The organism is Sphingobacterium sp. PCS056 (genome assembly GCF_023273895.1).
Taxonomy (GTDB): domain Bacteria; phylum Bacteroidota; class Bacteroidia; order Sphingobacteriales; family Sphingobacteriaceae; genus Sphingobacterium.
On record NZ_CP096883.1, the window covers coordinates 2422198 to 2479868 of the forward strand.

45 protein-coding genes and 1 tRNA gene (2 of these 46 only partly in view) are annotated in these 57671 nt (G+C 36.3%); 15 read left to right on the top strand and 31 right to left on the bottom strand.

Going from position 1 to position 57671, the window contains the following annotated elements; all coding sequences use genetic code 11:
• A protein-coding gene (locus tag MUB18_RS10105) for a DUF6268 family outer membrane beta-barrel protein (RefSeq protein ID WP_248755809.1) crosses the window boundary here: on the bottom strand, positions 1 to 336 show its 5' portion. It extends 48 nt beyond the left edge of the window; 336 of the gene's 384 nt are visible here — the first part of the coding sequence; its start codon is at positions 334 to 336; the stop codon falls past the left edge of the window.
• A gap of 52 nt (positions 337 to 388) precedes the next feature.
• A complete protein-coding gene (locus MUB18_RS10110) occupies positions 389 to 1138 on the bottom strand; it encodes a lysophospholipid acyltransferase family protein (protein ID WP_248755810.1) in 750 nt (249 codons plus the stop codon).
• Positions 1139 to 1426: 288 nt separating this feature from the next.
• Between MUB18_RS10110 and MUB18_RS10115 the strand changes: the two genes are divergently transcribed.
• Entirely contained in the window at positions 1427 to 2452 is a 1026-nt protein-coding gene (locus tag MUB18_RS10115) for a hypothetical protein (RefSeq protein WP_248755811.1), read from the top strand.
• Between the two features lie 172 nt (positions 2453 to 2624).
• Complete coding sequence (locus MUB18_RS10120; protein ID WP_248755812.1) at positions 2625 to 3203, top strand: NAD(P)H-dependent oxidoreductase; 579 nt, start codon at positions 2625 to 2627, stop codon at positions 3201 to 3203.
• A gap of 228 nt (positions 3204 to 3431) precedes the next feature.
• On the opposite strand, the gene MUB18_RS10125 is transcribed toward MUB18_RS10120, so the two are convergent.
• The 4 genes from MUB18_RS10125 to MUB18_RS10140 all read right to left on the bottom strand — a co-directional run bounded on the left by MUB18_RS10125 (position 3432) and on the right by MUB18_RS10140 (position 9967).
• On the bottom strand, positions 3432 to 4859 hold the full coding sequence (locus MUB18_RS10125; RefSeq protein WP_248755813.1) for a TolC family protein: 1428 nt from the start codon (positions 4857 to 4859) through the stop codon (positions 3432 to 3434).
• Between the two features lie 25 nt (positions 4860 to 4884).
• Complete coding sequence (locus MUB18_RS10130; protein WP_248755814.1) at positions 4885 to 8073, bottom strand: efflux RND transporter permease subunit; 3189 nt, start codon at positions 8071 to 8073, stop codon at positions 4885 to 4887.
• A 19-nt stretch (positions 8074 to 8092) separates the two neighbouring features.
• Positions 8093 to 9289, bottom strand: coding sequence for an efflux RND transporter periplasmic adaptor subunit (locus MUB18_RS10135; protein WP_248755815.1), 1197 nt, complete (start codon positions 9287 to 9289; stop codon positions 8093 to 8095).
• A 78-nt stretch (positions 9290 to 9367) separates the two neighbouring features.
• Positions 9368 to 9967, bottom strand: a complete 600-nt coding sequence (locus MUB18_RS10140) for a TetR/AcrR family transcriptional regulator (RefSeq protein WP_248755816.1) — start codon at positions 9965 to 9967, stop codon at positions 9368 to 9370.
• A gap of 349 nt (positions 9968 to 10316) precedes the next feature.
• Here MUB18_RS10140 and MUB18_RS10145 point away from each other — a divergent pair, with 349 nt between their 5' ends.
• The 4 genes from MUB18_RS10145 (at position 10317) to MUB18_RS10160 (ending at position 17254) form a co-directional block, all read left to right on the top strand.
• On the top strand, positions 10317 to 13109 hold the full coding sequence (locus MUB18_RS10145) for a TonB-dependent receptor (RefSeq protein WP_248755817.1): 2793 nt from the start codon (positions 10317 to 10319) through the stop codon (positions 13107 to 13109).
• 11 nt (positions 13110 to 13120) lie between these two features.
• Positions 13121 to 14437 carry a DUF4876 domain-containing protein gene (locus MUB18_RS10150; protein WP_248755818.1) on the top strand — a complete coding sequence of 439 codons (1317 nt, stop codon included), beginning with the start codon at positions 13121 to 13123 and terminating at the stop codon, positions 14435 to 14437.
• A gap of 62 nt (positions 14438 to 14499) precedes the next feature.
• Positions 14500 to 16056 carry a DUF6850 family outer membrane beta-barrel protein gene (locus tag MUB18_RS10155; protein ID WP_248755819.1) on the top strand — a complete coding sequence of 519 codons (1557 nt, stop codon included), beginning with the start codon at positions 14500 to 14502 and terminating at the stop codon, positions 16054 to 16056.
• 64 nt (positions 16057 to 16120) lie between these two features.
• Entirely contained in the window at positions 16121 to 17254 is a 1134-nt protein-coding gene (locus MUB18_RS10160) for a cytochrome-c peroxidase (protein WP_248755820.1), read from the top strand.
• 138 nt (positions 17255 to 17392) lie between these two features.
• On the opposite strand, the gene MUB18_RS10165 is transcribed toward MUB18_RS10160, so the two are convergent.
• From MUB18_RS10165 to MUB18_RS10180, 4 genes are all read right to left on the bottom strand, one after another.
• Positions 17393 to 18943 (bottom strand): SusD/RagB family nutrient-binding outer membrane lipoprotein, encoded by a 1551-nt coding sequence (locus MUB18_RS10165; protein WP_248755821.1) that lies wholly within the window; start codon positions 18941 to 18943, stop codon positions 17393 to 17395.
• 5 nt (positions 18944 to 18948) lie between these two features.
• Entirely contained in the window at positions 18949 to 22131 is a 3183-nt protein-coding gene (locus MUB18_RS10170; RefSeq protein WP_248755822.1) for a SusC/RagA family TonB-linked outer membrane protein, read from the bottom strand.
• Positions 22132 to 22486: 355 nt separating this feature from the next.
• Positions 22487 to 24655, bottom strand: a complete 2169-nt coding sequence (locus MUB18_RS10175) for a S9 family peptidase (RefSeq protein WP_248755823.1) — start codon at positions 24653 to 24655, stop codon at positions 22487 to 22489.
• Positions 24656 to 24671: 16 nt separating this feature from the next.
• Positions 24672 to 26066, bottom strand: coding sequence for an aminopeptidase P family protein (locus tag MUB18_RS10180; protein WP_248755824.1), 1395 nt, complete (start codon positions 26064 to 26066; stop codon positions 24672 to 24674).
• Positions 26067 to 26289: 223 nt separating this feature from the next.
• Here MUB18_RS10180 and MUB18_RS10185 point away from each other — a divergent pair, with 223 nt between their 5' ends.
• From MUB18_RS10185 to MUB18_RS10195, 3 genes are read left to right on the top strand one after another with little or no spacing between them, the layout of a single operon-like run.
• On the top strand, positions 26290 to 29517 hold the full coding sequence (locus tag MUB18_RS10185) for a SusC/RagA family TonB-linked outer membrane protein (protein ID WP_248755825.1): 3228 nt from the start codon (positions 26290 to 26292) through the stop codon (positions 29515 to 29517).
• A gap of 12 nt (positions 29518 to 29529) precedes the next feature.
• Entirely contained in the window at positions 29530 to 31029 is a 1500-nt protein-coding gene (locus MUB18_RS10190; RefSeq protein WP_248755826.1) for a SusD/RagB family nutrient-binding outer membrane lipoprotein, read from the top strand.
• Positions 31029 to 33497 (top strand): phosphocholine-specific phospholipase C, encoded by a 2469-nt coding sequence (locus tag MUB18_RS10195; protein ID WP_248755827.1) that lies wholly within the window; start codon positions 31029 to 31031, stop codon positions 33495 to 33497. The genes MUB18_RS10190 and MUB18_RS10195 overlap by 1 nt, the downstream gene beginning before the upstream one ends.
• A gap of 92 nt (positions 33498 to 33589) precedes the next feature.
• Here the strand turns inward: MUB18_RS10195 and MUB18_RS10200 are convergent, their stop codons facing one another.
• On the bottom strand, positions 33590 to 34735 hold the full coding sequence (locus MUB18_RS10200; protein ID WP_248755828.1) for a calcium:proton antiporter: 1146 nt from the start codon (positions 34733 to 34735) through the stop codon (positions 33590 to 33592).
• A gap of 277 nt (positions 34736 to 35012) precedes the next feature.
• On the opposite strand from MUB18_RS10200, the gene MUB18_RS10205 reads away from it, so the two are divergent.
• Positions 35013 to 36014: a DUF1080 domain-containing protein gene (locus MUB18_RS10205; RefSeq protein ID WP_248755829.1), complete on the top strand. Its 1002-nt coding sequence runs from the start codon at positions 35013 to 35015 to the stop codon at positions 36012 to 36014.
• 43 nt (positions 36015 to 36057) lie between these two features.
• Here MUB18_RS10205 and MUB18_RS10210 read toward each other — a convergent pair whose 3' ends face one another.
• The 6 genes from MUB18_RS10210 to MUB18_RS10235 form a co-directional block, all read right to left on the bottom strand.
• Positions 36058 to 36513, bottom strand: a complete 456-nt coding sequence (locus MUB18_RS10210) for a PepSY-like domain-containing protein (RefSeq protein WP_248755830.1) — start codon at positions 36511 to 36513, stop codon at positions 36058 to 36060.
• A gap of 13 nt (positions 36514 to 36526) precedes the next feature.
• Positions 36527 to 36958, bottom strand: a complete 432-nt coding sequence (locus tag MUB18_RS10215) for a PepSY-like domain-containing protein (RefSeq protein ID WP_248755831.1) — start codon at positions 36956 to 36958, stop codon at positions 36527 to 36529.
• 69 nt (positions 36959 to 37027) lie between these two features.
• Complete coding sequence (locus MUB18_RS10220; RefSeq protein ID WP_248755832.1) at positions 37028 to 38311, bottom strand: sensor histidine kinase; 1284 nt, start codon at positions 38309 to 38311, stop codon at positions 37028 to 37030.
• A 68-nt stretch (positions 38312 to 38379) separates the two neighbouring features.
• A complete protein-coding gene (locus MUB18_RS10225) occupies positions 38380 to 39051 on the bottom strand; it encodes a response regulator transcription factor (protein ID WP_248755833.1) in 672 nt (223 codons plus the stop codon).
• A 52-nt stretch (positions 39052 to 39103) separates the two neighbouring features.
• Positions 39104 to 39397, bottom strand: coding sequence for a Smr/MutS family protein (locus MUB18_RS10230; protein ID WP_248755834.1), 294 nt, complete (start codon positions 39395 to 39397; stop codon positions 39104 to 39106).
• Positions 39398 to 39462: 65 nt separating this feature from the next.
• Entirely contained in the window at positions 39463 to 39867 is a 405-nt protein-coding gene (locus MUB18_RS10235; RefSeq protein WP_248755835.1) for a hypothetical protein, read from the bottom strand.
• Between the two features lie 366 nt (positions 39868 to 40233).
• Between MUB18_RS10235 and MUB18_RS10240 the strand changes: the two genes are divergently transcribed.
• On the top strand, positions 40234 to 40950 hold the full coding sequence (locus tag MUB18_RS10240) for a copper homeostasis protein CutC (RefSeq protein ID WP_248755836.1): 717 nt from the start codon (positions 40234 to 40236) through the stop codon (positions 40948 to 40950).
• A 42-nt stretch (positions 40951 to 40992) separates the two neighbouring features.
• On the opposite strand, the gene MUB18_RS10245 is transcribed toward MUB18_RS10240, so the two are convergent.
• The gene (locus tag MUB18_RS10245; RefSeq protein WP_045754327.1) at positions 40993 to 41172 is read right to left on the bottom strand and encodes a hypothetical protein; all 180 of its coding nucleotides are present in this window, start codon (positions 41170 to 41172) and stop codon (positions 40993 to 40995) included.
• A gap of 32 nt (positions 41173 to 41204) precedes the next feature.
• Positions 41205 to 41275 (bottom strand) — tRNA-Cys (locus tag MUB18_RS10250).
• A 287-nt stretch (positions 41276 to 41562) separates the two neighbouring features.
• Between MUB18_RS10250 and MUB18_RS10255 the strand changes: the two genes are divergently transcribed.
• Positions 41563 to 42216: a porin family protein gene (locus MUB18_RS10255; protein ID WP_045754326.1), complete on the top strand. Its 654-nt coding sequence runs from the start codon at positions 41563 to 41565 to the stop codon at positions 42214 to 42216.
• A gap of 126 nt (positions 42217 to 42342) precedes the next feature.
• On the top strand, positions 42343 to 43452 hold the full coding sequence (locus MUB18_RS10260; RefSeq protein WP_248755837.1) for an AI-2E family transporter: 1110 nt from the start codon (positions 42343 to 42345) through the stop codon (positions 43450 to 43452).
• A gap of 264 nt (positions 43453 to 43716) precedes the next feature.
• Here MUB18_RS10260 and rpsJ read toward each other — a convergent pair whose 3' ends face one another.
• From rpsJ to MUB18_RS10285, 5 genes are all read right to left on the bottom strand, one after another.
• The gene (gene rpsJ, locus MUB18_RS10265; RefSeq protein WP_013667229.1) at positions 43717 to 44022 is read right to left on the bottom strand and encodes a 30S ribosomal protein S10; all 306 of its coding nucleotides are present in this window, start codon (positions 44020 to 44022) and stop codon (positions 43717 to 43719) included.
• A 76-nt stretch (positions 44023 to 44098) separates the two neighbouring features.
• Positions 44099 to 46216 carry an elongation factor G gene (fusA, locus tag MUB18_RS10270; RefSeq protein WP_248755838.1) on the bottom strand — a complete coding sequence of 706 codons (2118 nt, stop codon included), beginning with the start codon at positions 46214 to 46216 and terminating at the stop codon, positions 44099 to 44101.
• A gap of 128 nt (positions 46217 to 46344) precedes the next feature.
• Positions 46345 to 46812, bottom strand: a complete 468-nt coding sequence (rpsG, locus tag MUB18_RS10275) for a 30S ribosomal protein S7 (protein WP_045756100.1) — start codon at positions 46810 to 46812, stop codon at positions 46345 to 46347.
• 19 nt (positions 46813 to 46831) lie between these two features.
• Positions 46832 to 47245, bottom strand: coding sequence for a 30S ribosomal protein S12 (gene rpsL / locus MUB18_RS10280; RefSeq protein ID WP_002993550.1), 414 nt, complete (start codon positions 47243 to 47245; stop codon positions 46832 to 46834).
• Positions 47246 to 47376: 131 nt separating this feature from the next.
• Complete coding sequence (locus MUB18_RS10285; RefSeq protein ID WP_248755839.1) at positions 47377 to 49227, bottom strand: acyltransferase family protein; 1851 nt, start codon at positions 49225 to 49227, stop codon at positions 47377 to 47379.
• A 247-nt stretch (positions 49228 to 49474) separates the two neighbouring features.
• Here MUB18_RS10285 and MUB18_RS10290 point away from each other — a divergent pair, with 247 nt between their 5' ends.
• Positions 49475 to 50041: a DUF1572 family protein gene (locus MUB18_RS10290; RefSeq protein WP_248755840.1), complete on the top strand. Its 567-nt coding sequence runs from the start codon at positions 49475 to 49477 to the stop codon at positions 50039 to 50041.
• A 123-nt stretch (positions 50042 to 50164) separates the two neighbouring features.
• On the opposite strand, the gene rnr is transcribed toward MUB18_RS10290, so the two are convergent.
• The 3 genes from rnr to fsa form a co-directional block, all read right to left on the bottom strand.
• Complete coding sequence (gene rnr, locus MUB18_RS10295; RefSeq protein ID WP_045753708.1) at positions 50165 to 52294, bottom strand: ribonuclease R; 2130 nt, start codon at positions 52292 to 52294, stop codon at positions 50165 to 50167.
• 514 nt (positions 52295 to 52808) lie between these two features.
• Positions 52809 to 53267 (bottom strand): Fur family transcriptional regulator, encoded by a 459-nt coding sequence (locus MUB18_RS10300; protein ID WP_045753709.1) that lies wholly within the window; start codon positions 53265 to 53267, stop codon positions 52809 to 52811.
• A 100-nt stretch (positions 53268 to 53367) separates the two neighbouring features.
• On the bottom strand, positions 53368 to 54027 hold the full coding sequence (fsa, locus tag MUB18_RS10305; RefSeq protein ID WP_021188478.1) for a fructose-6-phosphate aldolase: 660 nt from the start codon (positions 54025 to 54027) through the stop codon (positions 53368 to 53370).
• A 169-nt stretch (positions 54028 to 54196) separates the two neighbouring features.
• On the opposite strand from fsa, the gene MUB18_RS10310 reads away from it, so the two are divergent.
• Positions 54197 to 55417 carry an MFS transporter gene (locus MUB18_RS10310; protein WP_045753710.1) on the top strand — a complete coding sequence of 407 codons (1221 nt, stop codon included), beginning with the start codon at positions 54197 to 54199 and terminating at the stop codon, positions 55415 to 55417.
• Here the strand turns inward: MUB18_RS10310 and MUB18_RS10315 are convergent.
• The 4 genes from MUB18_RS10315 to MUB18_RS10330 all read right to left on the bottom strand — a co-directional run.
• A complete protein-coding gene (locus tag MUB18_RS10315; RefSeq protein ID WP_045753711.1) occupies positions 55403 to 55846 on the bottom strand; it encodes an aspartyl protease family protein in 444 nt (147 codons plus the stop codon). The two genes, MUB18_RS10310 and MUB18_RS10315, sit on opposite strands and share 15 nt — an antisense overlap.
• A gap of 62 nt (positions 55847 to 55908) precedes the next feature.
• Positions 55909 to 56454: a helix-turn-helix domain-containing protein gene (locus MUB18_RS10320; protein ID WP_248755841.1), complete on the bottom strand. Its 546-nt coding sequence runs from the start codon at positions 56452 to 56454 to the stop codon at positions 55909 to 55911.
• Between the two features lie 29 nt (positions 56455 to 56483).
• On the bottom strand, positions 56484 to 57422 hold the full coding sequence (locus MUB18_RS10325; RefSeq protein ID WP_248755842.1) for a malate dehydrogenase: 939 nt from the start codon (positions 57420 to 57422) through the stop codon (positions 56484 to 56486).
• A gap of 131 nt (positions 57423 to 57553) precedes the next feature.
• A protein-coding gene (locus MUB18_RS10330; protein ID WP_248755843.1) for a BamA/TamA family outer membrane protein crosses the window boundary here: on the bottom strand, positions 57554 to 57671 show its end. 2186 nt of this gene lie beyond the right edge of the window; only the last 118 of its 2304 coding nucleotides appear in the window; the start codon falls outside the window, past its right edge; the stop codon is at positions 57554 to 57556.

Below are 57671 nucleotides of genomic sequence, written 5' to 3' on the forward strand. Positions count from 1 at the left end.
GTAATATTCTTTATCTTGAAACATACTTTTCAATGTTCTATCTGTGATCTGAGCTGGTCGCCACAGATTCATGCCAATGGTTAGCGGTATTGATATCTTTTTTCCGATTTTTATTTCTGGGCGAAAACCAGCAATCATATATAAATGTGAAAACATTTTGTCTTTTCCTTCTTGTTGTAGTAAGGCTGTTTGCCCATTCATTTCTGCAATAAGATTCAATCTTAGGTTTTTCGTAAAATCGTATCCTACTGACATTTCTAAACCTTGCATTAGAGCTATCCTTACCGCATATTTTCCTTCGGTTTTCCAATTGAGGTAAAGGGCAAGAAAGACCATTGGGAAATTTCATTTTTATTAAGACAATTGGTAGGTACTTTACCCTTTATTTTTATTTCCAACGACGATGTGTCCACAACCACCAACTAGGGTCTTCTTGTATACTTTTTTCCAGCATGGACGCAAATTGCTTAGTTATCAATCCTTCTGAAGTTGCTGCTGCATGATCACATATCGGTTTAATATCAAGTTCCCATACTTGTTTATTTAAAGGTTTTAAGGAAACATACCCTACATAAGTATCTAACTGTCTTGCTAGTTTTTCGGCACCTGAAAACATAAAGGTCGGTTGCTGTAAAAATTCAACAGCAATTCCATTGTCGTGTCCAGGAAATTGATCAGCAATAAAAAATGTGATGGAAGGAGTTTGTTTTTCGCGTAAAAGTGTTCTTAATGCATGCTGAGCAGGTAATAGACGCATACCATGCTTTGTTCTTTTTTTATAACTTAAATAGTTAAAAATTTTGTTTTTTAAGGGTTTATACAAGGCTTGTATTGGCATATGGGTAAATTGTGGAATTTTTGCTATCACCTCCCAATTTCCGTAATGTCCCAATAGAAATATAGTTTGGCGTCGTTGTTTCTGGAGCTTACTGATGATTTCAAGTGCTGATTCCGATAATTGTACTTTTACCTGACTGGAATTAAAATTTTCCCATATAATACGGGCGAAATTTCTATAAAAATTATCACGATGCGTGTTAATTTCATGATAAGATAGGTGAGGAAAGGCACGTGCAAGATTTTGTACGCATACGCTTAGCCGATATTTGCAAATATGTCCAATGAAATAGCCTAACATAATGATTGTGTTTTATTGTTCTGTAACGTTTTTATACTGTGATGTAATTGGTGGAAATTGTAAATTCTATGGTATCAGAAATTCAATAAGCATCCCTTTTTATCTATGACAATCGTATGCTTCTTTACCCTTATTCATTTTTATAAAAAAGTAGAGGTCTACGATTGATTGTAGTACTGTCCAGAAAAATTAATCTTTATAGTCAAAACTGTTCTTAAGCGACCATTACCTTTTAGACATATGTCCTGTAAAGAGTAAGTTTTCAACGATATTTTTGTACAAAAAAAGATGCAAAAAAATATTTTAATTATTGGAGGTAAAGGATTGGTCGGGAAGACGATTTATAGGATACTTAAATCAAGAAACCCGGATGCTCATCTTTTCGTGGGAAGTAGGAAGACCGCTGTGGAAGATAATGATTTAACGATCGATGTCAATCAACCAGGTACTTTTCAGTCTATTTTAGATAAAAAAATAGATCTTATTGTGTTGAGTGTAAATGATAACGAAGACAATGTTTTACATTTTGCAGTTAAGCATCGTTTGGATTATATTGATATTACAAAACCAACTCCAGCATTAATGAAGGCATACCACGCGGTTGTAGATCATGACATCAATAGCCGAATTGTGTTTAGTTCTGGATGGATGGGGGGTATTGTCAGCGGATTAGTGAAGGCTCATATTCCTAATGATACAGATATTGAAAAGGTAGATCTATTTGTCTATTACTCCGTCAAAGATCTTGCAGGAGAGAGCTCTGCCTATTTTATGGCTGAAAATGTCGCCACTCCATTTGTACGCTATGAAGATAATAAACCCGTGCATATCACACACTTTTTAGATACTGATTATTTTGAGTTTGGTTTCGGAATCGGAAGACGTCAAGTCTATAATTTTGATGTCCCTGATTTGTATATTCTCCATAAAATCGAGCATATTCCGAATGTCTCTGTAAAAATGACCTACAACTCTAAATTTATAACTTGGCTGTTGGGTGCTATGCAACGATTTGGTATATTTAAGAGGCTTTCTCTCAAGAGCAGAAGAAAAGTTTTCTCGTCCAGTGGAAATGGTGATTTATCTGTTTTCGATGTGGTGATATATGCTCGTGATGGGAAACAGAAGAAAATTAGTGTGCTGAGTGAGAAAGGTCAAGCTGAGCTGACGGCTCTATCAACTGTTTTACATATTGAATCATTATTTAATACTCATGTTGAAAATCGAATATACTTTGCCCATGAATTGCATACGAAACAAGATTTACATCATCTTCTAGTTGATTATAAAACGATAACGGTCAATGTAATTTAATAGGTAATGGAAAAGATCAGGTTTTATTAAATTCGATGTTGATAACATACTGTAGTGTATAAATAGGAGGCTATAAACTTTTGAAATTAGGACAGGATGCAAGTGCAAAATGAATACTATCTGATGTCAATAATGATGAGATTGCCTTTGTCTAAGAATATAAATAAATTCAATGAAAAAAATAGTGATAATAAATGGACATCCTAATGCGGATTCGTTCAATTTTGCTCTTGTAAAGGCTTATATTGATGGCGCAAAGCAATCAGGAGCTGAAATCAGAGCAATTACGATTGCAAATCTGGATTTTAATCCCAATTTGCAATTTGGATATAGTAAGCGGATGGACTTGGAACCCGATTTACTTGAGGCGTGGGAAATGATTTTGTGGGCTGATCATTTGGTTTGGGTTCATCCCGTGTGGTGGGGTGGTCTTCCTGCTATAACTAAAGGATTTATTGATCGCTTATTTTTACCGGGGATGGCTTTTAAATATCGACCCAATTCGGTTTTTTGGGATCGGCTTTTGAAAGGAAAGACAGCACATATTATTACGACTATGGATCAACCTGGATGGTATTATCATCTTGTTTATGGACGACCAAGTGTCAACCAGTTGAAAAAATCAACCTTACAATTCTGTGGTGTATCTCCAGTGAAAGTAACTTATATCGGCATTGTTAAAACTTCTGATGAAAAGTTACGTAAAACTTGGATCGAAAAAGTAGCGAAATTGGGAAAAGGAAATCTTTAAGTTAAAGTATTTTAAAAAATAAAAACTGATTTTTTAAAAAATAAGGAGCACAGTAAGTTTTATAACTGCCAACCAATTGAAAAATGAAATAGTTGTTTGCTTATACTTTCCTTAAAGGGTGTACGGATAAAAATGATAAAAAAAGGAGAGGTTGTATTTTTTAACAACCTCTCCTTTGCCTCATATTGACGGTCATTAGATCGTCTTTTCAATTTTGATTCTTTTTTATTAATCAGCTGTCCATCCTCCACCTAAAGATCGGTAGAGATCAACCACTGCAGCAAGTTCGGCTTTCTTAACTTGAGCCAGTTCCAATTCACTTTGCAGCATATTGCTTTGTGCTGTTATAACTTCTAAGTAAGTCGCCATACCCGTTTCAAAAAGCAGATCGGCATGCTGAATAGCCTTCTTCAATCGATTGGTTCTTTCCTGTGTGATATGCTGCTTTTCTTTTAATTTTTGTATTGATACTAAAGCGTCAGATACTTCACCAACTGCTGTAATCACTGCTTGTTTGAATCGAATGACATTTTTTTCTTGATCAATCTGTGCTATTTCATATTTTGTTTTTAGTTCACGACGCTGAAATATAGGCTGTGTGATACTACCTGCGATAGCGCCAAATAGAGATGCTGGTATATTGAACCAATTGCTGCTCTTGAACGCATTAATTCCTGCTTCGGCACTGATCACCAAGGAAGGATACATCCTTGCTTTTGCATATTGCTGATAGGCTTTAGCGCTTGTGACGGCAAGCTCTGCTTGCTTAACATCGGGTCTACGGCTCAATAGATCGGCAGGTACTCCAGCAGACCAGTGGTCTGGAAGTTCAATATTTTCCAGTTTTTCCTTGATTGTAATCTCCTGTGGTAATCGACCACTCAGGATTTGAATGGCATTCTCCTGTAGATGGATCTGCTGTTCGAAATCTGGGATGAGACTTGCTGCTGCCAGACGCTGTGCATCCACCTGCTCTACAGCTAACATACTGATATCACCAACTTCATACTGTTGTTGGACAATGCGCAAGGTGCTGTCACTAAGACGTAGATTTTGTTGCGCAATCTCATGTAGCTGATAAAGCATAAGCAATTGGTAATATCCCTGTGCTACTTGAGAAATCAATTGTGTCTGCACTGCTTTTTTTGCTTCTTCGGTTTGTAAATAAGAAGCTAATGCTACTGTATTCTGATTCTTTATCTTTCCCCATAAATCGGCTTCCCATGATAATCCTAGTGATGCCGTATAATCTTCAACGTGGTTTTGACCTAGAAACTGTCCTAGACTTAATCCGTTCATACTATTGTTGGATGGATTGGTACTGTTTGCTTTTATCTGCAATTGCAAATTTGGCAAATAGTTAGCTTTAGCCTGTTTTAACATCAGTCTCGATGACTCGATGTTTTTGATGGCGAGCTGCATGTCTACATTTTGATGGATGGCACTATCAATCAGATCTTGTAAAATACGGTCCTGAAAGAAATCTCGCCATGGAATGGAACCGATGCTCGTTTCTTTTGCTTCTTCTTGCTGGTCACGAAATTGTGTAGGAAGGGCAGGGGCAAGATCTTTGTTGCTGATGATTTTTTCTGTTTTACAAGACCATACAAGAAAGGGCAAGATGAAAGCCATCAGTATGTTTACTTTTATATTCATGTATTTCAATTTTGTCATTATTTCACTAAACATTAGTATGTGCTGGCACTCTAACACCTTCTGGTCGGTCCAACTCTTGTTGTCCAATAGGCTTTTTACTTACTTGCTCTTGTAAGTATTGGAAGAAGATAAAGAGCACTGGAATGATAAAAAGACCTAACACGACCCCACTGAGCATACCGCCTGCGGCTGCAATACTGATGGAGTGATTTCCTTGAGCAGATGGTCCTACGGCTGTCATCATCGGGATCATTCCTACAATAAAGGCGAGTGAGGTCATAATGATGGGTCTCAACCGTAATTTTGCAGCTTTTAGAGCAGCACTTGCTATCGAAAGCCCTCTTTTACGTCCCTGAATGGCAAACTCGACGATAAGAATGGCATTTTTGGCTAATAAGCCGATAAGCATAACCAAGGCAACCTGAACATAGATATTATTGGATATGTCTGTTAGACTAATTGCTGCAAATACGCCGAAGATTCCTGTCGGAATAGATAGTATAACCGCTAAAGGAATGATATAACTTTCATATTGCGCAGCTAGCAGGAAGTAAACAAATATTAAACATAGGATGAAAATAAGAGTAGACTGCCCACCTGAAACAATTTCCTCTTTGGTCATACCTGAGAATTCGTAAGTATATCCTGTAGGGAGATGCTGCTTTGCCACCTCTTCTACCGCACGAATAGCATCTCCTGAACTGTATCCAGGCTTTGGAATCGCATTGATACCAATGGAGTTGAATAGGTTATAGCGTGATGCTGTCTCTGGACCATATACACGTGTCATGGTAACCAACGTATTGATCGGTACCATATCGCCCTGACGATTTTTAACGAAAATACCGTTCATAGAAGAGGGTTCGGTACGGTCTTTTACATCTGCCTGTACCATAACGCGGTAATACTTGCCGAATCGGTTAAAGTCTGAAGCTTGTGAGCTACCAAAGTAAGCTTGCATAGTCTGCAGAATACTTTTCGTACTGACACCGAGCTGTTCAGCCTTGATGTCATCTACTTGTAGTTCGTACTGAGGATAATCGGCTTTGAATGTGGTAAAGGCCATCATGATTTCAGGACGCTGCATCAGTTCTCCAATAAACTGTTGTCCTACAGTACTGAATTTTCCCAGTTGACCGCCGGTTCTATCTTGTAAAACCATATCGAGTCCATCAACGTTACTAAATCCAGGTACAGTAGGGAAAGTGAACACGAAAAAGTTAGCGCCTTTGATTTTAGATAATTTCTGGTTAACATCCGCCATGATGGCATTGATATCTTTTATGGCTCCTCGTTCCTTATGCGATTTGAGGAGGATAAAAGCGACCCCGGCAGATGGACTCGTTGACTGTGTTAAAATATTGAAACCAGCTAAAACGTTCAATGTTTTTGTGAAATCAGCATGTTGTAACTGTTGTTCTGCTTCGGCTAATGCACTGGATGTACGGTCTAATGATGCTCCTGCTGGCATAGAAAGTGATACAGCGATAAAACCTTGATCTTCTGAAGGGATAAAACCAGTTGGTGTCTTGCGAATCATAACAACAGTCAGAAGTAAAATAACACCTAAAGCAGTAAATGCAATCCATTTGTAACGAATCAAGAAGCGAAGACTACCGATATAATTTTTAGTCAATCGATCAAAACCAACATTGAAGCCTGCAAAAAAGCGTTCTTTAAAATTGAGTTGCTTCTTATCAGACTGGTTTTGATGCGTAGGCTTTAAAAAGAGTGCGCAAAGTGCAGGGCTCAAAGTCAAAGCATTGATTGCTGAAATAACAATGGCAATGGCCAAAGTAAAAGCAAACTGACGATAAAATACACCTGTTGACCCCTCCATAAATCCAATGGGAAGGAATACTGCCGACATCACCAAAGTAATGGAAATAATGGCTCCTGTGATTTCGCTCATGGCTGATGTGGTGGCTAGCTTAGGAGACAGATGTTCATTCTCCATCTTGGCATGTACGGCCTCGACGACGACAATCGCATCATCTACCACAATACCGATAGCAAGGACTAGGGCAAATAGTGTCAGCAAGTTAATGGAGAAACCGAACAGCTGCATGAAGAAGAATGTTCCGACAATCGCTACAGGAACTGCAATGGCAGGAATCAATGTTGATCTAAAATCTTGTAAGAATAGGAATACGACTAAAAATACCAGTATAAAAGCTTCTATTAAAGTATGTTTAACTTGGTCGATGGATTGATCCAAAGCATCTTTCGTATTATAAAGCACTAAGTATTTGACACCTTTTGGAAAGCTCAGTGATGCTTTTTCCATAAACTCCTGGATCGCAATCTGAATTTCATTGGCGTTGGAACCTGCCAATTGCATCACACCAATATTAAGTCCTGGCTTACCATTGATGCGAGTGTGGCTGGCATAGGTATAAGAACCCAATTCAACACGGGCAACATCCTTCAGTCTTAAAACCGAACCATCTGTATTGGAACGGATAATGATATTTTCGTAATCGCTTGGCTGATTTAGTTTTCCTTTGTATTTGATCACAAATTCAAAAGCCTCTTTACTGCTTTCTCCGAATTTTCCGGGAGCAGCTTCAACGTTTTTATCCTGAATGGCCGCCATGACTTCTTCTGGTGTCAGTTTGTAAGTAGCCATCTGATTGGGCTTGAGCCATACACGCATCGAATAATCTTTACTTCCACCAAAAGGCAAAGCTTGACCTACTCCGGGGATACGTTTAAGTTCAGGAATAATATTGATCTGCGCATAGTTGGTAATAAAGGTTTGATCGTATTTACTTTCGTCTTCGGTATACAGATCCAAAACCATGATCAGACTGTTTTGCTGTTTGGCGGTTGTGATCCCTGCCTGTACGACTTCGCTAGGAAGTTGGCTGGTCGCTTGGGAAACACGATTTTGAACATTGACTGCCGCTTGATCAGGATCAGTTCCTAATTTGAAATAAACAGTAATCATGAGGGATCCGTCATTACTAGCTGTGGAGCTCATGTAACTCATGTTTTCTACACCATTGATGGACTCTTCTAACGAAGGGGCTACAGCACGAAGTACTGTCTCGGCATTTGCTCCGGGATAAAGCGCCGTCACCTGTACTGCGGGTGGGGCAATGTCTGGGAATTGTTGTAAGGGAAGTTTTAGGATTCCGATGATCCCCAATATGACGAGCAGAATGGAGATAACTGTAGCAAGTACGGGTTTTTCTATAAATTTTTTAAACATTTTGTTTGTCGTATTATGTTTAGTTGATGCTGTCTTTCGGTAATGCTTGTGGGGTGATCACTTGACCATCTTGAAGCAAATCAATTCCTTTATAGACGATACGGTCTCCTTCTTTAAGGCCGTTGCTCACGAGGTAATTGGATCCGCTTTTGCCGATGACTGTAATAGGCTGTTGAACTACTTTGTTTTCTTTGTTAACCGTATAAACGAAAATTTTATCCTGCATCTCGAGTGTTGCCATTTGTGGTACCAAGAGGGTATTGTCATATTTCTTCTGTAATCGTACACGACCTGTATTTCCATTTCTTAAAACTCCTTCGGGGTTTTTGAAAGTAGCTCGTAAAGTAATAGCTCCTGTATTTTTGTCAAATTGACCATCTACCATATCGATCTTTCCAACCTGATCATAAATACTTTGATCGGATAGCACCAAGTTGATAGGAGGGAGGTTGTTCAATTTTTGCTGTAGGTCGTTACCCGCTGTATTATTTTTAAATGCGATGAAATCGTTTTCACCAAGAGAGAAGTAAACGTGCAGATCTTGTACATTGGATAGTGCTGTTAAAGGTTGGGAATCAGCCGGACTAACTAAACTTCCCTGTTTTTTTTGTAATCTTCCGATGTATCCATCTGTCGTAGCACGGATCAAGGTATATCCAACATTGATTTTAGCGGATTCAATTGCTGAAATGGCCAACTGTACATTTGCTTGAGCGGCATTACGGGCACTAATTGCTGTTTTGAGCTGAAAATCTGTTAATACCTTGTTGTCGACCAAGCGTGTCTTTTTCTCTACTTCTAATGTAGCATTTTCTAATGCTGCTCGGGCAGAGAGTAAATTGGCTTTCGCCTGGTTAAGTTGCTCTTGATATGGGCGATCATTGATTTTGAAGAGTGCTTGACCTTTCTTAACTTTTGCCCCTTCATCTACAAAGATGCGGTCTAAAATACCCTCTACCTGTGGTCTGATTTCAATATTGGCAGATGCCTCAATACTAGCAGGATATTCTTGATAGACCGTTTCCTGACCGCTTGCAATGGTCATCACTGGTAAGCTAGCAGGTGGTGGAGGTATAGTTTTGCTCGTTCCTGTAGTGCAGCTGTATAAGAAAATTGCCGATAGAAGATAAAGATACTTTACTGTATTAAATTGTTTAACACTGTTAAGTAGAGGCGCATAAATTTTCTTAAAATCTAGTAATAGATGTGTTTTCATATTGTATTAAAAATTGATATATGGTGTATTTAACGCTGTTAGATTTTTTAACGTTGTATTATTTCGGATAAAAAAAAACTAATCAGTGAGTGAACGCGTGATTCCGTAAATCGCATCTTTTAAAACTTGTTGATTGGTAATATCTCCATTACCTTGATTAACCAGATTGATCGATATCAATCCATGTATAATCGACCAGTATGTAAAGTACTTTCTACAGATCAATTCTTCTGATGGATCTTTTTCTTTCATAATCTCGCGGATAACATCGCTGATCATCTTACCGTGTGATTCGGCACATTTATATGTTTTTTCAAATCCACAGCATGCGGTTCCAACTCCAAACATTAATTGATAAAGCTCGCGTTCTTGAAAGGCAAAATCCCAATAGCTAAACCACATCGCTTCCAATTGTTTTTCGAGATCAGTTTCTGTAGATTTTGCTTCTTTAACTTTTTGAGCAAGGAGTCTGTAACCTTGGTTAGCAAGTTCTGTTAAGATCGCATCTTTGTTTGCAAAATATTCATAAATCATGGGAGCCGTATATTCGATGATATCGGCGATCTTACGCATGCTCAATGCTTGCCATCCTTCTTCTTTTACAATCTGAAGAGAGGCGTCAAGAATATTGCTGCGGTTTTCGTCTTTAAGACGTTGTATGCGATCTTTACTAGCCATGCTTTATTAGCATAAATGATTTAACAGTGTTAGGACAAAATTGTGATTTTTACTTTTTATTTGTGACATCTCAAAGTCATTAAATAAAATTGTGTACTAAGATGCCTTCAGACTTATATAAACCTGTATTTTCTCCTTCTTACATTTATTTTCAATCATTGTATATGAATTATTTATCACCTGTTTATTTCTGGTATTTCAAACCATAGGTCGTATAATGGTGTGAAATCGAATCAATATTTTAAGCTTTTTTCATCTAGGTATATTATTTAGATTAATTAAAAATAGATTTGAATTATTGCATGTTTTTGCTTTATATTTGCATTATTTAGAACTAATTTAAATAATTGTGCGTTTATCTGCGTTTTCTTTCGGGAATATATATAAGTGTTTTTCACTTACATGGTTACTTTTAATTGCAATTATTCATGTACAGGCTCAAACTGCTTGGATAAAAGGAAAAGTATTGGATACCAAAAAGCAACCACTATCTGGTGCTAGTATTCGTATAGATCAACAAGAGTTGTCGGTATTGACTGATCGTGAAGGCGTATATAATATCAAACTTCCAAATAATCTTACACTTAAAGATCTAGTTCTATCGGTATCCTATATCGGAAAAAAAGGTCAGGAAGTAAAAATACTATTGGACGCTCCTATAAAAAATCAAAATTTTATACTTCATGATATCAGCTTGGCCCTAGATGAAGTTGCTGTACAAGCAACTGCGGGTAAATTGAGTAACTCATCGATGGTCTTTGATAGGGAAATGATAGAACGATATCCTGCCCTGAGTTTAAATGACTTATTAAATCGTCTTCCGAACCGTAAAAACTCAGCTCCTTCTGTACAAGAAATGCAAAATTTGTCACTGCGAGGTGCTTTTCAGGGTACTACTGCTGGAGTCCGTAATGTAAATGAGCTCAATAATGCTTTCGGTGTGGCAATCATTATGGACGATATGGCTCTGAGCAATAACGGAAATATGCAAGGCCGTAACCCAGGAATTTTCGGAATGGGGAATGCAACGAATCATATTAGACCTTCCGATTACGGATTAACAGGAAGTAAGTCAAATATATCTTACTCAGGTGAAAATGTATTTGGAGGTATTGACCTTCGTCAAATCCCAATTGAAAATATTGAACGGGTGGAGGTCATATCTGGTGTGGCTCCTGCACGATATGGTGATATATCGAATGGTGCTGTGATTATAGAACGTCAGGCTGGTATAACACCTACTTCTTTTCGTGTACAGGTACGTAGTAATGCAACTTCTTATGGCTTATCCAAAGGTACTTCTCTTGGAAAAAAACTCGGTATGCTCAATATGGATCTTGGTTATGTTAAATCATATGCCGATAATAGAGACAAGTTGAAGCAGTATGATCGGATCTCAGGAAGTATGATCTGGACAAATTTTTACGGACAAGAAAATCGACTGAAACAAACTTTCTCAGGTACATACAATAAAGTCATCGATCGTGTGAATGTCGATCCTGATGATCCGACGGAAGCCGCTATATCTTTTGGATCGTGGTCATGGAATGCTGCCAGCCGTACATCATATCGAGTAGATGGGGCTTTTGTTAAAAATATTAATTTCAATGCTGGTATAAGTTCTTCTATACAGCAGACCAATCGTGCACATTACTATAATGACGCTGTGGTCCTCTATACGGATTCTTTAAAAACTGGAATTGTTGAAGGGCAATATGCATCTGGTCAGTATATAGCCTATGATCAAGTTGATAACCGACCACTTAATCTAAATGGTCGATTAGAAGCTAATGCTGCAGCGATTACGGGTAATGTTCTTCATCGGATCAATTTTGGTGCTAATTATAGTTATGACATCAATCGTGGACTGGGTCGTATTGCTGATCCATCTATGCCGAAGAAGGATCTGGGTGCTCGGTCAGAAAGATATTATGATTTTTCTTTGATTCATGCTTTACATAATATCGGTATTTATGCCGAAGATGCGATGCGCAGTAAATTGTTTGGACGGGACATCGCTGTGCGTGCAGGTATGCGTTTAGATATCATGAATGGCCATGCATCTTTTTCTCCTCGTACTAATATTAATTATATGTTGTCAGAAACGGTGAACTTTGGATTAGCATATGGTTTGGCATTCAAATCTCCGGGGATCGCACAGCTCTATCCAGGACCTGTATTTAATGAAACTATCTTACTAAATGCGTACAATGGAAAAGAAAGTGAAAGTTTAGCTTTAATCTATTTACGTCGCTATGAAAAAGATAGTAAAGATCTCAAAAGTAGTTTGGGGCAAACTTTGGAATCTTCCATATCTTGGAATAAGAATGGTCATAGTCTGCGTACAAACTTCTTTTATAAGAGAAATAGCCGTGTGATCAATACGGTAAATGAACGTAGCATGATTACTTTACCGACTTATACTGCTGCTACGGTAGCTGGACAAAAACCTATTGCTGTAGAATCAGGTAGACGCAATTATCTTTTTTCGAATTTATATTTTAGTAATGATATTACAATATCCAATTTCGGAACAGAGATCATGTATTCGATGCCGCGAATTTCACCTATCATGACTATTTTTTCTGCTACTGCGGGGTTTACCATGTCAAATTCGTCTTCTAAATCTCCTAGTGAAATGGACTTTAATGAGGGCAAAACAGCGATGGATGATGTGGTGTTGGGACTATTTCCTTCTCGATCGACCACATCTTACTTGAGCAGGGCACAATTGCGCAGTTCAACACATATTCCTGCTTTGCGCTTAATTATTGAATTGAGTGCGGATTGTGAATTATTGAATTATTCTAAAGTTTCTTATGATGATTTAATACCAGTAGGGTACTATACACGTGATTATAATTATCACACGATCAGTAATTTTAATCTAGAAGATAAGATACATCAGGAACTTTTTGATGGTCGCAAGAAAGAAGCTGATCTTGCCAATCAAGATAAAAACTTTGTGTACTGGAATTTTAATCTGAATATGGCAAAGGAGATCGGTAAGAATATTTATTTGTCTTTCAATGTTTATAATTTCTTGGATTATCAGCCACGATTTTATAAAGTCGGAGCTACATCTGTCATGGCACCAAACTCGTCACCGAACTATGGAGCGCAATTGACTTATAAATTTTAACATCATTAATCATGAAAATACGTTACTTTATTCCAATAATATGTCTTTTGATTTTTTCTTGTCAGCGAGACCGTATTCCAAAGATGGAGCCTGTAGATTTGAATTTGAATCTGAGCTACGCTTCGGAGGAACTAAATGGAAAATTGGAGCTGAATACAGCAAAGGTTACTGTAACCAATCTGTCAACAAAAGTGAGAAGTACTTATTCTCCTCAAGATGCCGCTGTAAGTATTGAGAATCTAAAACCGGGAAATTATGATATTGATGCTTCAATTACAATCTCCAAAGAGCAATATACTCAAGTAACTGGTCTTGAAACCGCCGAAGATGTGACTTTCAATGTTTCTTTTAAAAAATATAACCTCATCCGATCAACTACCTTGGCTCTGGAACTGGTTGCTGGTACTGTAGGAGATTTTGTCATCAAGCAGGTATATTATGCAGGGTCAGATCAAAAAAATGGGGCATTATATCGTGATCAATTTTTTGAGATCCAGAACAATACGGATCGGATTCTATATGCCGACAGTCTATACTTTGGTCGTATTTATGGAAGACAGTCGATCACAACAGATAAAGAACACTATCAGCCTAATGGACAGTTAGATTGGAGTAAGTCTGAAAATATGACTATGGGAAATGAGGCTAATACCGACTATGTTTATTTAAGAGATTTATTTATGATTCCGGGTGATGGCCAGACTTATCCCATAGATCCTGGAAAAAGTATTGTGATCGCACAGAATGCCCTGAACCATAAAGTGCCATTTGTTGGCAATAATGGTGTGGAAACACCCATCAGAGATCCTGAATTGACAGTGGATTTAAGCAAAGCTACTTTTGAAACTTATTTTGGAGATATACCGGGGAAAAAACCATTTGCTTCCGATATCAATAATCTAGATGTACCGAATGTGGAGGTATTGGATTATGTGGCAAATGACTGGATTTTAGATAATCCTGGGCGGGATGGATATGTGATCTTTAAGCGGTCCAGTCGAGAAGAAGTGTTGGCATTAAAAAATTACGTAGTACCTTCTTTAAAACCACCAGCTGCTTCTGAGAAAACCTATAGACAATTGCCTGTCAGTTGGATCATGGACGCGTTAGAAATCCAACCGAACACAGCGAGCTCACGTTTACCTAAGAAGCTAGGGCCTTCTCAAGATGCTGGGTTTAGTTTTGTCCCTTTGGGAGCTTACTCTTCACAGGCTGTGATTCGTAAAACAGAGGAAAATAATAATGGTGTAATCAAGTTAAAGGATACCAATAATTCTACGGAAGATTTTGTGTTCATCAAGGCTAATCCTTTTGGTTTTGCAAATTAGATAAAAAAAGATGTCTAGATTTCTAAATCTTAGAAATCTAATGTTAAAAAAGAGCTGTTTAAATGATAGATATAAAACAAATTGTGATATTAACGGGACTGTTTATGACTGTGTCTGTAAGCTATGCCCAATCACAGCCTGAATCTGTATTAGATTCAGTTACAGCAGAAGCCTACTGGTATCAACCAGAATATGTCATGATGCATGATATGGCGGTTCGAAATCGGGTCTGGTTACCTAATGAAACAAAAAATAAAGCGTCAATATTAGGTATTTCTCAAGCGTTTAATAAAGGAGAATTTCAGCCTGCTCAAGGTGCTGATAAAGCAAATCAATTTGGTGTTTATACAGAAGGAAAAACGCAATGGAAGAATACCGATTTTTGGGGACGGTTTTCTTACGATCGAAGCTCTGAAGATAGCACAGCGATGCGTCATCAAACAAGATGGAATGTAGATGCGCCGTTTTATTTTGGGTCGCTACGTAAAAATAAGTACAATCGGGAGACTTATAAATTAGATGCTGGTGTACAGCGGGCTTTTTTTGATAATCGTCTGCCGATTTCCCTTGCAGTTGATTATCGTCTAGGTTCTCATTACTCCAATAATGATCCCAGAGGAAATCTCAATGATATGAACCTGCAGTTTGAAATGACAGTAGGTCACAATCTACCGAAATTATCATACCATATCAGCGGTATTTGGGGTTATGGTTCAGAACGTGCGGAGGTAGGTTATAAAAATGATAAGTATACTACCAATACTGATGATCCTCTATACGTGAACTGGGTAATGAACGGTTTTGGGAATGCTGAAGAGCAATTGAAGCAAATCAATTACTTTGATGTAATAGATCATTATGGGGCGGGGTTTCATATATTGCTAATGCCTAATATCGCAAATAAGATATATTTTAATGCTCGATTTCTAAACGAGAAGCAATCGTTTAGAAAAAATGACAATTCGGTACAAACCTATCAGCTGCTAAATGATTATAGCAAAGATATCGGTGAAATGGAGATACTTTGGTCTAGTCAGTTTGATGATCGCCGTTCAATGAAATGGCTGATCATGGCGAAGACGGAAAGTGGGGATGATTTTAATTATAGCTATATGGCCAATAATTATGTATATCAAAAAGATCAAGCTATGCTGAAAGGTCAATATAATCTTGCTTCAGTTCAACTAGCAGGAAATTTAAGTTGGTCAAATATGAAAAAAAAGGATGGGGCCACCGATAATCTAATGGATTTAACACAATTGCAGTCGGGTATCACTTTATACCGTACTTTTAAAATAACAGATCAATTTAATCTATTGGGAAAATTGGGTTATCAAAGAAAATGGTCTCCGCAACATGAGCTTGAGGCGCCCGTGCTGAATTCGGCTAATTTTGCAAAACAGGTACTTTATCAGGATTATTTATATGAGACTGCATCAAGCAATATTTGGAGTACAGCTTGGGTATGGATGAGCCAACGACCTCGTAATCATTTTTCTGTACAGTTTCAGGTAGACTATCAAAGGCGTGGCGAGCTGGTTCCGATTGACTTCAATGTTGCAGATGGCATAGGAAAGGATTGGTACATGGCCAAATTGGGTGTTTCTTATTTGTTTTAATAACAAATCTTTGATAGAATAAATTGGACAATAGTAGTGAATGCCTTAATTTTGGCTTTAGATCATGATGAAGAAGAAAACTGTAATTTTTGCTGGTATATTGGGAATGGTAAGTTTGCTATCCATGAAGGGACAGCAACGAGCAATTGATGAAGAAATTGACGGGCTCTATCGTCGTCCGGTGTCTGAATGGCCGAAACCGACGATTGATAGTGGGGTAAACTGGAAAGAGTTCAAATCTTTACCTAGGCTCGATACCAGTTATTTTTCTTTGATGGAAAGACCGGATGTGAAATTGGGAAAACTATTGTTTTTTGATCCTATTTTATCAGGGAGCAATCAGATCTCTTGCAGCAGTTGCCATAATCCCCAAACTTCATGGGCTGATCATTTGACGGTCTCAGTAGGGAATGACCATCTTGTGGGAACCCGTAATACACCTTCTTTATTAAACGTATATGCTCGTAAAGATCTTTTTTGGGATGGACGTGCCAAGTCGTTGGAGGAGCAGGCGCTGGCACCTATTGAAGCGCATCATGAAATGGATATGGATCTGAGGAAGCTGATTCCTAAACTGAAGGCTATTCCTGCATATACAAAATTGTTTGTTGAAGCTTTTGGTGATGAAGATTATTCAATGCCTGAAGTTCTAAAAGCTCTTGGAAGTTTTCAGCGTACGTTAACGAGTAAAAGAAGTCGCTTTGATGAGTTTTTGGATGGTAACTATAAAATGCTCTCCCAACAGGAGGTGCGTGGACTGCATCTTTTTCGTACTAAAGCGAGATGTATGAATTGCCATAATGGTCAATTCTTGACGGATGATAGTTTCCATAATATTGGTTTGACCTATTACAAAAGGAAGTATGAAGATTTGGGACGTTATGAGGTGACGAAAGACCCTGCAGATGTTGGTAAATTTAGAACTCCGTCGCTAAGGGATGTGATGAATACTGACCCATGGATGCACAATGGTCTATTTGATAATATCACGGGTTTATTGAATATGTATAACAGTGGCATGCAAATGAATACGGCTACACCAGAACAGAAGGCCAACGATCCGCTCTATCCAGTGACAGATCCGTTGATGAAGAAGTTGAATTTAACGAAGGATGAGATTGGAGATATTCAGTCTTTTTTGCAGGCTATAACAGCATCTAAGTATCGGATGAATCGTCCGGATAGTCTGCCACGATAAAGTTTTGACATTAGCTCTTCGATTGTAAGGGTACAAAAAAACCATTCTCAACGAGAATGGTTTTTTTGTGTTAAAATATTTGTTGCTTTTTTGCGTACTTATTTTTGTACGGATAGTGATCGGTACAATCAGAATCTACTATTTGTTCCACCATAATTTATTCGTGATGACATCATCGCCTTGCTGTGCTAGTGCAGCTTGATAGTTGGCTTTGTTGGTACTCTGTTCTTTTATTGGATATACCAAACGACTAGGGACAGCATTTCCGACTTCAGGATTGAAGGTGTAAGTTACTGTTTTTCCATCTATGGTGCCACTCCATACCACATCTCCTTTTTTGATCAAGTATAGTGGATATCCTGTACGTCTCACTTCTGACCAAGACTCGATGCTCTGGTTAAAGAGTGCCAAGTATTTTTGCGATAGGACACGCTCTTTGTTGGCTGCAGGCAGCTGATCTAGATAAGCTGTAATGTCTGTTGCTGCTACCCCCCATTTCTCTAAAGATGCACGTGTGCCATTGATATACTGAGTTTGATCCCAATTGTTATTTTCGGATAATAAGAAGGCTACTTCAGCATATTCCAGTAATACCTCGGCATAGTCAGCCGCATTGATAATATCTCCAGGTAAAGAGACTTTGTCTATCGGGAATAAGTTACCAGCAGCTAATGGTAGTCCATAAGGTTGCCCAAAATAACTACTGTTTTCGGACGTTGGTTTTGCGTATTTAGCTAATCTTGGATCTGCTGTAGTAAAAGGGCCTCTTTTACCCTGCAGAGCTTCTACGATAACATTGGAAATAGCAAAATCTTTGCGATTTGCTGTAACTGTTGCCCGGTATAATGGTGCTTCATTTGGAGAAGTTTTAGAATATTTAAATACAGCATTGTCACTATTGGAGGTAAATACACCTTTTTTAACGGCATCAGTGATATGTGATGTTGCTAAAGATGCATCTTTGGTCTTGATGCGATTTGCTATACGTAAACGAAGGGAATTGGCAAATTTCGCCCACTTACCGTTTTCGCCTTTGTAAATAACATCAGATGTGCCAAATGTTTTTTCTCCTTGATATTTGATTAATGTATCTGCAGCCTGTTGCAGCTCATTCAGGATATCTTTATAAATTTTCTCTTGACTTGCATATTTAGGCGTTAAATTGTCGGGATCCTGTTGTAGAGCTTCAAAGTCGGGGTCTGTATTACCATATGATTGGTAAGGAATATTGCCAAAAACATCTGTTAGAGAGTGAAATGCGTATGATTTTAAGATACGTGCAATCGCAATTTGATTGGCGTTGGTTCCCGCAGTTCCTGCTGATGCTAATGCTTTTGTGCTTTCAGCTGAATTTAACTTGATGATTTCATTCAGATTATTTAAAGCCTTGTACGTAGCGGTCCAATAATTATCTGAATAACTTGTTGGAACTTGATATCTGGATTGATCTGTGTAAATATTTTGACTAAAGTACTGTGTAAAAAGTTGTGCTCCTCTTAAGCTGATATCTTCACTTCTCAGAGCATTGACTAATTGCTTTTCTGCTGTAATCAATAATGTTGGTGTGGTTACCAAAGCAGGGCGATTAGGATCTGTATTGATATCGCTCAACGTTGATTTCGAACAAGAGCTTGTAGCGAATAGACTCAGGCCGATAAGAGTTGTATATAATATATGTGTGTGTGTCATTTTTTCTAGAATTTAAGATTAACATTAAAACCATAAGTCACAGGTGTAGGGATATTACCTCCTTCTATACCCTGTACATTGCCTCCACTTGAAGTAAACTCAGGATCAATGTATTTGCTCTTGGTATAAATATTCCACAGGTTTCTGCCATAGATATTAACCCCGACATTTTTAATCAGTTTACTATTTGTAATAGGGAAGTTGTATCCTAGCGTTACTTCTCTCAATTTAATGAAAGTAGCATCGAAAATAGAGAAAGCTGTAGGACCATTGTATTCATTACGTGCCCATTGTTGTGCTGTAATGTTCGTAGTGTTTTCACGAATATTCGTTACTTCATAAGTCCCGTCGCTGTTAAAGGCAACATTTGCTTTAACACCGTCTAATGTTATACCTGTCTCACGGATATTATTGGCTGCAGTTTTATCCAAAATACCGGAGTACATTCCGACTTTATAGGTTTGTGAGAAGAACTTTCCACCCACACGTCCTGCAACTAAAAATCCTAAATTGAATCTTTTGTAGCGGAAGCTGTTTTGAAAGCCAAATGTATAGTTAGCTAATATAGAACCTAATGGCACCAATTGAGAAGTTTTCATAAAAGTACCATCTTCTTGAACAACACGTTCTCCATCTGGAGTATAAACAAAATCATAACCCAAAAATTGACCGTAAGACTGACCTTCACGTGCGACAAGCTCGACTAGGGTATTGCTTAAACTTAAAGTATTGACTTGTTCATCCAATTTAATTACTTTGTTTTTGTTTTTTGCCCAATTGATGGTTGCATCCCAAGAGAAATTTTCGGTTTTAATAGGCGTTCCATTTAATACGACTTCAATACCTTTATTATTGATCTTTCCTGCATTAAATATTTTGTTGGCATACCCAAAAGAGGATGAAACAGGTACTGCAAGTATTTGATTTCTAGAGTTGTTGTTATAGTAAGTAACATCTAGTCCTAATCTGTTTTTAAAAAATTGTAGATTTAAACCTGTTTCCCAAGAGCTTGTGATCTCAGGTTTGAGAGACGCATTTGGTTTTGTATTTGGTAAACTGTAACCTGGGGTTCCTTCGAATGCTTGCTCTGCATCATAAACTTTATAGAGTTGATATGGATCTGTATCATTACCAACTTGTGCCCAACCAAGACGTAATTTACCAAAGCTCAACCAATCCAATTGCTTAAATGCTGGTAATTGTGAAAATACAAAACTACCAGTCAGCGATGGGTAAATAAAGGAATTATTTTCTACAGGAAGAGTGGATGACCAGTCATTGCGAATAGTTCCATCCAAGTATAAAAGATCATTATAACCTAGTGAGAAACTCCCATAAATAGAAGCTATACGGCGATGATATTTAAAATTATCTATTTTAACTGCTGAAGCATTTTTTAAATTATAATAGTTAGGAAGAATTAATCCTCCTTGTGTAATGGCGTAATCATTTTTACGTTGTTGATCACGTAGATTGGCACCTACATTAGCAATTAGGGAAAATTTATCCCAATTCTTTTTTGCAGTAGCTAAAAATTCGTAATTATATTCATTCAATTTATTACTCATTTCTTCGTATTGAGAAGTGCTTCTAGAATATACCGCAATACGGTCTTGAGATTGGAATGAATAAATATCGCCATGTACTTTAGCCCCTACGGATAACCAATTGTTAACATCATATTGTAGGCCAATGTTTCCATAAAAGCGATCTCTACTGTCTTCCATGTAAGATTCATATGCAGACCAATACGGATTATCGATAAAACGAGTCGCTTCGGCTGCAGTTGTATTTTGCCAGCCTGTGCGGTTCCATGCTAGTGGTGTGCCATCTGCACGTTTGTAGTTTTCAAGTATTTTATAGTCGACTTGTACAGCACCCCATTGGAAGGCTTCTAATATGATATTTCTATTTGATGCTCCTGTCCAAGGACGACCAACAGAAGAATTACGGATATAATTAAAGTTAGAAGTAACTTTAATTTTACCTAATTGTGTACCTCCAGAAAAGTTAAACGTATTTCTTCCTAAGCTGGAATTTGGTACTGTGCCCGTGACGTTTTTATTCGTGTAAGAAAAACGATAGTTTGTATTACCTGTACTGCCAGCAATAGCAAAATTATTGGTATTAGCAATCCCTGTTTTGAAAAAGTAGCTCACATCATTTTTTGGATACAACCAAGGTGATGGATTCAAATAATTTACTTCATCCTCTGGATTGAGATTATACCATTGCAATACAGGGGTGCCATCTAGTTTAGGACCCCAACTTTCATCGGAAGCATAATCAACAATTTTATAATCCTTTCCATTGATGTTCTGAGTTTGAAAACTAGTAGAATATCCTTGACCGTAAAGATGCTGACGTTTTGGTAAGCGCGTGATATTTTCAAAATCTAGACCTGTGTTCACCGAAATATCAACCTTTTCACCTTTTGAGGCACGCTTCGTAGTGATTAAAATTACACCGTTAGCTGCTCTAGATCCATACAATGCAGCAGCTGATGGACCTTTAAGGACAGAAATATTTTCAATATCATCAGGGTTAATATCCTGAATCATATTACCGACATCTTTACCGGCACTTCCATTAATGGTTGAACTTGAATTAAGATCCGTATTGTCGATAGGCGTACCATCTATAACATATAGGGGCTGATTATTACCTGAAATAGAATTGATTCCACGTAATAAAACATGTGAGGAACCACCCATGTTGCCACCTGATGTGGTCACTTGAAGCCCAGCGACTTTACCTGATAAGGCGCTAAGTGCATTCGTCGGGCGAGTTTGCAATTCAGTCCCTTTTACTTCCTGTACGGCATATCCTAATGATTTCTTTTCTCTCGATATTCCCAATGCAGTAACGACAACTTCATTAAGTTGTGAACTGGTAGGTGTTAACTGTATCGTATTTAAACCTGAAATGTTTGCTTGAATCGTTTTAGTTTCAAATCCAATGTATTGTACTTGTAGTGTAACCGTATTTTGATTTGAGGGAAATTCAAATAGACCATTTACATCTGTTTGAATTTGCTTTTTACTATTAATATCGGTAATCGTAGCACCTTGAATTGCAGTATTGTGCTCGTCAATTACTTTTCCTTTTATGGTAGATTGTGCGTATAGTGTGCTTGAGCTGAGGCAAAGCGCGGCTGCTACGACAAAATTTGTTGTATGTTTTGTCATGTTAATAAGATTGTAATATATGAAGTGAGGTAGTTTTGTTGTCGGAGATATTTGTATATAATTAATCTTAAATACCTCCTAGGAGCATTCGTTTTATATACATATAGGTAGCATATTTTGTCATTATTTATTGTTAATGGTGCAAATATATAAAATCCACCTGATAAGTAGTCTTTGTTTTATGATTTTTTGTTAAAAAAATGTTAAAAAGTGTCTTATTTACTTTTAAATGGCATTTTGTAAATGTGTTGGGTATAAGTATCTAAACTTATTCATGCTTATACACGACTTTAAAAAAAGTAGATATCTACAGATATCTACTTTTTGGAATATTTTTATTTTAGAATTATGTGTCTTATCTCGCACCTGGAGGACAGTGCTGTTTTAAATAGTTGGTAAACAAAGTTTTTAAATGTAGAGCTGTTCCAGCTCCTTCATTAATAGAATGACTTCTGTTTGGATAGGACATCAATTGAAACTGTACGTTGTTTTTAACTAACTCATTGATGAGAACTTCGGCATTTTGATAATGGACATTGTCGTCTCCAGTGCCGTGGATATAAAGTAAATTACCCTTGATGTTTTTTGCATATTTTAAAGGTGAACCATTTTGAAAGTCTGCTAAATTCTCTTGAGGTAATCCCATATATCTTTCTTGATAAACATTGTCATATAACAACTGATCTGCTACAGCCGCAATAGCTATTCCTGTCTTGTAAATATCAGGATACTGCCCCAGAAGGTTTAGCGTGCTAGATCCACCGCCGCTCCAGCCCCATACTGCGACGCGTGAATTATCGACATACGGCCACTTTAGAATTTCTTTGGCGCCCATTGCTTGATCTCTAATATTGAGCTGCCCAATCTTACGATAGATGCTTTTTCGCCATTGACTGCCTTTTGGCGCAGGTGTACCTCGGTTTTCTAGGGATATATAGATATACCCATCTTTAGCCATACTTCCTTGATATAAATGATTCATACCAGCACCAAAGTTATCAAGGACAGTTTGAGATGCTGGTTCACCATATACCATAAATACAACAGGGTATTTTTTATTTGGATCAAAATCAAGTGGTTTGACCATCCAACCATCTAATTCTATATGATCGATCGTCGTTATTTTAAAAAATTCAGCGATACCATTTTCAGATTTTTTAATTAAAGACTCATTAAAATCGACCAATGTCTTGTGATTGGGCAACTCGATTACCGCATTTCTTTTATATTCTTTGTGGTTATTAAAATCGAATATGGCTATTTTCCCATTCTTAGCGATATCATATTCACAAGTGCCTGCATATCCTGCTGGAGTTAATCTTTTTGGTGTACCACCTTTAGTGGAAACTGAATATAGGTAGTTTTGTGTGGCATTAGTAGGCGATGCACTAAAGTAGATCGTTTCCCCTTTGGTATCCATTAACTTTAGATTGATGATATCGTAGTCTGCCTTTGTAATCAATTTTTCATTGCCCATGAGGTCAATTTGATATATTTTACGCCAGCCATCTTTTTCCGAAACCCATATAAAAGCTTTGCCATTTTGAATCCAATCCCAACCTGATGGGTCATTATTATTCCATCGTGATTTGATATCTATCCACGAATCACTAGTTTCAGTATAAATATTCTTAGGGGTATTAGTTGCGACATCGACTAAGTAAATTTTACTTTCGTTTTGTTTGCGATTAAGTTGCTGCAATATTATTTGTTTGCTATCCAAACTCCATTCCATACGAGGAATGTAGTGTTGAATAGCATCTCCAGGAACTTGTACAGATGTCGTCGCATCTGTTGTTAATTGGTAAGTCCATATAGAGCATGCACTAGGTGATTGCCCGACTTTTGGGTATTCGATAGGTATCGTATAAGAATAGATGCTGTCGGTATTGTTGATCATTAAAAAGTTGCGTATCGTACTAGCATCCAATTTCCAGTAGGCAATCGCATTTCCGTCCGGAGACCAACGAAAACCATCTTTGCATCCAAACTCTTCTTCATACACCCAGTCAAATGTTCCATTAATGATGCGGTCTGTTCCATCTTTTGTGATTTGTTTTATGGTTCCAGTTGCAAGATCTTCAATATAAATATTGTGATTGGATTTATTAACATAAGCCACTTTTGTCCCCTGAGGATTGAATTTTGCAAACATGAGTTGAGAAGGAGGGAATGTTTTTCCAAGTTGGGTCAATTGATTTGTCTTTTTTTGATAAACCCAATAATCTCCTCTGGTTTCTTCACGCCATACCCTTTTGCTATTGGTATAAAGTAAAATATGCTCTTTATCTGGTGAAATGGAGAAATCACTTATTTTTAATGCAGCCGATTGACCCTTGGGTACGAGTGCTGCACTTGGTAAAAAAATCGTGCGTTGTGCATTTATTGGGTTGACAATCTCGATTCCATTGTCAGAAAATTCATAATAATGACCACCATCTTCAGTCCAAAGTCGCTGCGCCAGGAGCAAGTTTGGGATATAACACAATAGGGTGAAAAAGAATATAATACGTAGTTTTTTCATTTCTTATTTTGATTTTTTAGTCTGTACCTAAATCTTTTAATGCATATATTTCATCGATTTCTCGTTCCAAATATTTTCCAAGACGATGATATCCCGAATCTTGGATGACATAATTATCTTCTATGCGGATACCTCCAAAGTCAAGGTGCTTATTGAGCAGATCGTAATTAATAAATTCGTGATGTAAATTTTGCTGTGCCCACATTTGAGTAAGTTCGGGGATGATATAGATGCCGGGTTCTACTGTTAATACGTTACCTGCCTCTAATTTTTTTCCTAATCGTAAAGATTTTATGCCAAAGGTTTTGGTGTCTTTTGGCTCGTCTGCGGTGTATCCCACATATTGTTCGCCAAGATCTTCCATATCGTGTACATCTAGTCCTAGCATATGACCTAAACCACATTGGAAGAATAAAGCATGGGCATGTGCCGCGACGGCATCTTGCGCGTTTCCTTTCATGAAACCAATCTGGATTAATCCTTCAGCAAGTGCTTCGCAGGCTTTTAAATGGATGTTTTTAAAAGCAACCCCGGGCTTTAATGCTGCTTCAGCAGTTTTAAAGGCATTTAAAACAATAGCATATAATTCTTCTTGTAGCGGGTTAAATCGTTTTCCTACAGGAAATGATCGTGTTAAATCTGACGCATATCCTAGAGCAGTTTCGACACCAGAATCATTAAGTAGTATATCACCAGCTTTAATTTTATGATATTGGATATGATTGTGTAATATCTCTCCATGTTTGGTCACAATGGGAGGATATGAGAATGACATTTGTCTATTTTGTGCGAGATGTTGAATGGCATTGCTTATCTCATATTCGTGCATACCTGGTCTAGTCATTTTAATAGCTAGACGATGCATCTCAACAGCTACGTCCACCGCTTTTTCTAATTCTGCGATCTCTTCCGCTGCTTTTATATTGCGCTGTGTTACGACGGCTTGTATCATGTCGACCGATGGTTTGATCTTGTCAATAGATAAGCCTAATAAGTGCTGCAGCAATAACTTGTTGTGCGCTTGATAAGGAGGTAGGTAATGTACCTGATTATTATTTTTAACCACTTTTTCCAAATACGGTTGGAGCTCATGAAAAGGACGAACTGATGCGATTCCTACCCATTGTGCTTTTTCCCTTAAAGTCTGTTGTTGTCCCATCCATACGATGTCATCTATAGTCATTTCATCACCAAACAATACCGTCTCACCCGCTTGAATATCTAAAACTGCAGCTAGCTTTGGACTTTTAATCCCGATGTAGTATAAAAAGCTACTGTCTTGACGGAAAGGGTAGGTGTTGTGCTCAAAATTAATTGGATTTTCAATATTTCCTAAAAGCAGAAGTAGCCCGGATGTAAATTTAGAACTAAGTTCATTTCTTCTTTTGATGTATATATCTTTTTCAAACATGATTGGGAATCTTTTTGTATTTAAGTATAAATCTATGAAAATACACTTGAACAAAAACATACGTAAGCGCTATTTTTTTTAATATGTTACTTTACGGTTCTAAAATGTTAATAAGAGGTTGCAATGTTAAGACATTGTTGTTTTTAGTTTACTCTTTTAAACTTAATACAGATTTCATTATTCGTTAATATGCATGTCATTACTTTGCGCCAAATCGCTCAGCATGATGAAACCATACTCATTAAATTTAATTAAGAAAAGTACCCAAATGACACTCTGTGCAGCACTTTTATATGCGATGCAGACAGAAATGGTTTGGGCAAACAAAATTGCTTCTCATACGTACATGGGAACTGTTATAGATCAGGAACTCATTAAAGGAGTGCTCCGTGACCAACAAGGTAATCCAGTAGATGGGGGTACTATCGTCAACGAAACGAATAAACAAAGTACTAGAACAGAGTTTAATGGAAATTTTGCTATTAAAGGGAAAACTGGTGATCGACTTCGGATTTCTTCTCTGGGTTATAAAACTCAGTTTGTAGAGGCAGGAAACACTAGTCTAGATATAGTTCTAGAAAAGGATGCATCTAAATTGGATGAAGTAGTGGTAACAGCTATTGGTATCAAACAGCAAAAAAAGCAAATTGGATATGCAACTCAAGAGGTGAAAGTGGATGTCCTAAAGGAGTCGAAAACGATGAACATCGGTACAGCCCTGACGGGTCAAGTTTCAGGTTTAATTGTGAATAATCCGACTGGTATCTTCCAAGCTCCTTCGTTTCAATTGCGTGGTAAAAATCCATTGATCGTCGTCGATGGTATTCCGGTAGAGACAGATTTCTTTGATATACCGAGTCAAAATATTGAAAACATCAACGTGTTGAAAGGTACAGCTGCCTCGTCACTTTACGGATTAAGAGGTAAGGATGGTGCTATATTAATTACTACAAAAAGTGCTAAGAATGAAGGTTTAGAGTTTTCTTTTGGTACCACCAATATGTTTTCTGCAGGATTTACCGTTTTTCCTGAATCACAAAAGGAATTTGGAAGTGGATCAAATGGTAAATACGAATTTTGGGATGGAGCGGATGGAGGTATTTCTGATGGTGATATGACATGGGGTCCAAAGCTCAATGCAGGACTTAAAGTTCCGCAATGGAACAGTCCGATCCGGGATAAGGTGACAGGTGAAGTGACACCATGGTGGGGTGACGTGAAAGGTACGAAATACGATGATAAGTCACGTTATGAAAGAGTACCAACAGATTGGGTGTCGCACAATAATTTGGAAGATTTCTTAGGAACAGGTCTGATTACAGAAAATAATGCGACCGTATCTTACCGTTCTGAAAAGGTGAGCATATTTGGTTCTGGAAAATATGCTTTTCAAAAAGGGCAGGTGCCGAATACAAAACTGACAACGGGAGGTCTGAATTTAAACACCTCTTTTCGCTTTAGACCAGAAGTGCAGCTGGATTTGAATCTATCTTATAATAAAGTAAAATCACCTAATTATCCTCGGTATAACTATGGTCCTAAAAACCATATGTATACCATCTTATTGTGGATGGGAAATGATGTCAATGGCAAGGAACTCAATGAACATCACTATATTCCTGGGCAGGAAGGGTATCGTCAAGCAAATTACAATTATGCATGGTATAATAATCCTTATTTTGCAGCTTACGAACTTAATCAAGTATATGATCAAGACGTATTGCAAGGTCAGACAGCATTAACTTGGCGCGTGACGCCCGATTTCACATTAAAGGGCCGTGCTTCAGCTAGACAAAAAAATGTTTTTCAGGATATGCAGAGTCCTAAGTCTTATATGAACTACGGTGATTCAAGAAATGGTGATTATAAAAATTGGGATAGCAACCAGTTAAATTTTGATGCTGATGTTTTGGCCACTTACAATAAGGAGTTCTCAGATCAGTTTGCACTGACCTTAAATGCAGGGGCTTCAACTTTTAAAAAGACATATCGACAATTGTACCAAACGACAGACGGATTGGTGGTTCCATTTATTTATAGTTTAGGAAATACGCAAGGACCTGCCAAAGCTGAAAGTTTATTTAATGAAAAAGTAGTTCGTAGTGCCTATGCGACGGTAAATTTGAATTTATTTAAATCAACTTATCTTAATCTTTCAGGACGTAATGACTGGTCATCTACTTTTTCTAAACAGAATCAATCTTTTTTCTATCCTTCGGTATCGTTAAGTTCTGTAGTGTCTGACTACTTTAAACTACCGGAACAAATTGATTTTATTAAATTATACAGTTCATGGGCATCAGTTTCATCAGATTTAGATCCGTACAGCATTTTAGCTACCTATAAAAAAGATGTGACATACGGTTCAACACCTTCTGTGACTTATCCTGCCGGTATTGTAAATCCTAATATATTACCACAACAATCTAATTCTTTAGAAGTTGGTGCGGCATTTTCATTATTTAAAAATAGATTGTCAGCAGATGTAACTTATTATGACGTTGTCGATAAAAACCAAATCATTGATCTAAGTATATCACAAGCTACAGCTTTTACCTCACGTAAAGTTAATGGCAATAAGTACCGTACAAAAGGATTAGAGATTTCTCTGACAGGTAATATTGTAAAACAGCAACAGTTTTCGTGGACTTCAACTGTTAATTGGTCGAGAGCAGTAAGGAGATTGGAGGAGATATACAATGACCAACCTAAAATGGGGAACTTAAAAAAGGGTGATCGTGCCGATAGTTATTATGCAACTGTCTGGGAGAAGTCGGCCGATGGACAATTGGTTCTTAATGCCAATACAGGTATGCCAATCCGTAATCCATTTCCGCAATATTTAGGATATTTTCAACCCGATTGGCAATTTGGTTTTGCTAATAGGTTTAAGGTCAAGAATTTTACGGTGAATATAGATGTCGATGGATCTATTGGAGGAGTCATGAATTCGACTACAATCGAAAAGATGTGGTGGGGAGGGAAACATCCTTCTTCTGTACTGTATAGACAAGAAGAATATGATGCTGGAAAACCTATTTATGTACCTGAAGGCGTAATCGTCACAGGTGGTGAACTGACCAGAGATGTCAATGGTAATATTACTTCTGATACGCGTACCTACGCCCAAAATACTCGGGCTGTTGATTGGCAGGCTTGGAGTCAAAACTACCCATATCAAGCCCGTGTCACAGAAGCAGAAAATAAACTCTTTGCCAATGTATTTGATCGTTCATTTGTTAAACTCCGTAGAGTATCTGTTGGTTATGATGTCAACAAAATATTCAAATTAAAACATCTGAAAGCTTTAGATGCTTCTGTATTTGGTTACAACTTAGCTATGTGGAAAAAAGTACCCTACCTAGATCCTGATTTTGGAGTAGGAAATGACGGTAATCTGCAAGATCCATCTACACGATATATTGGTTTATCTCTTGATTTTAAATTTTAAACGATTCATAATATGAAACTTGTTTTCAAACATATAATATTTGCGTTGGTTCTGTTTGCAGGAGCAGGATTACAGTCATGCGAAAAATTGACAGATGTTAATAATAATCCTAACGAAGCATTGATCACTCATCCGCAGGCATTGTTGACCAAGGTGGAATGGGATGCTTTTCGTACTTGGCATGGTACTTCTCCTTTATATGCATTAAAAATGATTGTGCAGACTGATGGTGAAAATGCTAATCAAATCTATAACTGGCAGAGGGGAAGTTTTGAGCAGTATGGTTTTCTGCGTAACGTCACCAAGATGATTGAAGAAGCTGAAAAGATTGGGACGACTAATTACATTGCTTTAGCTAAATTTTTCAGGGCTTATTATTTCTATAATTTAACTTTGACTTTTGGTGATATTCCGTATTCGGAAGCGACAAAAGGAGAAAATGGTTCTTTATACATCCCAAAGTATGATACTCAAAAAGAGGTTTTTGTTGGAATTTTGAAAGAATTGGACGAAGCTAATAATTTATTAAAGTCAAATAATAACCCCATTAATGGAGATATTATTTATGCAGGAAATTCTGAAAAATGGCGCAAGCTGATCAATTCATTTCGATTGAAAGTTTTACTTACCCTATCCCGTAAAAGTGCTGACTTTCCTGTAGATATCAAATCTGAGTTTGCAAAGATTTATAATGGAGAGACTTTGATCACCAATGCCGCAGGATCTGATGATGGACAGCTAATTTTTTTAAATCAAGAAGGCAATCGGTATCCTGAATTCAATTCTAGCGGTTATGGATCGGGTATGTACATGGACTCCACATTTATCCAGCGATTGCAGGCTCATAAAGATCCACGCTTATTTGTTTTAGCTACGCAAACACGTTTAGGAAAAGAAGCTGGTAAGGCACTAGATGATTTTAGTTCTTACGAAGGAGGTGATCCAATTGTACCTTATGCTGACGTCAATGAAAAAGCTGTAAAAGGCAAATTGTCTAAGGTACACGAGCGCTTTTATAAAGATCCAACTGCCGAACCTCTGGTTTTAATGGGATATTCGGAGTTACAATTTATCATTGCTGAGGCAATAGTAAGAGGATGGATTACAGGGAATGATAAAGAATGTTATGTGAATGGCATCAAGGCATCTTTTAAATTTTATGAGAATTATGCCAAAAATTTAAATGCTTATGTTGATGCAACTCGTGTAGAGAGTTATTTGTCACAAAAATTGGTTAATTTGGATAACGCAAATAATTCGGAAGAAAAGCTGGAACGTATCCTAATGCAAAAGTACTTACGTTCTTTTCATCAAGGAGGCTATACCGCCTATTTTGATCATTTAAGAACAGGTTATCCAAGCTTACTTAAAGCCGATAACGTAAAGATAGCTTATCGTTGGATGTATCCTCAGGATGAATACAATAATAATACGGTGCAAGTCTCTGAAGCGATAAAACGTCAGTTTTCAGGCAATGATAATATAAACTTACAGACTTGGTGGTTGAAATAATGGAATCTCGAAGACAATTTATAAAAAAAGCGTCAGCATTGGCTGGCGCTACAGCAGTCGTTAATTGGTTACCTGAATCAATTCAACGCGCATTAGCAATTGAAGCACCATCGGGATCAACCTATATGGATGCGGAGCATATTGTCTTTTTGATGCAAGAGAACCGCTCATTTGATCATTGCTTTGGTACTCTTAAAGGGGTGCGTGGTTTTAATGACCCTCGAGCACTAAAATTACCTAATGGTCTTCCTGTGTGGGTACAGGGAAATAAAAAAGGAGAATATTTTGCTCCTTTTCATTTGGATATTGTTAATAGTAAATCTACTTGGATGGGTTCATTGCCACATGGTTGGCGAGATATGGTTGCAGCTCGTAATGGTGGTCGGATGGACAATTGGCTGGAAGCTAAAAGTTCAGGTATTAAAGATTATAAAGCTATGCCACTTACGATGGGCTATTACAACCGGGCAGATTTACCGTTCTATTATGCATTTGCAGATGCTTTTACGGTCTGCGATCAGCATTTCTGCTCTTCCTTGACAGGGACAAGTGCTAATCGGTCCTATTTTTGGACAGGAACAGTTCGTGAAAATCCACGTGATCCAGAATCAACTGCCCATGTGGATAATGGACAGATCAATTACAAAGATGTGAGTTGGAAATCTTATCCAGAACGCTTGGAGGAATCTGGAGTATCGTGGAAAGTATATCAAAATGAACTGAGTATCCCCGTAGGATTTGAAGGAGAGGAAGAGGATTGGTTAGCTAACTTTACCGATAATAATCTGGAATTTCACAAACAATACGGTGTACGTTATCATCCTGCACACCGTACTTGGATGGAATATAAATTGAACCAGTTGGAAAAAGAGGTAATCGATTTAAAAGATACAGTTGAAGAATTCAAGCTAAAGAAGCACATCGAGGATCTAAAACAAGATTTACAGCGTTTTTCAAAAGATAATTTCGCAAAGTTATCAGAGCTACATCAGGCGATTCATAAAAAAGCTTTTGTAACTAATGTGGGAGATCCTGATTATCATCGGGTAGAAAAATTGGTCTATGATGATGGTCAAGGCAAGCAGGAAGTTGATGTTCCTGCAGGAGATGTATTTTATCAATTTCGTAAAGATGTCAAAGAAAAGAAATTACCTACTGTATCGTGGTTGGTAGCTCCATGTCGTTTCTCTGATCATCCTGGATCTCCTTGGTATGGAGCCTGGTATGTTTCAGAAGCATTGGATATTTTGACAAAGGATCCTGAGGTCTGGAAAAAAACAATCTTTATTTTGACATATGATGAAAATGACGGATATTTTGATCATATTTCACCATTTGTCCCGCCAATGGAAGGGAATAAAGAGTCAGGTAAGACTGCCGTAGGTATTCATACGGCTGATGAGTACGTCACTAAAGAACAGGAGCGTAAAAGAACAGGGAAAATGGATTCTGAGCTGGAGAGTCCAATAGGATTAGGATTTCGGGTTCCGTTAGTAATTGCTTCACCTTGGACTAAAGGTGGATGGGTAAATTCGGAAGTTTTCGACCATACATCTTGTTTACAGTTTTTAGAACAATTTCTAAAGAAAAAAACTGGAAAACTTATCAAAGAAACAAATATTTCTTCATGGAGAAGAATGATCTGTGGTGATCTAACGTCTGTATTTCGTCAGGCGAGTGATACTTCTCATGATTCTTTACTTACTGTCAATCGAGATGAATATGTAGCGCGTGTATATACAGCACGATCAAAGAAATTGCCAACAGATTTTGTTCAGGTGCATTCTTCTGAATTGGAGCAAATTCGTGAAAATGGTATATTCAATTCCATTAAAGTTATTCAAGAGAAAGGTATCAAGCCTGCATGCGCATTGCCTTATGCATTGGATGTCAACGCCAAGTTGGACAATAATGGTTTTGAAATTACTTTTGAGACTACAGTTCCTGTTAAATCGAAGAAGAAAATCGGAGTTCCTTTTCAAGTAAGAGGACATATGAATTATGGATCGTTGGGGGTCGGTCAGGTTTGGAATTTTGCGGTCAAAGAAGATGAACCGTTAAAATATGTCTGGAATATGGATCAATTGAAAGACAATCATGTCGAAATGGAGCTGCATGGACCTAACGGCTTTTACCGCATGTTTAAGTTACATAAAGAAAGGCCGCATGCGATTGTGGTTAGACAGTATCAAAAAAAGGATGCAATAGCTTTGGAATTGAAACAGCTTAATAATTATTATACTTATTTAATCAGAGATAGATCGTATGGCAGCTTTGAATCCTTTGCTATAGGGCAATCGTTTTTAAATTCGAAAATACTTGACTTCACCCCAAGCCATGGCTGGTATGATCTGGAGGTAACTTGTAAAGAAGACCCTGAGTTATTATTTGTATTTGCAGGACATATTGAAAATGGGAAGCCAAGTAAAACCGATCCCTTAATGGGAAATGTTGTTAATCGCTCGTAGCGCGTATGAATATATGTTGTAGGGACACATAGTAGGGTATATAGCGTAAATCAATATAGGTTCCGTTCAATTTTTTGAACGGAACCTATTTTTTATGGATTAAAAACAAGCATCATATAGATGGCGAATAGGGCTAAATGAATGATACCTAAAATAGGTGTTGTTCTCTTACCTAAGAAGCTGATCAAGCTTAGTAAGAGCGTCATTGTGAATAAAATTGTCTCTGTGCCAGTTAAACCAAATAAAACCAACTTTCCTTTTAAAAGCCCGATGAGTAGAACTGCAGGAACTGTCAATCCAACGGTCGAAACAAAGGCGCCATGGCATAGATTGATACTTCTTTGGAATTCATTGTTGATTGCCGCTTTGATGGCAGTAATAGATTCTGGGGTAAATACAATGATAGCAATAAGTATTCCTCCTAATGCTACTGGAAGTTTTGCTGTAGCTATTCCGTAATCAACCACCACAGCCATTTGATGCGAAAGTAATACTATTGGTAAAATCATTAAAATAAGAAGAGCTGATCGAATCCAGATTTCTTTTTTGCTTTGAGATTTGTAGCTATCATCATGTATAGGATTTTGATCCTGTTTGGGATACGCAATTTCAAGCTTTCCTTTTTCAGGCTGTACATATAAATGGCTGTAATCTTTTAATTGATAATAAAGGAATGCCATGTACACGAGTATAGTTATAGTTGATATAAATATCGCTTGTAAAGTAGTATATGAACCATTGCCTGCTCCTTGTATAAAGTTAGGGAGTAAGAGTGAAGTAGCTCCAAGTATTACGATCATTGAAAAATATGACAATGTCCCTTGAGCGTTATATTCCTGTTCTTTGTATTGAGCACTTCCAAGTAATATGCAGAGTCCTACCACCAGATTCATGATAATCATCATGACTGAAAAGATTGAATCTTTTCCGATTGTCGGAGATTCTGCTGGACCAAGCATAACAGCAGCAATCAATACGACTTCAATCGTTACAATAGAGAGCGTAAGGATAAGAGTACCGAAAGGTTCACCTAACTTATGCGCAAGCTCATCAGCTTCTTTTACTACGCCAAATGAGGCGGTCAAAATCGTAGCTAAAAGAACTATGAATATAGTAAATGCTGCTATTGGAGAAAATGTTGTCCTAAAAATCTGTTGATCAAAGAGCATCAGTCCAATGACAATAATCCATATGATGAGTAGTCGGATAATTGTTTTTGTATTCAGTATTATTTTCATATTGCTGCGGTATATAAATTACTGATACAAATATCTTTACTAAAAATGGGATTAATTTTAACATTTGATAAAAACTATAAATAGCGGAATTATTTGTTTTATGTGCAAAGCGCAATTTCTATTGTATCAGAACTTCATCTTATTATTTTTCAAGGATGTGTTCGTAATTTTTTTGTTTTGATTCCTAGCTACTCGACTCATTACTTGATATTTTTAGTATATTCGTTTTGATAATTATCATAATAAATCTAAACCATTGTCACAATTCTTTAAAACTATGTTAACAAATCGTTTAAAATATAGTGTTCTCTTTTGCTTATTGGGAGCAAGTGTAAGTTCATGTCAAACGACAGATCAAAAAAAAGAACCCGAAGTAGAACATAATCCAGCTAAACAAGTCGTGCCAGAAAGAGCAAAAGATTTGATCGGTCGTTGGGATTTAAATGTGGACAAAGATGGAAAGGTCGTACCATCATGGATTGAAGTAAAACTATCTGGATTTAATACCTTAGTGGGGAGTTATGTTGGCGATAGTGGCAGCGCTCGTCCAGTTTCACATGTCAAACTGGAGGATGGAAAATTTTCATTTGCTATACCACCACAATGGGAAGGTGGCGAAGGGGACTTTGTGATTGCAGGCGAATTAACAGCTACAGGTATTAAAGGTACTGTGACGACTAATAAAGGTGTTAGCTATAACTTTACAGGTGAAAAAGCACCCTATTTAAATCGTACAGGAACTGTTCAATGGGGAGAGGCTATTGAGCTTTTTAATGGTCAGGATCTGACAGGTTGGAAAACCATTGGTGGAGAGAATAATTGGTCAGTGAAAGATGGTGTCTTGACGAATGCAAAGGCGGGAGCTAATCTGGTAACGGATCAAAAATTTGAAGATTTTAAACTGGAAGCAGAATTTCGTTATACATCAGGGGGAAATTCGGGTATCTATCTGAGAGGGCGATATGAATTGCAAATAGAAGATAGTCCTAAGGATCAGCATCCTGGAAGTCTTTATTTTGGCGGTATCTATGGTTTTTTAGCTCCAAATGAAATGGCTACTTTAGGACCGGATCAGTGGCAGAAATATGAAGTTACATTGGTCGGAAGATTGGTAACTATTGTCGCAAATGGTAAGACTGTCATAAGTAATCAAGAAATTCCAGGTATTACAGGGGGCGCATTGGACAGTAAAGAGGGCGAACCAGGACCTATATATTTACAGGGAGATCATGCTCCGGTAGAATTTAGAAAAATAAAGATTATACCGGCTAAGAAATAAAAAAAATTAAAAGCCTCTTTCGGTAGAAAGAGGCTTTTAATTTTTATAAGATTATTTTCACAAATTGACCACTTGGATCGAACAATAAATCGACATCATTTGTTAATTCGACTTCAAATCCAGCAGTAACTTTATCGATGGCACTGATTTGTGCTGTTCTATAATTTGTATCCACATAGCTGACTATCGTAGATGAGATAAAACCTGTTGGAATAGCAGTATCATTGTCGGATTCTACCTCTTTCCAATTACCTTCTTGATCAAAATCAACTTCGATTCCATTGGCTAACTCTACACTGTAAGCGGTTTTATTTGTTGCAGTAGGAGTTTGTTTCTCAGCTTTTCGAATGGTGACATCTTTGAAGAAGGTGTTAAGAAATGTTGATGCTGATGCTGGTAAAGATGTAGCAGGGACTTGATGATCATCATCTTTATCACATGATACCACAATGATTGCAAATGCAAGTAGAGCTGTGCATGTTAAAATTAGCTTTTTCATATTTTAGTTTTAATTAATCATCTATTTTAGTAAACTGCCCCTTTTTATTAAACTCCAACTCAAGTCCATTCGAAATCTCTACTTCATATTTACGTAACGATTTTTTTATTTTTACGATCTGTGTATTTGGAAAACTTTTTGCCACATAATTTTGAATAGTCCTAGGTACAATTTTTAAAGGAATGGCAATCTTGTGGCCATCGACTTCTTCCCAATTTCCAGATTTATCAAATTCTATTTCTGTACCATTGTTAAGAATAACTTTATATTCCTTTGAAAATAAACTTTCTTGTTCTTCAATTGTACTGCTGATTTGATTAATCGCAAAATTATTCTTAATGAATGTTTGCGCATTTGCTGGTAATTGGTTGTTGTTGATTACTTTTTTTTGTGCAAATCCAAATGTCGATAACGCCATTAATGCGATGATAGCTATTGTTTTCATTTTGTTCATAATAAATACTCCTTTTATTTTATAACAAAGTTCGTAGACGATTTGGTAAAGAATTGGGAATTATAGTTTGTGTATTTTAAAAATGTGTAAACTTTCTGAATATAAATAGCTTATGTTTATATCTTTATTTGTTTCTATAATTGTTTTAACGATAGAAAGTCCCAATCCATTCGAATTTACAGCATCGTTTTCTTTATGAAAGCGGTCAAAAATATGCTCTGCCACTAGTGCTTTGCCTTTACCGGTATTAGCAATTGTAAATTGATGTTGATAAACCTCAATTTTAATGAGACCAGATGGTGATTTGTTATAATTGATCGCATTCCTCATTAAATTGGATAATAGAATTTTAGCTAAGTCTACATTAAAATCTATTGTAAATGTACCATGTTCATTGATCTGAATATCAATTCCTTTGAAACTCATCAAATCTGTAAGCTCTTCAGAGATCTCATGGATCAATGAATTAAAGTTTATTTTTTCAATAGCTTCAAATTGATTATTTTCAATGCGGGATAGCATAAGTAATGCTTTATTCAACTTGATCATACGCTCTAGTGATTCCTTGGTTTCACTGATCGTGATTAAATGATGCTCAGCTAAGTCTTCATCTTCTAATAATAATTCTAGTTTATTAGTACTTATAGCTAATGGGGTTTGTAGCTCATGCGAGGCATTTTCAATAAATAGCTTTTGTTGTTTAAATATTTTTTCATTACGATCTAACATTTTATCAATCTCTGTATCCAATAGGTTAAATTCTCGGACATTGCTTTTAATGGGCTCGGATATTCTAATCTTTCCAAACTGATATTGTTCTAGTTTATCCAGTATCTGATAAAAGGGTTTAAAAGCTCGGTAGAATACCAACGTATTGAGTAAAAATATACTGATTATGATCAAGAAATAAAGGATGATCAATGCGGTTGCAAGATCGTATTTTAACTCATCTTCTTCAACAGTAGAAGTACGAATTTCTAAATGATACATTTGATTATCCTTACCGTAGAAATAGGTTGTTAGTATACGGTAAGGCTCCATATCATCATCATATGGCATATAAATAAGTTCATTCCTGAACGTACTTTTTTCTAGATGCTTCTTTTTAACGTTTGATTTTGTAATCTTAAATTGATTGATTCCAAAAGTATCTGTTTTTAAGATCGATTCATCTTGATAGGCTGCACGAATAATTTCAATTTTTTGATTTTTTAAACCATCATCTACATTATCATATACCTCTTCAATTATATAGGCATAAAATAATGTAGCCCATACCGCAATTACAATCAAAATGATAATCGTGATATAGCGTAAAGTATAATTTTTGAGAGATTTTTTCATCAAAATAAATTGTTATAATAGGGAGCGCTGATTGTACTACATCATGATGTTAATTTCACTCGGTTGTATTAAATCAATTTATATCCAATGCCATATACCGCTTGAATATCAATTTCTGCATGATTATCTTTCAACTTTTTTCTTAAATTTTTAATTTGAGAATAGATAAAGTCTAAACTGTCAGCTTGATCAATATGATCTCCCCAAATTGATTCAGCTAAACTATTTTTCTGAATAAGCTTAGTGGGTCTTATGATGAAATAATAGAGTAGATCAAACTCCTTTCGGTTTAGATTTACTAGTTTGTTATTCACCTGTATACTTCTGTCGGTAGTGTTAACTGCTACATTTTTATAAACTATCACATCATCGCCATTTTGATTTTTTCTTCGTATGATCGATTTTATCCTTGCATGTAGTTCTGCTAGATGAAAAGGTTTAGCAAGATAGTCATCTGCTCCTAGTTCTAGACCCTTTACTTTATCATCTACTGAGTCTTTAGCAGACAGGATAATCACAGACTCATCTTTTCCGAGTTCTTTTATTTTCTCCAAAAGTTGCAAACCTGAACCTCCTGGTAACATAATATCTAGCAAAATACAGTCATAGGTATAAATAGCTATTTTTCCTAGGGCAGTTTGATAATCAAAAGCTTGTTCTACAAGATATTTTTCGGCAAGAAGGGATTGCATAATAACTTGACTTAAAGCAGCTTCGTCTTCAATCAATAATATTTTCATATACACTCATTATGGTACAAAAGTAATATCCAAATTGGGAAAGAATTAGGAATCAAAATCCAATAATTACCACTACGATATCTTCATTATGGTAAGCTGGGTGAAAATGCGATATGACTTTCTGATCTTTATAAAGCTTTAGTTCATCGTATACCAATTTTTTTAGAATACCTTTACCTTTACCGTGTACAAATTTTATTTCTGGCATATCCCAATATATAGCAGCATCTAACATGTCACGCATATAGATCAATGATTCATTTGCTAATTCATCTGCAGCATAATCTTGCCAGTCGGATAAGAAGGCTTCGGCATGTAAATCTATTTGTACAGGTGGTTTTTTCATGTAGCTCTATTTGTATTCGAACAAAAGTACGATTAACGAACTAACAAATAAAGTCATTAGTTCGTTTACTGTATATAAATAGCTACATAAAGTAGGTCATACCATTTTTTTATTGTGGCAGCTTCTTCATAGAGTTCCTTTTCAGCATAATCGAACATGATTTCTTGTACTTGAATAATCATATCATCTTGATCTTGGAAGATACCATTGCAATCACGATAATCATTAATAATTTCCAATAGATAATTAAGTGATTTCATCTTATGATATAAAGAATGATGTTTTTTGCCAATTATATCTGCAATTTCTTCATTTTGCACTTCGCACTCGACAGCTGTATGACGTGTCTTATTATATAAATGGGTGTAGTCAGCAATACGATCTCTTAGATCATAAATGTTATTTTGAAGATCTTCAATGAGTACAATGAGATTTTCTTGAATTTCAAAATCTTTTGATACGATTGACATATTACGCCTTTTTTCAATCAATATAAATAAAATTTATATCATTTTTTATTACAATATAAACAAACAAATTAATATTGTAAATGTTTTGTTGTCTCATAATTAATATTTTACGATATAATAGCTCCTATATACTGTAGTGGTAACATATATTATAAGTAATATTTATTGTACATTTGTTGCGTAAATAAATTGAGGAATTGTTTTAACGAAAGACTCTACATCTATTACTTAAGCATATTTGGGATTTTGTGCTTAAATACAAAAAGGGAGAAAGTTCGATTGAATTTTCTCCCTTTTTATTCAACTGTTTTGAGATTAAGATATATACACTATATGGGAAGAGAAATTAGTATAAACGGGTATCAATTGGAAATATGCTCAAATTCACCCCAGTCAGCTCTACATGCGGCGCAAGGAGGCGCTACAAGGATTGAATTTTGTCAAAACTTAGAAAACGGTGGGACGACACCTTCGTATGGTCAGATTGTTCAAACTAGAAAGTTAATTAATATTGGCATGCACGTACTTATTCGTCCTAGAGCGGGTGATTTTGTTTATTCTGATTTGGAATTTGAAGAAATGCTAGCTGATATCAGGTTTTGTAAAGAGACAGGCTGCGATGGCGTTGTTATAGGAGTAATGAATAGAGATGCAACAGTTGACATTGAGCGAACAAAAGCTCTTGCCGATGCTGCAAGACCTATGCATGTAACCTTTCATCGAGCATTTGATAAGTGCGCGGATCCAATGTCTTCTTTAGCTATTTTAATAGAATTGGGAATTGATCGTCTATTGACATCTGGATTGAAGAATAAAGCAGAGAATGGAGTTGAGCTACTTAAAGAATTGGTCGAATATGCTAACGGAAAAATTGTTATTATGCCCGGTGCTGGGGTAGACAGTCATAATATCGAAATGATCTTAAAGATAACTGGAGCGACTGCAATACATAGCTCCGCAAAAGATACGGTCTCTTCAGAAATGTCTTATGATAGAATGGAGGTGGCAGGGATGAATGAACCTATATACATGACATCAAAAGAAAAAGTCCACCAATTGGTAGACATCCTTAAAAAACAATAGCGTTGTAATTTACAACGCTATTGTTCTTAATATTTTTTTAACCTATTTAGCTTCTGAAACTAATTGGTTTAAGATAGCATCGTTTTTAACGATTTGATTTGATTTCTTCATTTTAGATCTTGAACCAAGTTCAACATTACTACCTAAACTTAAGAACTGAACTTCAACACGTGAAGTAGTTTTATTTCTTCTATCTTTTCTTTTTAAACGTGTAACTCCCATTTTGATAAATTTTTTTATTGTTCAATAAAACGAGGTCGGAAGCGGATTCGAACCGCTGTAGGAGGTTTTGCAGACCTCAGCCTAGCCACTCGGCCATCCGACCCTATTTGTTCCCCTAGGGGAATGCAAAAGTAAAATTAATATTTGGATTAAAAAAGACTCTTGTGCAATTATTTTTTAAATAAATCATTATCAAGCTGTTTTGTTTGAAAATTATTTTGTGTTATTTACTATTTTAATAATGCTGCTGCTGATAAATAAATACTTGTCTATTTTTTAATACAGTTAATATGTTAGTTTCTGTTTTATTATCGTATTGTAAATGAGGCTTTTAATGGTTTGGCTTGTAACTTGCAATACCCATCACAACACTAATAATATAATAGAGCGATGAAAAAAATATTACTAACATTAGGCGCAGCATTTTTATTAACTGCTGGAGCTTATGCACAAGGAGGATTAGGATATGGTATCAAGGCAGGAGTTAACTTACCTTCTTACAGTTATGGCGGAAGTGATCTTTCTGATTCGAAGTCAACAGTTAATTTTCATGTTACCGGTTATTTAGATGCTCCTATAACCAGTAACTTCTATATTCAGCCTGGAGTGTCTTTGCAAGGAAAAGGTGCAAAGTTTGCTGATTATAAAATAGGAGAGAGCACCTATGAATTGAAACAAAATACGATGTGGTTAGAGGTTCCTGTTAATTTTGTGTTGAAATTTCCCACTGCTGGTGAAGGTAAATTTTTCGTTGGTGCAGGTCCTTATGTATCTTTTGGATTAAGTGGAAAAAATAAGTTTGATAGAACAAATGGAGATGGTACAACCACTTTGAGTGATAGAGAATTTAAATTTGGTAAAGATGAAACTTTAAAAGGCACAGATTTCGGAGTAAACTTTTTAGCTGGATATCAGTTGGGAAGTGGAATATCGATTAATGCTGGTTATGGTTTGGGTCTAACAAACATTGCTGGGTCTAAATTTATTGGATCAGGAGATGTTAAAAACCGTGTTTGGTCAGTAGGTATTGGTTTTGGAATATAATATCAAATTCACAAGATTATATCAAATGATTTTAAATTAAACCCTTGCTTTTTAGCAAGGGTTTTTTATTTTCCTATAAAACTTTAATTTAGTAAGGTTGTTTGAGATTTATAAATATATGATACTATGACAAAGTTTTTAGGCCTACCGTTTTACTTAAAATTAGCTTGTACATTAATTTCTTTTTTAGTTTTAGGTTATCTTGCGAAAATAGGGGATACAATTCTAGTTCCATTTATATTGGGTTTACTTTTAGCTTTACTGCTTGTTCCAGTCAGTAATTTTTTTGAAAACAAGTTGAAATTCCCGCGCACAATTGCAGGCATTGTGACCGTTTTACTTTTCTTTGGTCTAGTTGGTTTTGGATTCTATATGCTGGCGTCGCAATTATCAATGATTAAAGATGATTGGCCTGCTTTTAAAGAACAAATTTTAGTTGGTTTTCATAACGTACAAGTTTGGGTTACAGATCGTTTTGGTGTGAGGCATAGTGAACAAATGGATATCATTAATAAAACAGCTACAAAATCACTCGATAGTGGAACGTTATTATTAGGAACCGCATTATTGTCATTATCGTCTCTTTTTATACTTCTAGTGTTTACATTTCTGTATACTTTTTTTTTATTGATCTACCGCAGTCATATTGTTAAATTTCTCCTGATGATCAATCATCAGGATCATCATGATATTGTTTTGGATGTTGTGGGACAGATACAATATGTGGTGAAAAAATATTTAATTGGATTACTCTTGCAGATGCTGATTGTATCCACCTTAGTATTTGCAGCATTGAGTATAATAGGAGTAAAATACAGTCTGTTGTTGGCCATTATTACAGGTGTATTTAACGTGTTGCCCTATATTGGGATCTTTACCTCGATCTTAATTATTGCATTACTTACTTTTGCTACTACCTCATTTACCCATGTGCTCATCGTGATCGGTGCACTTATTATTATACATCTTATCGATAGCAATTTTATTGTACCTAAAGTCGTTGGATCTAAAGTAAAAGTAAATTCTTTGTTTGCCATGATGGCGATTATTGTGGGAGAAATGATATGGGGTATTTCTGGAATGTTTCTAGCTATACCTATCCTGGCGATCTGTAAGATCGTGATGGATCGGGTCAAGGAATTAAAACCTTGGGGATTTTTGCTTGGAGAAGAGGATACTAAGCCTGATAAAGATATGAATAAAGTTAAAACAATAAGTCTTAAAAAGAATCAATAAGTAGAATGTTAATACTTATTTGGTATCAATAGGTTTTGAAGATTACAAACAATTTAGGTTTCGCTACTGTTGGTGCTCATTAGGTATTTATAGCTTACTTAGCGCTTTATTTATTGATTAGGGTAAGAGGCCTGCTTTTATATAATTATTTCAATATAGCGGCTAATATGAGTTAAAAAGTATATGTAAGTAGTGACCTATCATAAAAAAGGCTTCTAATTTAACATTAGAAGCCTTTCTTGTTTTTTAATCAGTGCAATTCTATCACACTTTGATTTCTACTTCAACACCTGAAGGTAATTCAAGTTTCATCAATGCATCAACAGTTTTAGAGTTAGATGAATAAATATCTAACAATCTCTTGTATGAACATAATTGGAACTGCTCACGCGCTTTTTTGTTAACGTGTGGAGAACGTAAAACTGTATAGATTTTTTTCTCAGTAGGTAATGGAATAGGACCACTAACAACTGCACCTGTAGGCTTTACTGTTTTTACGATTTTCTCAGCTGATTTGTCAACTAAATTGTAATCGTATGATTTCAATTTGATTCTGATTCTTTGGCTCATTCTTATTTTTGTTTAAATTGATCTCCCGTTAGAGCTATTATCAACAGGAGATCGGTTTGCTTTATATTAGAAAGGATTATTCTCCTTTTAATTTACCTTTTGCTTTTGCAACAACTTCGTCAGTTACGTTACGTGGAGCTTCTTCAAAGTGATCAAATTCCATAGTAGAAGTTGCACGACCTGAAGTGATCGTACGTAATTGTGTTACGTAACCAAACATTTCTGAAAGTGGAACTAATGCTTTAATTACTTGAGCACCATTACGGCTATCTAAACCTTGCATCAAACCACGACGACGGTTTAAATCTCCCATTACATCACCCATGTTTTCTTCTGGTGTTAAAACCTCTATTTTCATAATTGGTTCCATTAACACTGGAGAACATTTTGGTAATGCTTCACGGTATGCCGAACGAGCAGCTAATTCGAAAGATAATGAATCTGAATCGACAGCGTGGAATGAACCATCAATCAAACGAACTTTCATTCCTGATAATGGGAATCCTGCTAATACACCATTTTTCATTGATGTTTCAAATCCTTTTTGAACTGAAGGGATAAACTCTTTTGGAATTTTACCACCCACGATTTCATTCACGAATTGAAGAGGTGATTTAGTTAAATCGTAATCTTCGTCTGCTGGAGAAATAACAACTTTGATGTCCGCAAATTTACCACGACCACCTGATTGTTTTTTGAATACTTCACGGTGCTCTGTAGTACCCGTGATAGATTCTTTATAAGATACTTGAGGAGCTCCTTGGTTCACCTCAACTTTGAATTCACGTTTCAAACGGTCGATCAAGATCTCTAAGTGAAGCTCACCCATACCAGAGATAACTGTTTGACCTGTTTCTTCGTCAGTTTTTACTACAAACGTAGGATCTTCTTCAGCTAATTTACCAAGACCAATACCTAATCTATCAATGTCAGCTTGAGTTTTTGGCTCAATAGCTAAACCGATAACTGGCTCAGGGAAATTCATTGATTCTAATACGATAGGGTGTTTTTCATCACATAAAGTATCACCAGTTTTGATGTCTTTGAAACCAACGACAGCACCGATATCACCAGCCTCGATGAAAGGGATAGGGTTTTGTTTATTCGCGTGCATTTGAAAGATACGAGAGATACGCTCTTTGTTTCCTGAACGTGTGTTCAATACATAAGAACCTGCATCTAATTTACCTGAATAAGCACGGATGAAACACAAACGACCTACGAAAGGGTCAGTTGCAATTTTGAAACCTAATGCTGCGAAAGGCTCGTTAACATCTGGTTTACGTATTAATTCTGCACCTGTATCAGGATGAGTACCTTTAACACCTTCTGAATCCATTGGAGAAGGCAATAATTCCATTACTAAATCCAACATAGTTTGAACACCTTTGTTTTTGAAAGATGAACCACAAACCATAGGAACGATAGAGTTATCCAATACTGCTGCACGTAAAGCATTTAAAATTTCACGCTCAGTTAATGAATTAGGGTCTTCGAAGAATTTCTCCATCAAAGATTCATCATAACCAGCAACAGCTTCTAATAAACGCTCACGGTATTCAGCAACCTCTTCCAACATATCTTCTGGAATAGGAACCTCTGTAAAAGTCATACCTTTATCATGCTCATTCCAAACGATACCACGGTTGTTAATTAAATCAACAACACCAGTGAAAGTATCTTCAGAACCAATAGGAAGTTGTAAAGCTACTGCTTCAGAACCTAACATTGATTTTACTTGACCAACAACTTTTAAGAAGTCAGCACCTGAACGGTCCATTTTGTTTACGAAACCAATACGTGGAACAGCGTAGTTATCCGCTAATCTCCAGTTAGTCTCTGATTGAGGCTCAACACCATCAACTGCAGAGAATAAGAATACTAATCCGTCTAATACACGTAACGAACGGTTTACCTCAACCGTGAAATCTACGTGACCTGGAGTATCGATAACGTTTACTTGGTATTTGTTACCACGGTACTGCCAGAAAACTGTAGTAGCAGCAGAAGTAATCGTGATACCACGCTCAGCTTCTTGCTCCATCCAGTCCATTGTCGAAGCACCTTCGTGTACTTCTCCAAGTTTATGGTTAACACCTGAGTAGTAAAGAATACGCTCAGTTGTAGTTGTTTTACCAGCATCGATGTGAGCAGCGATACCAATATTTCTAGTGAATTTTAAATCTCTTGCCATAATATTTTTAAGCATTAGCCTAGATAAGGCCGTATGTTTTTTTGTCTAAATAAGTACACCGATCCTGATAAAAGAATAAACGTTTACCTAAGATCGGTGTAATCATATTTGTGTGTGTAAGTTCAAAACTAGAATCTGAAGTGTGAGAACGCTTTGTTAGCTTCAGCCATTTTGTGCGTATCTTCTTTCTTCTTAACAGCAGCACCTTCACCTTTAGAAGCTGAAATGATTTCTCCTGCTAATTTTTCGAACATTGTTTTTTCACCACGTTTACGTGAATATGAAATTAACCATTTCATACCCAAAGCAATTTTGCGTTCAGGACGAACTTCCATAGGAACTTGGAAGTTAGCACCACCAACACGACGAGATTTAACCTCTACAGCTGGCATAACGTTGTTTAAAGCTTTTTTCCAAGCTTCTAAACCGCTTTCGCTAGTTTTTTGCTCTACTAATTCAATCGCGTTGTAAAAAATATCATATGCTGTAGATTTTTTACCATCATACATCATATTGTTTACAAAACGAGTTACCTGAGTGTCGTTAAACTTTGGATCAGGTAAAATGATTCTCTTTTTTGGTTTTGATTTTCTCATTTTTCTTTCCTCCGTTTAATTATTTCTTTTTACCTTTTGCTGGCGCAGCCGCTGCTTGTCCTGGTTTAGGACGTTTAGTTCCGTATTTAGAACGACGTTGGTTACGACCTGCTACACCTGAAGTATCTAATGCACCGCGGATAATGTGGTAACGTACACCTGGTAAATCTTTAACACGACCACCACGAATCAAAACGATTGAGTGCTCTTGTAAATTGTGACCTTCTCCAGGGATGTAAGCGTTGACCTCTTTACCGTTTGTTAAACGTACACGAGCTACTTTACGCATTGCTGAGTTTGGTTTTTTAGGGGTAGTAGTATATACACGTGTACATACACCTCTTCGCTGTGGACATGAGTCCAACGCTGGTGACTTACTCTTGTCAACCAGAGCTACTCTACCTTTTCTAACTAATTGTTGAATAGTAGGCATTTACCTGATTTTGTTATTTAATTTAATTCTTAAATTATTATAAGTTCGCAAAGATAACGATTTTATTGTTAAATCGTAGCACCTCGCCAATTAGTTTTCCACATTTTGCTTGAATATCTTTGACTTAGCTTTTAGATCAACTTGTTTTTAAGTAAATAAGCAACAATCTGATCCGCTCCATATTTTGACAAATGGTCGTCATCATGCATATACGGGTCTTGACCGTTATATTTATTTACTTCAGGTAGATTATAAACATCTATGTAAATATCTTTAGAAATAAAAGTTTGAAGATAATTATTGACATGGGCAGACTTCGGATCAAGATAGTTCGCTTCTTTTACCGCGCTGTTTTTAGTTTGTAACGCCAATATATTGGGGAAAATGATAGAATAGCTAGGTGTTTGTCCGATCATTTTCAGTATAATATTCTTTTCTTTAAAATATTGTATTACTTTTTGAAGTTTGAACTTTAAAGTTTCATCTGGATATTGTTGTGAACCCCAAAAACCAACAAGGATTACCTCGTCTATATGCGCTGCATTTTGAGGGATAAATTTCTGATACATATAGTCTATGAGTTCACAAGATGCTTTAGGCCCCTTTGTATCTAATAACGGATAGGTTGTAGATACTGTTGCTTGCAACAGATTGATATCTTGTTTTGCGAGTTGCTCTTTTAAACTTTGTGCAAAAACGCCAGCGTGACTATCACCCAATAAAAGTATATTTTTTTTATTAGGGGCAATGTTAGCGCAGATGTCAAAATTATATTGACTGAATGTATTGTCTATATCCAGATGGCAGATTCCCTTTCTAAACTGAAATGGAAGATGTTGTTTTCTATAATTTGTATTGTAATTAGTGAGGTGTTCAATCTCCTTATTAATTTTCAATTGATCATATGGGAATAGCATCATGACTGCGGCTACTATAGTAATCCCTACCGCTGTAGCTAAAGTGAAACGTACTTGATTGAATTTTTTATTAGACTCAATGGTGTAAAATGAGATGCACGCACAAATAAAGGAAAGAGTAAGGATGGTAATAATAGTGTAAGACTGATTTAGTCCCAAATAGATCGTAAATACATAGATTGGCCAATGCCATAAATATAGCGAATACGATATCTTGCCGATCCATTGAAGTGGTTTGAAAGATAGTGCTTTAAAGTCATATTGTACAAGGAGGATGATAAATGTAGCTACTACCGGAATAAGAGTGTAATAAGACGGCCAACTGATGTCGTCCTCTTTGAGTAAAATAATGCATCCTATTAGGGTACTATATCCAAAGAACGCAAATAATTTTCTCCACAATTTTGGTATTTTTTTTGGGATATCTGCCCCCCATAGGCATGCAAGTCCACCAAATAGCATTTCCCATGCGCGTGTTGGGAACATATAAAAGCTGAATGATTGATCTCTATGATTAAAATAAAGGTTCAGACCGAACGAAAGGATGATCAAGCTTATAAATAAATAAATGAACTGCCTTTTGTTTGTCAGATAGTAATTTCGAAATGGATAGAGGAGTACGGGATATAGTAGATAAAATTGCCATTCGACAGATAAAGACCATGTATGCAATAATATGTTGTTTTGCGAAGCGAGATCAAAATAGCCACTATGGATGTAGTAATCTATATTAGAAATAAAAAGAATACTGAAAAAGGAATTGTTTCCAAGTTGTTGTAAATCGTTGGGTAAGAGAATTAAATTGCCAATTATAGCTAGACCAATAATTAGAAAAAGAAGGGCAGGGATGATGCGTACAATCCGCTTGATATAAAACTGCCGGAAAGAAAATATGTGGTCTTCAAATCCTTTAAGAATAATATGAGTCATTAAATATCCCGAGATGACAAAGAAGATATCTACTCCACTGAATCCACCGTCAAAATAGGGGATTTTGAAATGAAAAAAAAGTACCGCTAATACAGCTAATGCACGTAGTGCTCCAATATCATTTCTAAATTTCATTATTAAATATGACCTGTTGTAAGCTGCAAATCTGAGCAAAATAATTTAGTTCACCTACTAATTTTTTTCATCTATTATCGAATCAGTATTGAAAAATCTAAGTAAGCATCTATAGTAAGATTTTTTTCAATGAATTGTCAATTTTTATAATATAGCTGAGAAAAGATGATTTTTTCTAACTAAATTTAAACATCTGTCAAAAAAGAGTAAATAGGAGGAGTTTTTTATCAAGTAAAATAGCTGTGTTATGAATTATTTAGAAGATGTTCAAAAATTGTTTTTGTACTATAAACATTTAGTTGACAGTACTATAAATCAATTAACTGATAGTCAGTTGTTTTGGCAGTATAATCAAGAGAGTAATAGTGTCGCGATATTGATTCAGCATATATCAGGAAATATGAAATCACGATTTACAGATTTTCTAACTTCGGATGGTGAAAAAGAATGGCGTAACCGAGATGCTGAGTTTGAGTTGGCTGATCAGGATAAAATGAGACTGTTGCATGAATGGGAGGAAGCTTGGAAAAACTTATTTGTCACGTTGAAAAATTTGCAGTTTGAAGACTTGGGTAAGACAATTTATATACGAAATCAAGGCCATACTGTTGTAGAGGCTATTAATAGGCAACTGTCACACTATCCCTATCATGTTGGACAGATTGTTATGTTAGGGAAGATGATGAAAGGGAATGATTGGCGCTCTCTATCTATCCCAAGAGGAGAGTCTGATGTATATAACTCGGTTAGATTCATACAATCAAAACGAACAGAACATTTTACAGATGAAATATTGCGCCATTTAGATGGCTAGTTAGTTAGTTAGTTAGTTAGTTAGTTAGTTAGTTAGTTAGTTAGTTAGTTAGTTGAAAAATGCCCCCAAAAAGAGTAAGAAACTCAATTTGGAGGCTGTAGTTGTTATTGTTTCGGGATTGGATTAACTGATTAAAGTAAAGTCAATTTGACGTTTGTCAAGATCAACTTTTTTAACTTTGATCTGTACTTCATCACCTAATTGATATTTCTTTTTCTTTCTTTGACCAATAATCGCAAAATTCTTTTCATCTAAGACATAAAAATCATCGTTAATATCTCGTAATCTAACCATACCTTCGCATTTATTCGTTTCGATTTCGACATACATTCCCCATTCAGTTACGCCAGATATAATTCCTGTATATTCAGTTCCAATTTGTTCTTGTAAAAATTCAGCTTGTTTATATTTAATAGAAGCACGTTCGGCTTCAGCAGCTTTCTTCTCCATCTGTGAAGCGTGCTCACACATTTTTTCATAATGGTCTACATTGATTTTATTACCACCATCTAAGTAATGTGCCAATAATCGGTGGACCATTACATCAGGGTATCGACGGATGGGGGAAGTGAAGTGCGTGTAATAATCAAAAGCAAGTCCATAATGACTTGTTCCTTTGGTCGTGTAGATCGCTTTTGCCATTGATCTTATTGCAAGAGAGGTAAGCATGTTTTGCTCCTTGCTACCTTCAATTTTTGTCATTAACGCATTTAATGATTTCGCGGTCTCTTTATCTGATTTTATAGTTAGCTTATGTCCAAATCGAGATGCAAATTGAGAAAATGTTGCTAGTGTCTCTGGATTGGGTACATCATGAAAACGATATACAAATGGTAATTTATTTTTACCCTTACCTTGTTTACCAATATATTCTGCTACTTTTCTATTCGCAAGAAGCATGAAATCTTCAATAAGTTTATGTGCATCTTTTCTCACCTTGGTGTAGACTCCCGTTGGCTTACCATTTTCATCCAAAGTGAACTTTACTTCTTCGCTTTCAAACGCAATTGCGCCATTTTTAAATTTGCGTTCTCGCAGAATATAGGCTAACTCGTTTAATTTTAGTATTTCTGCAGTAAAATCTCCTGATTTTGTTTCAATGACCTCTTGGGCTTCTTCATAAGAAAATCTCCGGTCGGAGTGAATGATAGTTCTTCCAAACCATTGGTTTACAATATTGGCTTTCTCATCGAGCTCAAAGACTGCAGAGAAACATAGTTTATCTTCATGTGGACGAAGTGAACAAACTCCATTGGAAAGTCTTTCAGGAAGCATTGGAATCACCCGGTCAACTAGATATACTGAGGTACCTCTTTCGTAGGCCTCTTTATCTAGTTCAGTGTCTGGGATGACAAAATGTGAGACGTCGGCGATGTGTACACCAATTTCATAATTGCCATTCTCAAGTTCTTGAAAAGATATCGCATCATCAAAGTCTTTTGCATCAACAGGATCAATGGTAAAAGTAGTAATATTTCTAAAATCTCTTCTTCTGGCAATCTCTTCTTTCGAATAGCTATCAGGCAGTGCATTTGCCTCTTCTTCGACTTTTGTCGGAAATTTTAAAGGAAATCCATAGTCGGCCAAGATGGCATTCATCTCCGTATTATTTTCTCCTTTTTTACCAAGAATTGTCTTTACTTTTCCAATAGGATTTTTTGCCCCTTGTGGCCAATCAATAATAGAGACGACTACCTTTTCACCATCTTTTGCACCTTCAAGGTTATCCAATGGAATGAAGATATCATGTAACATTTTGCGATCATCAGCAATGAAAAATGCGAAGTTCTGAGAAAGGTTGATGATACCGGTAAAATCTGTTTTTGCACGTTGGATGATTTCTACGACTTCACCTTCTTTTTTACGTCCTCTACTTTTTTCAAAAGTGTGCACTTTAACGATGTCTCCATGAAGAGCTTGTCGTAATTTTCTCGGCGCTACAAAGATGTCATTTTCGAATTCATCTTCAGGTATAATATAAGCAGATCCTTCGGCAGTCATATCGACTTTCCCAGTTACGTAAACTTTGAGTTGACGTAGCTTAAATTTTCCCTTTTCAACCTCTAAAAATGGACTATTTTTTGGGTGCTCAGTCAGGATATTGGCGATGGCTATTTTGGAATCGGAATCGTGAACATTCAATTTTGATGCGACTTGTTTATAGTTGAGGGGTTTGTTGTTTGACTTCTCAAAGATGTCGATGATGAGCTGTGTCAAAACCTCTTGGTATGGGTTTTCTTTTTTTGTCGTCATACGTGTTTTTTTTACTTTTTATTATGTTTTGAATAGGGGAGAGCCATATAGTTGATCTTGAAATTTGTGATCATAAATTATTGCTGTTTTGTTTCCCTGTATCACTTACAATATACACATATTAATCTGAAAAATGAGGCAATAGTATTTTGTTTGTTTCATGTTTTCTTTTGAGTATATTTTTAATTTGCTTTAGCTTTGTTATATTGTTGATAAATAGGTATTTATATTTGTTTTTGCTTAATTATTCTGATGAAGAAATTTTTCGGACGTTTGTATTTATACTTTAAGCTGATCTTTTTATATTTTGCTAAAATATAAGGTGTAACAAAATTATTTAATGTAGTTTCTTAATAACCTTTTAATGAGTGGTTTATTTTTTTAATTGCTAAATTTTAGCATTTAAATATATTAAATAATTAGCTTTGATCATTGCTATAAATTAGAGGAAAATGATATTTCCATAAGGAAAGTAAAACCAGCAAATACCATCGATTTGGAAGCAGTATCGTGTTTAGTTTTCCGTGCAATGATCACAGAGCCCAAGTGCATTTATAGCTACTGTTTCTAGTTTGTAACCTTGTGGAAGATTAAATTTTGGAAGATTGATTTCTTCCATACAATAGACAGAATTACACCGCCTGCAGATGAAATGAACATGTTGATCGTGGTGATTATGTTCGGAACAATTTGTGGAACAAAGGGCATAAGTTGCCGTTCCATTGAGATCAAAAATTTTATGCAATATACCCTTCTCTTCAAAAGAAGCTAGTACACGGTATAGCGTAACCCGATCAATTTCTTTACCAATTAATTTTTCCAATTCTGGTTGTGAAATTGCTGATTTCTTAGTCGATATTGTTTCTAAAGTTCGGAGTCTAGGTTGCGTTACTTTTAAATGATATTGCTTTAGCAAAGCTGTAAAATCGACAGGCTCAAGTACTGCTTTTTCATGTTGTTGATCTTTACTCATAATACAAAAATACATCATTATTCCTATATAAAAAAACGGTCAAAAAACAAGTTTATGTTACTTGCTTTTTGACCGTTTTATAAAAATGCTTTATCTCAAATTATTTACCCGCAGCTTTGGCGTGATCAGCTAAGAAAGTAGCAAGACCGCTATCTGTTAAAGGGTGTTTCAATAAAGCAGTGATAGCTGATAATGGGCCAGTCATAACATCAGCTCCAATTTTAGCACAACCTAAAATATGTGCACTATTACGTACTGATGCTGCTAAGATTTGTGTAGGGAAACTATAATTATCGTAGATCAAACGGATCTCTTCAATAAGCCCTAGGCCATCTGTCGAAATGTCATCTAAACGTCCGATGAAAGGTGAAACATAAGTTGCTCCAGCTTTTGCAGCTAGTAATGCTTGACCAGCAGAGAAAACCAAAGTACAATTTGTTTTGATTCCTTTTTTACTGAAATATTTAATTGCTTTAATACCATCTTTGATCATTGGAACTTTAACAACAATCTTGTCATCTAGTTTTGCAAGCGCCTCTCCTTCTTTGATCATTTCTTCGTAATTTGTAGAAATTACCTCTGCACTTACATCCCCATCTACGATAGCACATATGGCTTTGTAATGATTGATTACATTTTCGTCACCACTAATTCCTTCTTTGGCCATTAAACTTGGGTTTGTTGTTACCCCATCTAATACACCTAAATCTTGTGCTTCTTTGATTTGCTCTAAGTTTGCTGTGTCAATAAAAAATTTCATCTCGTATTGAATTGATTGTTAATTGTTTGGTTTATTTACCTTTAAGGGGCAAAGTTATCGATTAAAATTCACTAATCTTGTGCTGAATTGAAATTACTGCACAAATATTGCTTAATATGAACTGTTCATAATAGCTTACCATTTTCATTTACTTCTATTACATGTTGATATGCAGATATTTCGTTCTCTTGAATACCCGAATTTTCGATTACATATAATCGGTCAAGCGATTTCATTGATGGGGACGTGGATGCAGCGTGTTGCCATTAGTTGGTTGGTATATAAATTAACGGACTCTGTATTTTGGCTAGGTTTTGTTTCATTTATATCGTTGCTTCCTTCTTTAGTATTATCACCTTTTATAGGAAGCTTTGTCGATAAGCACAAGAAATATAGGCTTGTGTTTATGACTCAGATAGGTTTGATGATCCAAGCAGGGATTCTCACATTATTGGTATATCTAAAAATGGAAACGGTTTTATGGCTATCTATTTTGGGATTTGCACAGGGGGTAATCAATGCATTTGATGTATTAGGAAGACAATCACTGATGGTACATCTAGTTGATAATAGAAAAGATTTACCTAATGCTATCGCACTTAACTCTTCTATATTCAATGCTGCGCGTATGGTCGGTCCAGCTATAGGAGGGATCCTTTTGAGCACTTATGGAGAAATGATGTGTTTTAGTAGCAATTTTTTGAGTTTTATACCTGTTCTGATTACGCTATGGATGATGAATGTGACTGAAAATACTGCTAGTTTAAGTAAAGGAAGCAATTGGCAAGGATTAGTTGAGGGTTTTTTCTATTTGAAGCGATCTCCACATATTTTTTCGCTCATCATTGTCATGACTTTTTCAAGTCTATTGGTCATTCCGTATACCTCGTTGCTGCCTGCTGTAGCCAAGGAGATGTTCCATGGTGATGCAGGTACCTTTTCCTGGTTTGAAAGCGCTGCAGGTCTTGGCGCAATGATTGGCGCGATTAATATGGCCAGATTGAAGTCGGGTACAAATATGCGCTATCAAGTAATGGGTGCAGCCTTATTAATGGGTGCGGCTTTATTCTTATTAGGTCATTCCTCTGTGTTGGTTTTGGCTTTAGTCTATACAGCAGTCGTTTCTTTTGCTATGATGATGCAGAACTCTAGTATCAACACTTATATACAGACGCATGCGATGCCCATGTACCGAGCTCGAGCAATATCATATTATGTGATGGCATTTCAAGGTGTTTTTCCAATAGGAAGTTTACTAATAGGAGCATTAGCAAGCTATTTTGGGTTGCGAAGTGTTTTATATTTTATGGGCGGAGCAGGAATACTGATTGCTATAGCTTACTATTTGTATTTAAGGATGCATATCCATAAAAGACTATTTAAGTTTTAACCTTCTTTTAAGCAGTTTGAGCGTCTTCTTTTTATAATCAATCACAGCACCATAACGAGCTAAAATGTCTCCTCCTAACACTCCAATTACAGGTTGTAAATTCATCTGTTCATAGGCATAGTTGATTGAGCTCAGGTCTAGTACAGCAGCTTTGTAGTTTTTGATGGTCCAGTCCTGCATACTAAGATGCGGTATATGGATCAAAAAACTTTGCATGGTATTAGTGCCCAATCCAGATGAAAGTGTATCTGTACTTTCCAATTGAAATTGATCCGAATGTATAGTTTCCAATTGATTTTTATCAAATACAGTCTTTGAAGCTCCAGTATCCAGGACCATGAGATGAGCAGTATTGAATAATGTAACTTCAACTAGGATATGAGTACCTTGTTCTTGTAATTGTAAAAGCCTTAGTGGGATAATTGCCATATTTCAAACATAGAAAAAATATATGCTTACCGAAAGGATAAATTATATTTTTAACATAATTATTATACCTGATCTAAGGTTCGCCTAAGTGCGGTTGGGTTATTCAGGTTTTTAAATTGAGTCGGTGTAAGACCTGTATTTTTTTTAAATTGGTTGCTGAGATAAGCAGTACTCGAATAATTGAGTTTTTCCGCGATCTCCGCCAAAGTTAGTTCGTCATAAATTAACAACTCTTTGATGTATTCTATCTTTTGAAAAATAGCATATTTTTCAATACTCGTTCCGCTTACAGATGAAAATAATGCACTCAGAGTACTATATTCCAGAAATAGGTTATCACATAATATCTCTGAAAGGTTTCTATTTAAATATTGGTATGGCTGACGTGTGTAATCGATGATCACTAGTTTTATTTTCTCAATAACACGCGTGTTTTTATCATCTATCAATTCAAATCCAATAGCATGCAAGCTTTCTTGTATATGTTCGCGTTGTGCGGGTTTCAAGGTTCCTTCTAAAGTAACGACACCTAATTGAAGATCACTATAAGGGATATGCAACTCTTTAAATATATTTTCTACAGCCATCTTGCATCTATTGCAGACCATATTTTTAATAAAGAGTTGCATATAATTTTTTATAAAACGTTAATTTCTTTTAATACATTATTCATATTGCGGACCGCCTCAGCACTTTTATGTAATTTTTGCTTTTCCCCTTCCGACAAGTTCAAAGGTACGATTTTATCCCAACCATTTTTATTAATGATAACAGGGACACCTAAAGTGATATCTGATAGTCCAAATTCTCCATCTAAAAATACACTAGCTGTGAAGAGTTTATTTTGATCACGAACAATACTCTCGACGACAGCTGCAGTTGCTGCTCCTGGAGCATACCAAGCCGATGTACCAATTAAAGCTGTCAATGTAGCACCTCCTACCATTGTTTTTTGTACGATTTCATCTTGCTCGTCTTCGTTCAAAAAATCACTTACAGGAATACTGTTCCAAGTAGCATGTTTGATCAGCGGAATCATTGTAGTATCGCCATGACCACCTATAACAATTGCATTAAGGTCCCCTGCAGAAGCATTTAATTTATCACTTAATTGATATTTGAATCGAGCAGAATCCAGTGTTCCGCCCATACCGATAATTCTATTCTTAGGCAGGCCAGAACTTTGTAGGGCAAGATAAGTCATTGTATCCATAGGATTAGAAACGATCACAATAATGATATCTGGTGAATGTTTAACCAAATTATCGACAACCGTTTTAACAATATTAGCATTCGTACCAATTAACTCTTCTCTAGTCATTCCAGGTTTTCTAGGAATTCCAGATGTAATAACCGCCACTGTCGAACCAGCTGTAGCACTGTAGTCATTGGTAACGCCTTTAATTTTAGAATCAAAACCTAATAAGGCAGCAGTCTGTGACATATCTTGTGCTTTACCTTCTGCAAAACCCTCTTTAATATCTAAAAGTATGATTTCTTCAGCAACTTCTCTTCTCATTAAATTATCTGCAGTGGTCGCTCCAACTGCTCCTGCACCAACTATTGTAACTTTCATAAGCTTATTAATTTTGGTCCTTAGACATTAATTTTTCTTTGAATTTACTCATTAAATGGTAGGAATACAATTAAGTTTTATAAAAAGTAATTCTAAATAAAAAGGGAGAAACTTTCGTTCTCCCTTTTTATTTAGAATGGATAGCCAATCGCTAAATTGAACATTAAATTGTTCTTGCGCCACTGACTACTTCCCAAATCGATATCTTTAAATACCCACCGATCTCCTTTTTCTAAGTAGGGGACACGC

What these genes read in the sequence shown, in the direction of transcription:
- MUB18_RS10140 (WP_248755816.1), bottom strand. Translation starts at nt 9,967, where the DNA reads ATGGCTAGTAAAGATCGCATACAACGTCTTAAAGACGAAAACCGCAGC.
- MUB18_RS10190 (WP_248755826.1), top strand. Translation starts at nt 29,530, where the DNA reads ATGAAACTTGTTTTCAAACATATAATATTTGCGTTGGTTCTGTTTGCA.
- MUB18_RS10200 (WP_248755828.1), bottom strand. Translation starts at nt 34,735, where the DNA reads ATGAAAATAATACTGAATACAAAAACAATTATCCGACTACTCATCATA.
- MUB18_RS10155 (WP_248755819.1), top strand. Translation starts at nt 14,500, where the DNA reads ATGATAGATATAAAACAAATTGTGATATTAACGGGACTGTTTATGACT.
- MUB18_RS10110 (WP_248755810.1), bottom strand. Translation starts at nt 1,138, where the DNA reads ATGTTAGGCTATTTCATTGGACATATTTGCAAATATCGGCTAAGCGTA.
- rpsG (WP_045756100.1), bottom strand. Translation starts at nt 46,812, where the DNA reads ATGAGAAAATCAAAACCAAAAAAGAGAATCATTTTACCTGATCCAAAG.
- MUB18_RS10160 (WP_248755820.1), top strand. Translation starts at nt 16,121, where the DNA reads ATGATGAAGAAGAAAACTGTAATTTTTGCTGGTATATTGGGAATGGTA.
- MUB18_RS10225 (WP_248755833.1), bottom strand. Translation starts at nt 39,051, where the DNA reads ATGAAAATATTATTGATTGAAGACGAAGCTGCTTTAAGTCAAGTTATT.
- fsa (WP_021188478.1), bottom strand. Translation starts at nt 54,027, where the DNA reads ATGAAATTTTTTATTGACACAGCAAACTTAGAGCAAATCAAAGAAGCA.
- MUB18_RS10260 (WP_248755837.1), top strand. Translation starts at nt 42,343, where the DNA reads ATGACAAAGTTTTTAGGCCTACCGTTTTACTTAAAATTAGCTTGTACA.
- rpsL (WP_002993550.1), bottom strand. Translation starts at nt 47,245, where the DNA reads ATGCCTACTATTCAACAATTAGTTAGAAAAGGTAGAGTAGCTCTGGTT.
- MUB18_RS10220 (WP_248755832.1), bottom strand. Translation starts at nt 38,311, where the DNA reads ATGAAAAAATCTCTCAAAAATTATACTTTACGCTATATCACGATTATC.
- MUB18_RS10255 (WP_045754326.1), top strand. Translation starts at nt 41,563, where the DNA reads ATGAAAAAAATATTACTAACATTAGGCGCAGCATTTTTATTAACTGCT.
- MUB18_RS10320 (WP_248755841.1), bottom strand. Translation starts at nt 56,454, where the DNA reads ATGGTCTGCAATAGATGCAAGATGGCTGTAGAAAATATATTTAAAGAG.
- MUB18_RS10185 (WP_248755825.1), top strand. Translation starts at nt 26,290, where the DNA reads ATGATGAAACCATACTCATTAAATTTAATTAAGAAAAGTACCCAAATG.
- MUB18_RS10300 (WP_045753709.1), bottom strand. Translation starts at nt 53,267, where the DNA reads ATGAGTAAAGATCAACAACATGAAAAAGCAGTACTTGAGCCTGTCGAT.
- MUB18_RS10290 (WP_248755840.1), top strand. Translation starts at nt 49,475, where the DNA reads ATGAATTATTTAGAAGATGTTCAAAAATTGTTTTTGTACTATAAACAT.
- MUB18_RS10230 (WP_248755834.1), bottom strand. Translation starts at nt 39,397, where the DNA reads ATGAAAAAACCACCTGTACAAATAGATTTACATGCCGAAGCCTTCTTA.
- MUB18_RS10325 (WP_248755842.1), bottom strand. Translation starts at nt 57,422, where the DNA reads ATGAAAGTTACAATAGTTGGTGCAGGAGCAGTTGGAGCGACCACTGCA.
- MUB18_RS10165 (WP_248755821.1), bottom strand. Translation starts at nt 18,943, where the DNA reads ATGACACACACACATATATTATATACAACTCTTATCGGCCTGAGTCTA.
- fusA (WP_248755838.1), bottom strand. Translation starts at nt 46,216, where the DNA reads ATGGCAAGAGATTTAAAATTCACTAGAAATATTGGTATCGCTGCTCAC.
- rnr (WP_045753708.1), bottom strand. Translation starts at nt 52,294, where the DNA reads ATGACGACAAAAAAAGAAAACCCATACCAAGAGGTTTTGACACAGCTC.
- rpsJ (WP_013667229.1), bottom strand. Translation starts at nt 44,022, where the DNA reads ATGAGCCAAAGAATCAGAATCAAATTGAAATCATACGATTACAATTTA.
- MUB18_RS10175 (WP_248755823.1), bottom strand. Translation starts at nt 24,655, where the DNA reads ATGAAAAAACTACGTATTATATTCTTTTTCACCCTATTGTGTTATATC.
- MUB18_RS10150 (WP_248755818.1), top strand. Translation starts at nt 13,121, where the DNA reads ATGAAAATACGTTACTTTATTCCAATAATATGTCTTTTGATTTTTTCT.
- MUB18_RS10215 (WP_248755831.1), bottom strand. Translation starts at nt 36,958, where the DNA reads ATGAAAACAATAGCTATCATCGCATTAATGGCGTTATCGACATTTGGA.
- MUB18_RS10115 (WP_248755811.1), top strand. Translation starts at nt 1,427, where the DNA reads ATGCAAAAAAATATTTTAATTATTGGAGGTAAAGGATTGGTCGGGAAG.
- MUB18_RS10245 (WP_045754327.1), bottom strand. Translation starts at nt 41,172, where the DNA reads ATGGGAGTTACACGTTTAAAAAGAAAAGATAGAAGAAATAAAACTACT.
- MUB18_RS10210 (WP_248755830.1), bottom strand. Translation starts at nt 36,513, where the DNA reads ATGAAAAAGCTAATTTTAACATGCACAGCTCTACTTGCATTTGCAATC.
- MUB18_RS10120 (WP_248755812.1), top strand. Translation starts at nt 2,625, where the DNA reads ATGAAAAAAATAGTGATAATAAATGGACATCCTAATGCGGATTCGTTC.
- MUB18_RS10315 (WP_045753711.1), bottom strand. Translation starts at nt 55,846, where the DNA reads ATGGCAATTATCCCACTAAGGCTTTTACAATTACAAGAACAAGGTACT.
- MUB18_RS10205 (WP_248755829.1), top strand. Translation starts at nt 35,013, where the DNA reads ATGTTAACAAATCGTTTAAAATATAGTGTTCTCTTTTGCTTATTGGGA.
- MUB18_RS10130 (WP_248755814.1), bottom strand. Translation starts at nt 8,073, where the DNA reads ATGTTTAAAAAATTTATAGAAAAACCCGTACTTGCTACAGTTATCTCC.
- MUB18_RS10180 (WP_248755824.1), bottom strand. Translation starts at nt 26,066, where the DNA reads ATGTTTGAAAAAGATATATACATCAAAAGAAGAAATGAACTTAGTTCT.
- MUB18_RS10135 (WP_248755815.1), bottom strand. Translation starts at nt 9,289, where the DNA reads ATGAAAACACATCTATTACTAGATTTTAAGAAAATTTATGCGCCTCTA.
- MUB18_RS10170 (WP_248755822.1), bottom strand. Translation starts at nt 22,131, where the DNA reads ATGACAAAACATACAACAAATTTTGTCGTAGCAGCCGCGCTTTGCCTC.
- MUB18_RS10235 (WP_248755835.1), bottom strand. Translation starts at nt 39,867, where the DNA reads ATGTCAATCGTATCAAAAGATTTTGAAATTCAAGAAAATCTCATTGTA.
- MUB18_RS10125 (WP_248755813.1), bottom strand. Translation starts at nt 4,859, where the DNA reads ATGAATATAAAAGTAAACATACTGATGGCTTTCATCTTGCCCTTTCTT.
- MUB18_RS10310 (WP_045753710.1), top strand. Translation starts at nt 54,197, where the DNA reads ATGCAGATATTTCGTTCTCTTGAATACCCGAATTTTCGATTACATATA.
- MUB18_RS10285 (WP_248755839.1), bottom strand. Translation starts at nt 49,227, where the DNA reads ATGAAATTTAGAAATGATATTGGAGCACTACGTGCATTAGCTGTATTA.
- MUB18_RS10195 (WP_248755827.1), top strand. Translation starts at nt 31,029, where the DNA reads ATGGAATCTCGAAGACAATTTATAAAAAAAGCGTCAGCATTGGCTGGC.